Below are 50,906 nucleotides of genomic sequence, written 5' to 3'. Positions count from 1 at the left end.
GGGGCTTGGTCTTTCAGCGCCGGCCCGCATTTCCAGCCCGTCCGGCGTTTGAGGACTAGGCCCGTTCAGGGCCGTAGGGGGGTCTGGGGGCGGCAGCCCCCAGGTCCGGCTACAGGAACGCCAACCAGACGACCCCGTAGCCCGCCGCAGCCACCAGCCCCGCTGCCGGCATCGTGATGAACCAGCCCAGGACGATGTTCTTGGCGATGCCCCACCGCACCGCCTTCACCCGCTTCGTCGCGCCCACGCCCATGATCGCCGAGGTGATCACGTGGGTCGTGGAGACGGGGGCCTTGAAGAGGTACGCCGTGGCGAACATGATCGACGCGCCTGTGGTTTCCGCTGCGAAGCCCTGGGGTGGGTCCAGTTCGATGATCTTGCGGCCCAGGGTGCGCATGATGCGCCAGCCGCCCGCGTACGTGCCCAGGGACAGGGTCACCGCGCAGGCGATCTTGACCCAGACCGGGATCGGGTCGCCGTAGTCCTCGACGTCCGCGATGACCAGGGCCATCACCACGATGCCCATCGTCTTCTGGGCGTCCTGGAGGCCGTGGCCCAGGGCCATGCCCGCCGCGGACACTGTCTGGGCGATGCGGAAGCCTCGTTTTGCCTTCGACGGGTTCGCTCGGCGGAAGATCCACATGATTGCCGTCATGACGAGGTAGCCGGCCAGCAGGCCTACCAGTGGGGAGACGAACATCGGGATGACTACCTTGTCCAGGACCCCGGACCAGTAGACCTTCGTACCGCCTGCCAGCGCCGCTCCCACCATGCCGCCGAAGAGGGCGTGGGAGGAGGACGACGGGAGGCCGAAGTACCAGGTGATCAGGTTCCAGGTGATCGCGCCCACCAGGGCGGCGAAGAGGATCGCCATGCCCGAGGAGCCCTCGGGTGTCTCGATCAGGCCCTCGCTGACCGTCTTCGCGACCCCGCTGCCCAGGAACGCCCCGGCCAGGTTCATCACCGCGGCCATCGCCAGGGCCGCCCGGGGTGTCAGGGCACGGGTCGACACGGACGTCGCGATCGCGTTCGCCGAGTCGTGGAAGCCGTTCGTGTACGTGAATCCGAGCGCGACCCCGATGGTCACGATCAGTGCGAAGGTGTCCATGTAAGGGTCAGGACTCCTTGACCGCGATGGTCTCCACCGTGTTCGCCACGTGCTCGAAGGCGTCTGCAGCCTCCTCCAGCACATCCACGATCTGCTTGAGCTTCAGCACCTCGATCGCGTCGTACTTGCCGTTGAACAGGTGTGCAAGAAGCTTTCTGTGGATCTGGTCGGCCTGGTTCTCCAGGCGGTTGACCTCGATCCAGTACTCCGTGAGGTTCTCCATCGTGCGGAGGTTCGGCATGGCCTCCGCCGTCAGCTCCGCCGCCCGCGCCAGGACCTCGATCTGCTGCTCGACGCCCTTGGGCAGTTCCTCCACGTTGTAGAGGACGACCAGGTCGACGGCCTCCTCCATGAAGTCCATGATGTCGTCGAGGGACGATGCGAGCGCGTAGATGTCCTCGCGGTCGAACGGTGTGATGAACGAGGAGTTCAGCTGGTGGAAGATCGCGTGTGTGGCGTCGTCACCGGCGTGTTCCGCGGCCCGCATACGCTCTGCGATCTCGGCCCGGCCGGAGGCGTCCGCCCCGAGCAGTTCCATGAGGAGTCGCGAGCCCGTGACGATGTTGTCCGCGGACGCGGCGAACATGTCGTAGAAGCTCGTCTCCCTGGGGGTCAGACGAAATCGCACTTGGGGTCCTCGGAGTCCTTCGGGTTCGGTCAGGCTGATGCTAGGCGCAACATCCGGCCACGGCTAACGGGTCGTCCCCCAGTGTCGCCCATCGGACAGCGTGGGCTGCACAGTGGTCTACACCTGGGTGAAACGACGTCCGGGCCGCCTGATCGGCACCGGGCAAGGGCCCTATACCCAGCAAAGTTGGTTACCATATACCCGGCAGGGGTATATGGGCGCTTTTGTGTCTCATGTTTGTTCGACGGTGCTTGTTCAACGGGAGGACCACGCGATGACGACCACCGAGGCCGGCGCGGAGACGCACGACGTCGTGCACGGGTATCACAAGCAGAAGGACGAGCACCTGAAGCGGCTGCGCCGGATCGAGGGGCAGATCCGCGGGCTCCAGCGGATGGTCGACGAGGACGTCTACTGCATCGACATACTCACCCAGGTCTCCGCCTCCACCAAGGCCCTGCAGTCCTTCGCCCTCCAGCTCCTGGAGGAGCACCTCCGCCACTGCGTCGCCGACGCGGCCCTCAAGGGCGGTACGGAGATCGACGCGAAGGTGGAGGAGGCGACCAAGGCGATCGGTCGTCTGCTGCGTACCTGAGCCACCAGGCGTCCAGGCCTGGGGCCGTCCAGCCTGGGGCGCCGTCGCTTTTCAGCCAGGCGTCGTGACCTTGCGTCCCTCGCGCTCCTCCGCCACCTTCAGCACCTCGTCGATGCTCTCCAGACTGAGCCGCTCCTCCTCGGCCGCCGAGGCCGCGATGATCAGCTCTCCGCACAGCTCGATCTCGGCGAGGGCCACGTGGTCCTGAACTGCCGTACCGCCGACCGGAGCCACGTGCATCACCTCTTCTCTGCCGTCACCGCTTCCTAGAGTAGGGAGTGGTCTACACACCGCGCATGGCACGGACGGGCTAGTCCTTGCGCTACGGCGGACGCAGCACGGGCGGGCCGGGTTGCTCGCCCGGCTCACCTTCCCCCATTTCCGGACGGCAGTCTCACTGCTCGGCGATCCGGCCCGCGTAGATGTCCGCAGGCCGCGGCAGCCGTACGTGCACGGGGGCCCCGAAGTCGTACAGCAGCGTCGTCGAGGCGACCGCGACCGTGCCCTTGTGCTGCCCGTTGACGAAGCTGAACCGGTGCAGGAGCTTGCGGATACGGCCCTCGTCGTCGAGGTAGGCCTCGAAGGGGACCTCGGCGGTGGCGAACCCTTTCGCCGCCGCTCCCAGCGGGCCCCTGTTGCCCGGTGAGGCGCTCTTCGCGGCCTTGGCCAGGTCGGCCGTGCCCTTGTAGTGCCGCACCTCGGTGCCGCCGACCCTGGTCCGGCCGACGTAGGTCGCCTCGCGCGTCCCGCGCAGGACCTCGGCGGCGGCGAACGGGTCCGTGGCGCCGCCTGTCACCAGGTTGCCGTCGGACAGGGTCGCCGTGTCCACCCGTACCCATTTGTCGGCGGGGACGCCCGCACCCCGGTTCTTCATGAACAGGGCGCCCGGGGCGAGGAGTTCGGTGATCGGGCGGTGCGGGCTGGCGCCCGCCGGGTCCTGGGGGAGGAGCACCTTGAGGCGGCCGAGCTGCTTGCCGTAGTCGTAGACGCCCTCGCCCCGGATGGTGACCCGGGTGCCGCCGGTGGCCATCTCCATGGAGGTGGTGGTCCGGGAGGTGCCCGCGTCGACCAGGGCCGCGGCGGCGCCGTGCAGGACGCGGATCGCGTCGGTGGCCGGGCGCGCGTCCCCGGTGGTGGCCTCGCCGCCGCCCGTGCAGCCGGTGGCGCAGAGCAGAAGACCCGTTGTCACGGCGGCCGTCACGACCGCCCCGTTCGCTCGCCAGTGCCGCCGCCGGTCCATCGCCGCCCACCCCCAAGCCGGGCCGTCGGTCCACGGCCCCTGTCGTTCCGCTTAACGAGGGGTGGGGGAGGTTGTCACGCGGATACCAGCCCTTTACTCGGGTGTGGGTACCGTGGTCGGTGTGGCGCAGCAGGATCGAAGCGAATCGGCTCAGTTCCCCGAAGAACACTCCGTTTCCATGGTGGAACACGGGCCTTTCTGCTTCGCGAGATGCAGCTGCGGCTGGCGTGGACCGGCCCGCCGGGCCCGCAGCATGGCCCGCACGGACGGCAAGGGCCACCAGGGGGACATGCCCTAGCCGCCCCGGCTAGTGGCTCCGCCGCAGGGCCACTGCCTCGTCGACCAGGTCCCTGTCGCGGGGCTGGGTCAGGCGTTCGCGGGCCGCCGCCGGGGGCAGCCAGAGGATGAGGTCGACCTCGTCATTCGGGGCGAAGGCGCCCGAGACGGCCTCCGCCTCCCAGTAACTCACCTGCTTGGGGCGGCCGTTGACCTCGTAGTGGGTGGTCGTGAGGGGGGCGCCGGGGGCGGCCTCGTAGCCCGTCTCCTCCTCGACCTCGCGCAGGGCGGCGGCGAGGGTCTCCTCGTCGTGCTTCAGCCGGCCCTTGGGGTGCGACCAGTCGTCGTACTTCGGGCGGTGGACCAGGCAGATCTCCAGGCCGCCGTCCACCGGCGAGCGGCGCCACAGGACGCAGCCCGCCGCGAATACGGGGCGTTCGTCGGCGGACGTCACCTCGTGCTCATCGCCTTCTTCTCCCAGGACTGCTGGAACGCGAACCGGGCCGCCTCGACCTCGTGGCGCTGGTCGGCGTGGAGCACGCCGAGGGCGTACGCGGTCGCCGGGGCGATGCGGGGGGTGCGGGCCGCCGCTGCGGCTGCGGCTGCGGCCTCGGAGGCGTCGCGGTGGCGGTTGAGCGCCGTGCCGGCCGTCAGCATGCGTACGTCGACGCGGGCCTCGTCGCCGTCCAGGACCTCGTGGGCGTAGCGGCGCAGGCGCAGGAGGAGGCGCACGTGGTGCCAGGGGGCGTCCTGGGGGTGGGGGGCCGGGTCGGGGGAGAGGCCGTGGATGAGGGCCTCGGCGTTGTAGGGGTGGCCGGCGGTGAGGAGGGGGAGGGCGGTGACGGCGTCGCAGAGGCGTTCGTCTGCGGCGGCGGCCAAGGGACGTAGGTCGGTGGGGTTGGTGGTGGCTGCGGGGGTCAGGGGGACCTCGCTGGCCAGGACCGCGACGTTGTCGGCTACCGCGTGGAAGCGGCTTGAGCCCAGGGCTTGTAGGGCTGCCGAGTGGGATCGGGTGCGGGCGAGGGTTAGCTGGCGTTCGAGTAGGGCGCCTGCTTTTGCGGCGCCTACTGTCAGGTTGCTGCGGTCCGGGGTGGCCGGGTGGGTCGGGGGGCCGGCGGTGCCGGGTGCCGCTGTGCCCACCCGTTCCGCCCCAGCGGAACGACTGCCCACAGCGGGGGCGGTTCGGCTGCCCACAACGGCGCTTGCGCCCGCTTGGGCCGGGAACGGTACGGCCCCCGACAAGCGCTGAAGCGCCAGTAGCAGGCGTTCCAAGCGGGCCGCGTACGCGTGCTCCCTTGCCAGCGTGCCTGACAGCCACGCCAGTTCGGGGTGCATCGTCTCCGACCAGGTGGGGTCGAGGAGCGGGCGGAACGTGTGGAGGGTGCCCGTGATGCGGCGGGCCGCGTGGCGCAGCGCGCGGGCCGCGTCCACGGGTTCCTCCGCCGGAGGGGCGGAGGAGGCCGTGCCTGTCTCCCTGTGCAGGCGCAGGGCGCGGAGGAACTCCGTCGCCTGCGCCCTCAGGTAGTCCGCCAGGGCGTCGGCGGTCACGGGTCCGGCCGTCGTGGGGTCGGTCGGTTCAAGGTGTTGCTGTGCCACGCCTACGCCTCCGGGCGTCTATGAGCATCTCCTGGACGTGCCGCAGTGGGTGGCCCTCGGGGTCCGTCGCGTGCCGGGTCCACTCGCCGTCCGGGCCCAGGTGCCAGGACTGCGTGGTGTCCGACATACCGGTTTCCAGCATCCGGTTGAGCGCGGCCCGGTGGGCCGGGTCCGTGACCCTGACCAGTGCCTCGATGCGGCGGTCGAGGTTGCGGTGCATCATGTCGGCGCTGCCGAACCACACCTCGGGCTCGCCGCCGTTGCCGAAGGCGAAGACCCGGGAGTGTTCGAGGAAGCGGCCGAGGACGGAACGGACCCGTATGTTCTCGGAGAGGCCCGGCACCCCGGGCCGTACGGCGCAGATGCCGCGGACCCAGACGTCGCACGGGACGCCTGCCTGGGAGGCGCGGTACAGCGAGTCGATGAGCGCCTCGTCCACCATCGAGTTGACCTTGATGCGGACATACGCGGGACGCCCGGCACGATGGTGCTGGACCTCCTTGTTGATCCGCGCGATCAGGCCGTCGCGAAGGGACTTGGGGGCGACGAGGAGGCGGCGGTACGTCTCTCGGCGGGAGTAGCCGGACAGGCGGTTGAACAGGTCCGAGAGGTCCGCGCCCACCTGCTGGTCGGCCGTCAGGAGGCCCAGGTCCTCGTACAGGCGGGCTGTCTTCGGGTGGTAGTTGCCGGTGCCGACGTGGGAGTAGCGGCGCAGCGTGTCGCCCTCCTGGCGGACCACCAGGGACAGCTTGCAGTGGGTCTTCAGGCCGACGAGGCCGTACACGACGTGGCAGCCGGACTCCTCCAGCTTGCGCGCCCACTTGATGTTGGCCTGCTCGTCGAAGCGGGCCTTGATCTCGACGAGGACGAGGACCTGCTTGCCCGCCTCGGCGGCCTCGATGAGGGCGTCCACGATCGGGGAGTCGCCCGAGGTCCGGTACAGGGTCTGCTTGATGGCGAGAACGTCGTCGTCGAGCGCCGCCTGCTCCAGGAACGCCTGGACGGAGGTCGAGAAGCTGTCGTACGGGTGGTGCAGGAGCACGTCCCGTTCGCGCAGGGCGGCGAAGATGTCCGGGGCCGACGCCGACTCGACCTCGGCCAGGTCGCGATGGGTGCCCGCGATGAACTTGGGGAACTTCAGCTCGGGCCGGTCGAGGGAGGAGATGCCGAAGAGGCCGGTGAGGTCGAGGGGACCCGGCAGCGGGTACACCTCCGCCTCCGTGATCTTCAACTCCCGTACCAGCAGGTCGAGTACGTACCGGTCGATGGACTCCTCGACCTCCAGACGCACCGGCGGCCCGAAGCGGCGCCGCATCAGTTCCTTCTCCAGGGCCTGGAGGAGGTTCTCGGCGTCGTCCTCCTCGACCTCCAGGTCCTCGTTGCGGGTGAGGCGGAAGGCGTGGTGCTCCAGGACCTCCATGCCGGGGAACAGCTCTTCGAGGTGCGCGGCGATGACGTCCTCGATGGGCACGTACCGGCTCGGGGAGGCCTCCAGGAAGCGGGACAGCAGCGGCGGCACCTTCACGCGCGCGAAGTGGCGGTGTCCGCTCACCGGGTTCCGTACGACCACCGCGAGGTTCAGGGAGAGACCCGAGATGTACGGGAAGGGGTGCGCGGGGTCGACGGCCAGCGGGGTGAGGACCGGGAAGATCTGGTGGCGGAAGAGGGTGAACAGGCGGGCCTGCTCCTTCTCCGTCAGCTCGGCCCAGCGGACCAGGTGCACGCCCTCCTCGGCGAGCGCCGGGGCGACGTCCTCCTGGTAGCAGGCTGCGTGCCGGGCCATCAGCTCGCGGGAGCGGGCCCAGATCATCTCCAGGACCTCGCGGGGCTGGAGGCCGGAGGCGGAGCGGGTGGCCACGCCGGTGGCTATGCGGCGCTTGAGGCCGGCCACCCGGACCATGAAGAACTCGTCCAGGTTGCTGGCGAAGATCGCGAGAAAATTAGCCCGTTCGAGGAGGGGCGTGTTGGGATCCTCGGCCAGTTCGAGCACCCGCTCGTTGAACGCGAGCCAGCTGCGCTCCCGGTCGAGGAAGCGGCCCTGCGGCAGCAGCTCGCCGTCGTAGGGCGCCTCCTCGTACTCGTCGAGGTCGGCGTCGATGTCCGGCTCCAGGTCGGAGACCACGGCCGACACCGTGTGCGGCCGGTGGGAGGTCAGGGAACCGACGGACGGCTGGGCGTGCTGTACCTGCGACTGGGCGTTTGGCTGGCTCATGACCCCATTGTTCCGCGCCTGGGCCGGGACGGGCGCGTCGGAACGCGCGGGCGGGAGCGCGGCCGGGACCGTCTGGGCGGCTCCGGTCCCGTGGGTGCCCTCTGCGGGCGGTGAATGCTCAGGCACGGCGGGCGTCATTGGGTGAGCCTCGCAAGCCTGGCTGAATCACTGGTTACGAGGACATGACGTGCGGGATATCGGGGGGCGGCTCGCAGGGGTGATCACCCGCACTGGCGGGGTGCGCGTATGCCCCTTCTCCCCGGTGGAAGGGGCATACGCGGACAGGGTCCCGGGGTTCTCAGGCCGTGCGGCGGCGCAGCAGCCAGAAGGCGGCGGCCGTCGCGGCGGCGACGAGGGCGAGGACGATGCCGGTCTCCATGAGCTGGAGGGGCCAGAAGTGGGAGGTCGGGTGGTAGTCGCGGTAGTAGCCGACGATGCCGCGGCCGGCGCGGCACGCCTCGCCGGCGCAGTAGGGCTCCGGTACGCGGGAACCGTCGGCGAGGACGACACCGTCGCGGACGACCATGCCGATCCACTGCGGGTACCCGGTCGTCCGGGTCACGGTCTCGACCGGCCACAGGTGCGGGCGCAGGTCGCCGAGGACGCTCGTGAGGGTCAGCAGGGACAGGACGGCGACACCGAGGGCGGGCAGCGACCGTCGTACGAGCAGACCCGAGAGGGCGCCGACGGCCAGGCCGAGCAGGGCGTACGCGGTGGCGAGGGGGCCGTTGGCGACGTAGCTGTTGCTCAGGTACCACTCCCAGGTGCCCATCGACCCCCACAGCTCGCTGTGCTTGTCCCACATCAGGCGGTGCAGGAGGGTGAGGAGGACGGTCCCGGTGACGAGCAGTGCGGCCGGTACGGCGAGCTTGGCGGCGAGCCAGCGGGCCGGGGAGACCGACTGGGTCCAGGCCAGCCGGGCGGTGCCGTTCTCCAGTTCACGGCTGATCAGGGCGGCGCCCGCCCAGGCGGCGGTGAGAAGGGGGACGAGGTTGATCAGGCCGCTGCCGACGGACACGGTGGTGTCGAGGAGGAGAGGGTCTCCGAAGTAATCGCAGGCCCGTCTCACGGTCCCGTCGTGGCAGCCGGCCGCGGTGAACTCGGCGAAGGCCCCGTCGAGCGCGAATCCATAGGCCCACAGCAGCGCCCCGCCGGCCACGGCGACCAGCAGCAGCCAGAACCAGAGGGCCGAGCGGTGCAGGATCAGCATGGCCCCGGGCAGGCCGTGGGGGTGCCGGCGGGTGCGTTGCGGCGCGGGGGCGGCGAGTGCGGTCGTGGTGGTCATACGGCGGCTCCCGTGCGGCGTCTGATGAGGGCGAAGGAGATCAGCGCGGCCACCGTCGCGAGGGCGAGGAGGATGCCGGTCTCCACGAGCTGGAGGGGCCAGAAGTGCGAGGCCGGGTGGTAGTCGCGGTACACACCGGCGACGTCGTGACGGGCGACGCACGGGGCCTTGTCGTCGCAGAACAGGTCGGGGATGCGGGCGCCGGTCGAGGTGTAGGAGCCCTTGGCGACCGTCAGGCTGCCGTCGTCCTCGAACCCGACGGCGCTCGTCCGGGTCACGGCCGGCCACAGGTGCGGACGCACGGACTGGAGCTGCTGTACGACGATTCCCATGCCGACGATCCCGACGCCGAGCGCGGGCAGCGAGCGGCGCGCGACCAGGCCCGCGAGGACGCCGAGGGCCAGGCCCAGCAGGGCGTAGGCGGTGGCGAGGGTGCCGTTGGGCTCGAAGACCTGGCTGTCGTACCAGTTGTAGTTGCCCTGGCGCAGTTCGCCGGTGGCCGACCACATCAGGCGGTGCAGGACGGTGAGCAGGAGCATGCCCGCGGTGATCAGTACGGCGGGCAGGGCGAGCTTCGCGGCCAGCCAGCGGACCGGGGACACGGACTGCGTCCAGGCCAGCTGGGCCGTGCGGTCCTCCAGCTCGCGGCCGATGAGCGAGCCGCCCGCCCAGGCCGCGATCAGGAACGGGGCGAAGAAGACGAGGAGGCTGCCGAGGACGACGCCCGAGTCCCAGCGGTTCCCGGCCGGTCCGAGCATGTCGCAGCCGAGGTCGGGCCCGCTGCCGTCACGGCAGCCCGAGGCCGCCAGTTCGTCCATGGCGGCGGTCGCGCCCGGGCCGTACGCCCACAGGAGCACGCCGGCGGCCACGGCGACGTACAGCAGCCAGAACCAGAGGGCGGAGCGGTGGACGCGCAGGAGGGCCCAGGTGAGGCCGTGGGGGCGGTACAGGCTGCGGGACCGCTTCCGCGCCGGAGCCTCGGCGGAGGCGAGGGCGGTCATACGGCGGCCCCCACGGAGGCGGCCGAGGCGGCCGCGCCGGGCTTCTGCGCCGGGGTCTCGGCGGCCGTGGGGGCGGCCGAGGTGTCCGTGCCGGGCTTCTGCGCCGGGGTCTCGGCGGCCGTGGGGGTGGCCGAGGTGTCCGCGTCTTCTGTGCTGAGCTTCTGCGCCGGGGGCTCGGTGGCGGTCAGGGCGGTCATACGGCGGCCTCCACTGACTCGGCCGCGTTTTCGGCACTGAGCTGCAGCGACGGGGCCTCGGGGGAGCGGAGATGGGCCAGGACCAGTTCCTCCAGCGTGGGGGTCGCGCTCTGCCAGGTCCCGGCGAGGCGGCCCCCGGGGCGGATGAGGGCGGTCGTCTGGCGGCCCGTCGTACGGGACTCGATCACCGTGTGCCCGTCGAGGTCGGCGGCCGGGCCGGTGACCAGGGTGTGGGCGGCGATCAGGTCGTCCAGGTCACCGGCGAGGCGGACCCGGCCGGCGCCGATGAGGAGGACGTGGTCGCAGGAGCCCTCCAGCTCCGAGACGACGTGCGAGGACATGACAACCGTGGTGCCGTTGTCGGCGGCGTCGGCCATCAGGGTGCCCATCAGCTCGTGCCGGGCGAGCGGGTCGAGGTCGGCCATCGGCTCGTCCAGGAGCAGCAGTTCGGGGCGCTTGCCGAGGGCGAGGGCGAGCGCGACCCGGGTGCGCTGGCCGCCGGAGAGGGTGCGGATTTTGGCGTCGGGGTCGAGGGCGCCGTCCGTGACGATGCGTTCGGCGACGGTCCTGTCCCAGCGTTGGGGGTTCAGCTCCTGGCCGTAGCGGAGGGTGTCCTCGACGGTGAGCTGGGGGTGCAGGGGCTTGTCCTGGGCGACGTACGCGACGCGCTCGCGGGCCGCCGCCGGGCTGGTGCCGAGGACGGTGAGCGTGCCCTCGGTGGGCCTGAGCAGACCGGCCGCGAGGGCCAGCAGCGTCGACTTGCCTGCGCCGTTGGGCCCGACGACCGCGCAGACGCGCCCGGCCGGCAGCCGGAACGCGCACTCGCGCAGCGCCCAGCCCTTCCGCCGGCCGAACCGCTTGCCCAGCCCGGCCGCCTCCATGGCGGTGTCGCTCATCCCTGGTCCCCCTTGAAGTGCGTGTCGAGTACGGAGTTGAACAGCGCCGCCACGTCGTCCCGTTCGAGCCCGGCCGCGCGGGCCCGGTTGGCCCAGTCGTCGAGTTCGGCGCCGAACGGGGAGTCCGCCGGGGCCGCCCCCAGCGACTTCCGGACGAACGTGCCGAGGCCCCGGCGGGCCTCGACCAGGCCTTCGCGCTCCAGTTCGCGGTAGGCCTTCAGGACGGTGTTCGGGTTGATGGCGGTGGCCTCCACGACCTCACGGGCCGTGGGGAGCTTGTCGCCGGGTTCCAGCAGGCCCAGGCGCATGGCCTGTTTGGTCTGCTGGACGATCTGGAGGTAGGTGGCGACGCCGGTGCGCCTGTCGATGCGGTACTCGACCACGCGTACAACCACCCTTTCACTAATTGAGTAGTGAAAGGGTGAACCAAGAGAGGGGGCGGTGTCAAGATCACCGCCCCCAGAGATCAAAAAGTGGGCTCGCAGGAAAAAATGTGGGTCAGGACTCCGTGCGGTACATGAGGTCCGTCTCGTGGGTCGCGAAGCCCAGCCGCTCGTACAGCCGCACGGCTGCCGTGTTGTCCGCGTCGACGTACAGCATCGCCGTGGGCAGGCCCTTCCCCGCCAGGTGGCGCAGGCCGATCGTCGTGAGCGCCCGGCCGAGGCCGCCGCCCTGGGCTCCCGGGCGCAGGCCGATGACGTACACCTCGCCGAGGCCCTCCGCCGCGTGCGTCTTCGTCCAGTGGAAGCCGATGAGTTCGCCCTCGCGGAAGGCGAGGAAGAAGCCCTCCGGGTCGAACCAGGCCTCGCCCTTGCGGTCGTCGAGGTCGCGCTGGGTCAACGAGCCCTGTTCGGGGTGGTGGGCGAAGGCGGCGGCGTTCACCGCGAGCCAGGCCGCGTCGTCCTCTCCGGGGACGAAGGTCCGTACCCTCACGTCCGTCGGGAGCTTCGGCTCGGGCAGGTCCAGGTCGGTCAACGGGCGCCGCAGCTGGCGCAGTTCACGGAACAGGGTGAGGCCGAGGACCTGGGCGAGATGCCGGGCGGCGGAGTGGCCGCCGTGCGCCCAGACGCGCAGCCGCTTGCCGGAGGCGGCCAGCAGGGCCGAGCCGAGGGCGCGTCCGTGTCCGTGGCCGCGGTGGGCCGGGTGGACGACCAGTTCGGCGGCCGGGGCCTCGACCGGGTCGGTGTCCTCCAGCTGTGCGTAGCCGACGAGTTGGCCGCCGACGGAGAGGAGGAAGTGCGACACGCCCTCGCGGGCGCCCCCGCGCAGCTGCAGCCGCCCCTGCTCGGACACCGCCTGCTGGCCGTCGGTCCGGGCGGCATCCGCGAGCAGCGCGAGAACGGCGTCGGCCTGCCCGGGGGCGAGGGCGGCCAGGGTGTCGATGGAACGAGACAGGACGGGGGGTCCGGGGGGGCCGGGGGGCGCGGTGTCGTCGCTGGTCATGGCTACGAGGGTAAGGCCTGCCCGATTCGTGGTGAATCTCCCGAGGAGGCAACCGTTCCGTAACCCTGAACCCCTGTCGCGCTACGCGCGTTGACCCTAGGCTGCGCCGGGACGGGACCGAATTCTCACGCACTTCTTACGTCCGTTTCGGGCGTCCCTTCCTCTCCTCTTACGAACTTCAGGGGGGCACATGCCAGCCACACCCCAGCCGTACCACCGCCGCAGACGCCGTACACGCGCGCTGCTCGCCACCGCCGCCGGTATCGCCACGGTCGGCGCGCTCGCCGCCGCGCTCCCGGCCAGCGCCGGCGAGAGCACGTACAAGCCCGGCGGGCACGGCCACAGCAAGCCGAGCCGCTACCAGGACGTGCAGCTGCTGTCCTTCAACGACCTGCACGGCAACCTGGAGCCGCCGTCCGGCTCCTCCGGCCGGGTCACCGAACTCCAGGCCGACGGCACGACGAAGACGATCGACGCGGGCGGTGTCGAGTACCTCGCCACGCACCTTCGCACCGCGCGCGAGGGCAACCCGTACTCGATCACGGCGGCCGGCGGCGACATGGTCGGTGCCTCCCCGCTGATCTCGGGCCTCTTCCACGACGAGCCCACCATCGAGGCGCTCAACGGCCTTGAGCTGGACGTCACCTCGGTCGGCAACCACGAGTTCGACGAGGGCGCCAAGGAACTGGCCCGCCTGCAGAACGGCGGCTGCCACCCGGTCGACGGCTGCTACGTCGAGGGCGAGAAGTTCTCGGGGGCCGACTTCCCCTACCTCGCGGCGAACGTGCTCAACGAGAAGACCAACAAGCCGATCCTCAAGCCCTACTGGGTGTGGAAGAAGAACGGCGTCAAGATCGGCTTCATCGGCGTGACGCTCGAGGACACCCCCGGTGTCGTCTCCGCCGAGGGCGTGAAGGGCCTCAAGTTCAAGGACGAGGTCGAGACGATCAACAAGTACGCCAAGGAGCTGGAGAAGCAGGGCGTCAAGTCGGTCGTCGCGCTGATCCACGAAGGCGGTCTCCCGGCCTCGTCGGCCTACAACTTCGACTGCGACGCGGCGGGCGGCGGCTCCGGTATCTCCGGCCCGATCGTCGACATCGCGAAGAACATCACCCCGAAGGTCGACGCGCTCGTCACCGGCCACACGCACTCCGCGTACGCCTGCACGATCGACGACCCGTCGGGCAAGCCCCGCACGGTCACCTCGGCCGCCGCCTTCGGCCGCCTCTACACGGACACCACGCTGACGTACGACCGCTGGACGGGTGACATCGCCCGTACGGCCGTCTCCTCCGCGAACCACGTGGTCACCCGGACCGTCGCCAAGGCCCCGGACATGACCGAGCTGATCGCCAAGTGGAACACCCTGGCGGCGCCCATTGGCAACCGCGCCATCGGCTACATCTCCGGCGACATCACCAGCACCGGTACCGAGTCCCCGATGGGCGACCTCATCGCCGACGCGCAACTGGCGTACGGCAAGGGGCTGGACCCGGAGACCGACCTCGCGCTGATGAACCCGGGCGGTATCCGCGCGGGCCTGACCTACGCGGCCAAGGGCACCGAGGGCGACGGTGTCGTCACCTACGCCGAGGGCTTCACGGTTCAGCCGTTCTCCAACACGGTCAACCTCCAGGACTTCACCGGCGCGCAGCTGATCTCCGTACTCCAGGAGCAGGTGAGCGGCACCAACGCGGCCTCGCCGAAGGTGCTCCAGGTGTCCTCTGGTCTCACCTACACGCTTGACCTGACGAAGACGGGCGCGGCACGCGTGATCGCCGACTCGGTCAAGCTGAACGGTGCGGCGATCGACCCGGCCGCCACCTACCGCGTCGCGACGAACAGCTTCCTCGCGGGCGGCGGCGACGGCTTCACGACGCTGGGCCAGGGCACGAACGACCTGGTCGGCACGGACGACCTGGCGGCGCTGGCGGACTACCTGACCGCCAACTCCACGGCCACGACACCGATCGCGCCGCCGGCGGCGAACCGGATCACGATCGTGCAGTAGCGTTTGATGGTTACATTTCAAAGGGCCCAAGGCTTGTCGCCTTGGGCCCTTTGTCATGCCCGTAATAAGACCTGTGTGAATTGCCGATCGGTTCCCTGGATGTCCTGAAAATCGGTCTCAGCTGCAATTAACCGAGGTCTAAGCGGAATTGGCTTTTTTCTCTTCTCGGGTCCCGTAATGTTTTCCATGTCGAAAGCAAACAGCAACGGCAGAAGGAGCAAACCATGAGCTTCAAGAAGATCGCCCCGGTCAAGAAGGCCCGCAAGGCCGTCCCGGCGCCGAAGAAGGCCGCGCCGAAGAAGGTCACCCCCAAGCGTCGGCCGGTCGCCCATAAGGACTGACATAGCAAACAGCAAGCAGCAAACAGTTAATTCACAACCCGGGAGGGAATTCCTATGAGCTTCCACAAGATCGCCCCCGTCAAGAAGGCTGCCAAGCCCGCCGCCCCCGCGCCGAAGAAGAAGGTCCTGAAGAAGGCCGCGCCGAAGAAGGTCCAGCGCCGTCCGGTCGGGCACCAGGGCTGAGGCCCGCTGTGAGGCGGGGCCACCGGACAGGTGGCCCCGCCTCAGCCATGTAAGGAAGGAGTGACCATGAGGGAAGTCCGCGAGGCCTTCCGCCGGTTCTGGCCGTTGACGCGCGGCGACCGGAAGTGGCTGGTGGCGATCGTCGCGTGCGTGGTGGTGTCCGCGCTGGCCGAGACCGCCGCGATCCTGCTGTTCGCGGAGCTGACGGACAACGCCCTTGAGGCCGGTTCCCTCTCCGCCTTCTGGGGCCCGGCCGGTGCCTGGCTGGCCGTCGCCGTGCTCGGCGCGCTCGTCGGCTACGCCGGCAACTCGCTCGCCACCTGGACCGCCGAGAGATTCGTGCTGCGGCTGAGGGCGGGCGTCTTCCGGCACGTCCAGGATCTGCCGCCCGACTTCTTCCAGAAGCACCGCCAGGGCGACCTGGTGGAGCGTCTGACGGGAGACGTCGAGGCTATCGAACAGATGGTCGTGTCGGGTGTCGTCGGCACCGTCTCCGCCGCCTTCTCCGCCCTCTTCTACTCCGCCGCCGCCCTCTGGCTGCGCTGGGACCTCGCCCTGGTCACCTTCTTCCTGGCCCCCCTCTTCCTCCTCGCCGCCCGCCGCTTCTCCGGGCGCATCAGGACGGCGAGCCAGGACGAGCGGGTCGCCGACGGCGCGATCACCTCGGTGGTCGAGGAGTCCCTCGGCAACATCGTCCTCACCCAGGCCTACAACCGCCGCCGCGACGAGGAGAAGCGCCTCGACCGCGAGGCCCGCGCCTGGATGCGGGCGAGTGTGCGCGGGGCGCGGCTGAGCGAGATGTACGAACAGTTCGTCGAGGTCGTCGAGACGCTGTGCGTGCTGACGGTGATCGGGCTCGGTGTGTGGGAGATCTCCGCCGGGCGTATGTCCCTGGGCGCGCTGCTCGCCTTCGCGGCCTTCGTCGGCTACCTCTACCCGCCGATCCGCAGTCTCGGTCAGCTCGGTCTGACCCTGACGGCGGCGACCGCGGGCGCGGAACGCCTCGGCGAGCTGCTTGACGCCGAACCGGCGGTCGCAGACCCGGTCGCGCCGGTCGACGCATGGCCGGTACGCGGCTGGGTCAGCGTCCACGGGGTCTCCTTCACCTACCCCGGCACGGACCGGGAGTCCCTGAGGGACGTGACCTTCACCGCCGCCCCCGGCGAGCTGGTCCTGATCACCGGAGCGAGCGGCGCCGGAAAATCGACCCTGTCGAAACTCCTCACCCGCTTCTACGACCCCTCGTCCGGCGTGATCTGCCTGGACGGCGTCCCGCTGACCGACGTACCCCTCGCTTTCCTGCGCGAGAACGTGGCCCTGCTGCCGCAGGAGACACTGATCCTGCACGGTTCGATCCGCGAGAACATCGAGTGCGGGCGGCCCGGCGCGAGCGACGCGGAGATCGAGGCGGCGGCGCGGGCGGCCGACGCCCACGACTTCGTCGCCGCGCTCCCGGAGGGGTACGGCACGCGGATCGCCCCCGGCACGGCCACGCTCTCCGGCGGGCAGTTGCAGCGGATCGCGATCGCGCGGGCGATGCTGCGAGCCGCGCCCGTACTGGTCCTCGACGAGCCGACGGCCGGGCTGGACTCGATCGCCGCCCGCCGGATCGTCCCGGCGCTGCGCCGGCTGATGACGGGCCGTACGACCATCATGATCACCCACGATCTGAGCCTCGCCCCGGACGCGGACCGCATCCTGGTCGTCGACGGGGGCCGCCTCGCGGAGACGGGCACGCACGACGAACTGATGGCGCGGGGCGGGGTGTACGCGCGGCTGGCGTCACCGTCGCCGGCGGCCGCCTACCGCCCGGAGGAGACGTTGACGTTGGCCCTGAGGGTGTAGCCCAGCCCTCGTACCGTGTGGATGAGCCGGGGTTCGCCCCGGCTCTCCAGTTTGCGGCGCAGGTACATGACGTACACGTCGAGGGTGTTGGAGGTGGGCTCGAAGTCGAAGCCCCAGACGTCCTTGAGGATCTGGACGCGGTCCAGGACCAGGCCGGGCCGACGCAGCAGGTATTCGAGGAGGGCGAACTCGGTCTTGGTGAGGTCGAGCCGGCGGTCGGCGCGGGTGACGGTACGGGTCCGCGGGTCCAGATGGACGTCCTCGAAGGTGAGGCCCGCGAGTGGTGAGGGCGGGGGGACGCGTTGTGGGCTCCGGCGCAGTAACGCCCGTACCCGCGCGAGGAGTTCCTCGATGGCGAAGGGCTTCATCAGGTAGTCGTCGGCGCCGTTGTCGAGCGCGACGATCCGGTCCCCGACGGCGTTCCGTCCGGTGATCATCAGGATCGGGACGGTGCATCCGGAGGCCCGCAGCCGCCGGGTCGCGGCGAGCCCGTCGAGGCCCGGCATGGTGACGTCCATGAGCACGAGGTCGGGTGCGGTGTCCGGTGCGGACACACAGGCGAGGGCCGCGCGGCCGTCCCCGGCGAGGACGGTCTCGTACCCCTCGAACCGGAGCACCCGGTCGAGCCCTTCACGTACGGCCGCGTCGTCATCGGCCAGCAGGATCTTCCGCGTAACCATCCGTACAACGTGGTGGTACGGGCTGTGGTGGGCCTGGGAAAGGGGTGTGGAGGGGCTGGGGAGGTGGGGCGCGCGTGGTGTGGTGGTGAGGCCGGGGAGCGCGGCACCGACGTGCGCTCCCTTGGGCGTCGGTGCCCCGCTCCCCGGCCGGTCTTCAGGGGGTGTACGTCGGTCAGCCGGCCGTCGGCGTCCAGTCGCCCAGCCAGTCGGCGACCTCCTGGCCGGTGGCCTGGGCGTCGGTCAGCTGCGGGCGGTTGCTGCTCGCGGCGCCCGAGCCCGCGCCGGTGTTCTTGTACTCGGCGAAGCGGTCGTCCTTCCAGGAGAAGCCACCCATGTCGGACCAGGGGGTCGCCGTCTTGATCGCGGCGCTGAGGCTGGAGTTGCGGACCGTGGTCTGCGGGTCGAGGGCGGCGTCGCCACCGGCGTGCCAGTTGCGGCCGAGGAAGAAGCTGCCTGCGGTCACATCACCGTTGACGGTGGTGCTGTTGATCAGGATGCCCTTGCGGTGGGCCGGGGTGCTCGGGGCGGTGATGTAGCCGCCGGAGGTGCCGTCCCAGCGCTTCTTCAGCGTGATGACGGACTTGTCGACCACGACGGTCGCCCGCCCGAAGATGAAGTCGACGTTGCCGGTGACATAGGAGTTGGTGAGGTAGACGCGGCCGAGGGCGTCCTTGCCGGCGGTCTCCAGCTCCAGGGTGTCCTGGTCGCCGTTGACGATGAGACTGTCGAGGACGATCTTGTCGGCGCCGGTGCGCAGGGCGACGGCCTGGTGACCGGCCTGGCTCTGGTTCTTGGCCTCGTCGAAGTCGTTGGTGACGGTGAGATTGCGGACCTGGGAGTCGTCGGACTCGACGGCGAGGGTCGCGCTGCCCGGGGTGCCGTAGGTCCCCGACCCGTCGGGCTTCTGGGTGCCGGCCGAGTTGCCGTACACGATGACGGTGTCCTTGCGGCTGCCGCCGGTGCCCTGGATGGTGACGTGCGGCTTGTTCGACGGCACCTTCACGACCTCGCGGTACGTGCCCGGCTTGACGGAAATCACCACGCGGGAGGCGTTGTTGGCGGGTACGGCGTTCACGGCGGCCTGGACGGTCCTGTACTGGGCGGAGCCGTCGGCGGCGACGGTGAGGGTGGCAGCGGCGGCGGTAGTGGTCGCGGCGGCCGCCTTGGCCACTGAACTACGGGGGCCTACACCGGACTTGAGGAGCGCGGGCACGTCGGCGGCCTTGTCGAGGGTGTAGCTGTAGTACTTCTTGGGGTCCCAGGCGGCGCCGGACCCACCGCTTTCATTCTTGCCGGTGGTCCCCGAGAAGACGTTGCCGCGCTGGACGACGGTGGCGGTCGCGTCCCGGACGACGGGATTGGTCAAGCCCTGGAAGTAGGAGTTCTCCAGCACCATGTTGGTCTTGCCACGGGAGTAGTTCCCGTACGAGGACTTGATGGTGGTGCCCGCCTCGTCCTCCAGGTAGTTGTTGTAGAGGTGCGCGTGGGCCACGTTGTCGGTGGACGGGTTGCGCTGCTCGGTCTCACGGATCCAGTTGTGGTGGATGGTGATGTCGGCGGTGGTGTTCTCGGTCCACCCGATGCCGAAGGCCTTGTTCTCCTGGCTCAGCTTGTTCCAGGAGACGGTGAGGTAGGTGGTGTCCTTGCGGCTGTCGATGAGCCCGTCGGCCATGTGACGAAGGTCGTTGTGGTCGATCCACACGTGATGCGCGCCGTCCATCTGGATGGCGTCGAAGTCGTGCTCCTTGTCGTTCCAGACACCCTGATACGCGTCCCGGATCGTCAGGTTCCGGATAATGACGTTGTGGACCCCGGTACCGAGGAAGAACCCGCCACCGACGATGTGCCCGGAGGTCCCCGCCCCGATGATGGTCTTGTCGGACTGGACCTTGATCTCTTTCCCGACGGGGTCCATGTTGATGGTCGCGGCGACGACGATGATGTAGGGCTCGGCCGCGGTCGCGTACTTCTCCAGGTCGGCGAGCGTCTTCACGGTGACCGTCTGGCCGTCCCGGCCGCCGTAAGTCCCGTTCTGCCCGAGGGCGTTGACCGAGGCGAAGCCGTTTGCGACGTCGGTGACACCGGCGAGCGCGGAGGTGGCGGCGGTGGCGGCGGTAGCGGCGGAGGCCTTCGGCTGCGCGTCCGCACCGAACACACCGAAGACGCCCCCGTAGGCCATGGCTCCGGCGGAGGCCAGGGCCAGCGGTACGCCGACGACCAGGGCGGATCTGCGCCGACGGTGACGGCTGCGACTGCGGGGCGGCTTGCTGCGGGTTTCGCTCACGACGGCTTCCGATCAAGTGAGGGGTTAACTGGCGGGAGAGCCATGTCACTTGGCTGTCGCAGCCGGGGGCGGAAAGGTTGCCGTACTGCGGCGGGGAAGATCTGGAGCGGAGACAGGGACCGGAGACAGGGACCGGAGACCGGGGACCGGGGGGCGGAGCAATGGACCGGAGATCGGGGACGGAGGGAAGCGGAATGATCGGGACGGTGTTCCGTACGGACGACGTACCTGCGGGGGACAGGTTCGACTACTGGCAGGAACTGGTCGGCCGGACGCGCTCCAGCGCACTCGTCAGTGACCACGCCGCCGAATTCTGGGCGGAGCAGCGGCTGTTGGAGCTGGGCCCGGTGGTCGTGAGCCAGATGTCGTTCAAGCCGACGCGCTACCGACGGACTCCGAAACTGGTACGCCAGTCCGACCCCGAGCTGTACCACCTGACGCTGCTGATCGACGGCGGCCTGGCACTCGACCACGCCGGGCGCGAAAGCACGTACACGTCACGTGACCTGCACCTGGCCGACAGCTCACAGCCGTACGACGTGAGATCGGCGGACGACAGGCAGGGAGGCGTCGTCACGGGCATGGCCGTGGACTTCCCCAAGGCGCTGCTGCCCCTGCCGCCGCACCGGGTACGGGAGTTGCTGGGCCGGAACCTGCCGGGGCGGGAGGGGGTCGGTGCGCTGCTCGCGGACTTCGTCGTCGGCCTGGACCGCCAGGCCGACACGCTCCAGCAGTCCGACGCGCCGCGCCTGGGCACGGTGGTCCTGGACCTGCTGTCGGCGTGGTTCGCGCAACTGCTGGAGGCGGAGGGTGAGTTGTCGCCGGAGACGCGGGGCCGGGCAACGGTGAAACGAGTCATGGGATTCATCCGGCAGAACCTCCACGACCCGGAACTGACCCCGCCGGTGATAGCGGCCGCCCACAACATCTCGCTCAGCTACCTCCACCGCATCTTCCAGCAACAGGCGGGCGGCGAGACGGTGGCGGCCTGGATCCGCCGCAGACGCCTGGAGAACGCACACAGGGACCTGGCGGCGGAGTCGTTGCGCGGCACGCCGATCCATGTGATCGCGGCCCGCTGGGGCTACCAGCGCCCGTCGGACTTCACAAGGGCGTTCCGCGCCGAGTACGGAATGTCACCGAGGGAACACAGACAACAGAGGCTGCCCTGAGGGGAGTAGACGCAGGGCCAAGAAAGTGTGCACCGCCTGCGAACGACAAGGGCAAGCCACCCAGGCATTGTTGATCTCGCAACGGGGGAAATCTCGGTCGCGGAGCGGAACCTCTGCTCGGCTCCGCGACCGAGGAACCCGGTATCCGGGAATCACCGCTCCGCGGGATCTGAGGACACCGATTGAGTTCGCTACACCGTCTCCGGCGGCGGAGTAGGCGCCCCCGGCAACCGCACCGTAGCCACCGTCCCGCCTCCCGCCGCCCGGGCCAACGTGACCTCGCCGCCCGCCTGTTGGACCGTACGCGCCACGATCGACAGGCCCAGGCCAGAACCCGGCAGGGCGCGTGCCGACGGTGAGCGCCAGAAGCGGTCGAAGACGTGGGGGATTTCGTCGGCGGGGATGCCGGGGCCGTGGTCGCGGACCGTCAGGGTGCCGGCTGTCAGCTGGACCTCGATCGTGCCGCCCTCGGGGCTGAACTTCACCGCGTTGTCCAGGATGTTGACCACCGCCCGTTCCAGGGCCGAGGGTTCCGCGCGGACGAACCAGGGCTGGATGTCCGCCGTGATCGTCAGTTCCGGGCCGCGCAGGCGGGCTCGGCGCAGGGCGGATTCGACTGTGTCCTCCAGGGCTACCACCTGGACGCGTTCGCCCCGCTGGCCCTCCGAGCGGGAGAGTTCCTGCAAGTCGCCGATCAGGGCGGCCAGTTCGGTCATCTGGGCCTTCACCGAGGCGAGCAGCGCCTTGCGGTCGGCCTCCGGGATGGGGCGGCCCGTCTCCTCGCTGCGGGTCAGCAGCTCGATGTTCGTGCGCAACGAAGTGAGCGGCGTGCGTAGTTCGTGGCCTGCGTCCGCGATCAGCTGTTGTTGCAGTTCTCTGGAGTTGGCCAGCGCCGATGTCATCGAGTTGAAGGAGTGGGAGAGGCGGGCGACCTCGTCCTCGCTCTCCTCGTTCACCGGGATGCGGACCGTCAAGTCCTCGGTGCGGGCCACGTGTTCGACGGCTTCGGTGAGTTTGTCGACGGGGCGGAGTGCCGCTCGGGCCACCGCGAGGCCTGCGACTCCGGCGCCCACGACTCCGATGCCGGAGACGAGGAGGAGCAGCAGCGCAAGTTCGTTGAGCGTCGACTGGGTGCTCTTGAGCGGGACGGCGACCGACAGGACGGCGCCTTCGTAGATCTGCGGCTGAGTGCCGGGGCCCTGCGAGACGATCAGAGGCGTCGTCAGTACGCGTACGGCGTTGCCGTCGTCGTCGGTTCCGTTGCGGAAGATCCCGTTTCCGCTGGCCGCGTTCTTGACGACGGTCTTGTCGCTGTCGGTGACCTTGATCATGCCTTCGGAAGTCAGCGAGACGCAGGCCGTTCCGTCGGTCTTCACCAGCTGCAGGTAGTAGGTGTCCCGGGCGCGGAAGTCGTTGCTGGTCTCGATCGGCGTCTGGGTGCAGTTGCTGAGCGTCTCCACCACCTCGGTGTACTGCTGGGGCCGTGCCGTCGCCTTCTGCAGGTCGTTGTCGACCTCGTCGTACAGCTTGCCCTGCACGATGAACCAGCACGTCACCGACACCGCCGCCACCGCGAACGCCACCGCCGCCGCGACCAGCAGCGACAGCCGGGTACGGATGGGCAGGGAGCGGAACCGGCGGCCGACCGCCCCCTGTTTCATGCCCAGCTTCATTCCGCGCCGCCCTGCCGCAGCACATACCCCACGCCCCGCACCGTGTGGACGAGGCGGGGCTCGCCGCCGGCCTCGGTCTTGCGGCGGAGGTACATGACGTACACGTCGAGGGAGTTGGAGGACGGCTCGAAGTCGAAGCCCCAGACCGCCTTCAGGATCTGTTCGCGCGTGAGGACCTGGCGCGGGTGGGCCAGGAACATCTCCAGGAGGGTGAACTCCGTGCGGGTCAGTTCCACCGCCCGGCCGCCGCGTGTCACCTCGCGCGTCGCGAGGTCCATGCGCAGGTCGGCGAAGGTCAGCGCCTCGTCCTCCGGGATGCTGCCGGCCACTGCGGCGGCCGCGTAGGAGCTGCGGCGCAGGAGGGCTCGGACCCGGGCGAACAGTTCGTCCAGTTCGAAGGGCTTGACCAGGTAGTCGTCCGCTCCCGCGTCCAGGCCGGTCACCCGGTCGCCGACCGTGTCACGGGCCGTCAGCATCAGGATGGGCGTGGTCGTGCCCGCGCCGCGCATCCTGCGGGCCGCCGTCAGGCCGTCCATCCTCGGCATCTGGATGTCCAGGACGACCAGGTCGGGCTGGTACGCGGTCGCCTTCTCCAGGGCGTCCGCGCCGTCGACCGCGACCTCCGTGTCGTACCCCTCGAAGGCGAGGCTGCGCTGGAGTGCTTCTCGCACGGCCGGCTCGTCGTCGACGATCAGGATGCGCTGGGTGTCACGGTCGCCTTCGGCGGGGCTCATGGTCGTGGATTCCTCGGGTGCGGTGGGAGGTGCAGGGCGCCTTCAGCCTCGCACGTTTCCGGTCTGCTGCGGAAAAGCAAGGGCAGCGGAAAGGATCAGCTGTGGCAGGGATCAGCTGAGTGCTGGGCGGCGGCTGCGTGTCGTCGCCCTGCGGGGCGCTGCCGTACGCGTGACCGTCGCCACCTCCGGGGCCCGGGTCGCCGCCGTCGGCGGGTGAAGGGCGAAGGCCACGCCGAGGGCGAGGTCCAGGGCGGCGGGCCCGGTGGCAGCCGTACCGGCGGTCAGCTTGTGCGAAACCTGCTTGATCATGACGTACCCCTCATCCATCTGTTGCTAAGACGCTGTTGCCAAGACTTCAGGTGGTCGAGCCGGAGCGCAGCGTCGCCAGGTCGGACTTGACCGTGTTGATCGGGATGGCGAAGCCCAGACCCGCGCTGCCCGCGTCCGACGAGGACGAACTCGCCGAGTACATCGCGGAGTTGATGCCGATGATGTTGCCGTTCATGTCGATGAGCGCGCCGCCGGAGTTGCCCGGGTTGAGGGACGCGTCCGTCTGGATGGCCTTGTACGTCGTCGTGGACGAGCCGGTGTCGCCGTTGAACTCCTGGCCGCCGAACTCGAACGGCCAGCCGCCACCGCTGCCGCCGCCCTGCTGTTGCTGCTGATCCTGGCTCTGGCTCTCCTCGGTCGCGACGGTGACGTCACGGTTGAGGGCGGACACGATGCCGCTGGTGACCGTGCCGGTCAGGCCCTCGGGGGAGCCGATCGCCACGACCTCGTCGCCGACCTGGACGCCGGCGGAGTCGCCGAGGGTCGCCGTCTTCAGGCCGGAGGCGTTCTCCAGCTTGATGAGGGCCAGGTCCTTCTTGCTGTCGGTGCCGACGACCTGCGCGGTGTAGGTCTTGCCGTCACTCGTCGACACCTTGATGGACGAGGCGCCGGAGATGACGTGGTTGTTGGTGATGATCTCGCCGTCGGACGTGATGATCACGCCTGAGCCGGTCGACGAACCCGCGTTCGAGGTCGCGTTGATCTCGACGATGGTCGGGCTGACCGCCGCGGCGACCCCGGAGACCGTGCCCTTCGCGCTCGACGGCACCACGTTGGTGCTGGTGCTGCTGGAGGTCACGGCGGAGTCCGAGTTGGTCAGCTCCTGGATGCCGTACGCCGTGCCGCCACCGATGGCCGCGGCGACGATCGCCACGGCGGCGAGGAGGGCGAAGGGGCCCTTCGCGCGCTTCTTGCGGGAGGAGGAAGGGGCGGGGGCCTCACCCTCCGGGGCCGGAGCCTCCGCGAGCAGGGTGGCGGTGGCTGCGGGCTGCTCGTACGACGCCTGCTGGCCGTACGGAGCCTGCGGGGCCTGGGGCTGTGCCTGGACCTGCGCCGGTTCCTGGTACGCGGGCTGCTGGACCGTCGGCGGCTCGTACACCGGCGGGGGCGGCCACTCCGGGTTCACCGGGGAGGAAGTCTGGGGAGAAGAGGCAACGGGCTGCTGGGGGTACGCGGACTGCGGCTCGTGGCCCTGGGGGGTCTCGTACTCGCCGCTGCGGCGGAAGCTCTCGGTCATGGAACAGAGCTTGTCGCCCCCGCATGAGAGCTGGCTGAGTGCTCCCTGAGAAGCCCGACAGAACCTCGTATGCCCGAAATAAAGACCCGCGGAGACTGTCTACGGACCTGCGGAAACCCCCGCTCGCGCGGCTATTCGCAGCCGCAGGAACGCCGTACGACCAACCGTGAAGGGAACAGTTTCAGCCGCTCGCGGCGGGAACCGGCCACCCGTACGCCGTCGTCGAGGACCAGATCCACGGCCGCGCGGGCCATGCCCGAGCGGTCGGAGGCGACCGTGGTGAGCGGCGGGTCAGCCAGCGCCGCTTCCTTGATGTCGTCGAAGCCAGCCACCGCCAGCTCGCCGGGTACGTCGATGCGCAGCTCGCGGGCCGCGCGCAGCAGGCCGATCGCCTGGTCGTCGGTGGAGCAGAAGATGGCCGGGGGGCGGGTGGCCGGGTCGGCGAGGATCTCCAGGGCGGCCTTGTAGGCGTCGTACCTGTTGTAGAGGACCTCGAAGAGGCGGCCCTCCGTGGAGACGCCCGCCTCGTCCATCGCGCGTCGCCAGCCCTGGACGTGGTCGGAGACCGGGTCGCCGACCGCGGGGGTCTCGGCGATGCCGCCGATACAGGCGACGTATTCGTAGCCGTGCTCCAGCAGGTGGCGGACGGCGAGGTGGGCGCCGCCGAGGTCGTCCGTGACGACGGCGACGTCGTCTATCGCCTCGGGGCGTTCGTGCAGCAGGACGACCCGGGCGTCCCAGGCGTCGATCTCCGCCGCCGCGTTGTCGTTGAGGGCGTGGCTGACCAGGATCAGCCCGGAGACCCGCATCCCGAGGAAGGCCCGCAGATAGTGGACCTCGCGCTCGGCGACGTAGTCGGAGTTGCCGACCAGCACCATCTTTCCGCGCTCGGACGCGGCCTGTTCGACCGCGTGCGCCATCTCCCCGAAGAAGGGCTGGCGCGCGTCCGGCACGATCAGGCCTATGAGGTCCGTGCGCCGCGATGCCATCGCCTGGGCGACTCGGTCGGGCCGGTACCCCAGTTCCTTGATCGCGGCGAGGACACGCTCGCGCGTGGCCGGGGCAACCGGCCGGGGTCCGTTGTTGATGACATAGCTGACGACGGCAGTCGACGTCCCTGCCAGTCGCGCTACATCATCCCTGGTTACCTTGGCCACGCGCGGAGTCTACGCGGATGGACCCGCTCTGGGCAGGGCGTAAGGACTTCGTTACTACCCGCCCGGAGCGCGGACCATGCCGTGCGCCGTCAAGCGTGTACCGCAGGTCATGCCTCGGCGGTGACCTCGGCGGACTCCTCCACGGCGTCCAGGGCGGCCGTATCGCCCGTGGCGCCCGCATTCTCCGACTTCGCGAGGGCCGCCTTGGCCTTCGCCTCGTCGCTCGTGCGGTCGCCCTTCTCCGGCGTAACGAATCGATAACCGACGTTCCGGACGGTCCCGATCAGCGACTCGTGCTCGGGGCCGAGCTTCGCGCGCAGCCGTCGTACGTGCACGTCGACCGTGCGGGTGCCACCGAAGTAGTCGTAGCCCCAGACCTCCTGGAGGAGCTGCGCGCGCGTGAAGACGCGGCCCGGGTGCTGGGCGAGGTACTTCAGCAGCTCGAACTCCTTGAAGGTGAGGTCGAGGACCCGGCCCTTCAGCTTCGCGCTGTACGTCGCCTCGTCGACCGAGAGGTCGCCGTTGCGGATCTCCATGGGGGAGTCGTCGTTGACGATCTGCTGGCGCCCCATGGCGAGCCGCAGTCGTGCCTCGACCTCGGCCGGACCGGCCGTGTCGAGCAGTACGTCGTCGATGCCCCAGTCGGCGGTGACGGCCGCGAGGCCGCCCTCGGTGACGACGAGGATCAGCGGACAGCCGGGTCCGGTGGAGCGGAGGAGCTGACACAGGCTGCGCACCTGGGGCAGATCACGCCGGCCGTCGATCAGGATGACGTCGGCACCGGGGGTGTCTACGAGAGCGGGGCCCTCGGCCGGAGCCACGCGCACGTTGTGCAGCAGCAGGCCGAGGGCCGGAAGCACCTCGGTCGACGGCTGAAGGGCATTGGTCAGGAGCAGCAGAGAACTCATACGTCTGGTTCCTCCTCGGTCCCTGCGAGGACGTTTGCGGCACTGCGGCACTGCATGCACGATCCCGAAGCCCCGTACAACCCGCGGTCACCTTGCGTTTTCCGCTTCGTATACAACGCATTCGAAAGCACAAAAGGACTCGGGGGCTACGCTGCCCGAGTCCTCTGCCCAGCAGAATAGCCCACATGAGCACTGGTCCGGCAGGTCATGTGACGCGATCTTTCGCCGTCCCGAACTCTGAGACGGCTGATCGCACCCCTCTGCGGAGGTTTCTGAGCACCGACGACGGGGTGACGATCGATGCCGTATACGAGCCGGGAGGCGTTGTATACGACGCTTCGACGCCATCTTCCGATCATCTGGCGTTCGTCGTCGCGCACGGTTTCACGGGCGATGTGGACCGCCCGCACGTTCGACGAGTGGCGGAGGCGTTCGCGCAGTACGGCGCCGTGGTGACGTTCTCCTTCCGGGGCCACGGCGCCTCGGGCGGACGTTCGACGGTCGGCGACCGCGAGGTCCTCGACCTCGCCGCCGCGGTCCGCTGGGCACGTGAACTCGGGCACACCCGGGTCGCCACGGTCGGCTTCTCGATGGGCGGCTCGGTCGTGCTCCGGCACGCGGCGTTGTACGGGCCGAAGCACGAGGGGCGCACGGACGCGATGTCGGACGCCGTGGTTTCGGTGAGTGCGCCGGCCCGTTGGTACTACCGGGGTACGGCTCCCATGCGCCGCGTGCACTGGCTGGTGACCCGCCCCGAGGGCCGCCTGGTGGGCCGCTACGGCCTCCGTACGCGCATCCACCACCGCGACTGGAACCCCGTACCCCTCTCCCCGGTGGAGGCGGTGCCCCGGATCGCGCCGACCCCGCTCCTCATCGTCCACGGCGACCGGGACGGCTACTTCCCGGTGGACCACCCGCGAATGCTCGCCGAGGCGGCGGGTGACGCGGCCGAACTGTGGCTGGAGCCGGGGATGGGCCACGCGGAGCACGCGTCGGCCGACGAGCTGTTGCGGCGCATCGGGGACTGGGCGGTCGCACAGGCGGGCTAGCCTGAGTGCTGTCACAGCCGATTGATTGAGGAAGCAGAGATGCCAAAGGTCACGGTGCGCTACTGGGCCGCCGCGAAGGCCGCGGCCGGGGTCGCCGAGGAGCCGTACGACGCGGCCACCCTCGCCGAGGCGCTCGACGAGGTCCGCGAGCGACACCCCGGCGAACTCGTCCGCGTCCTGCGCCGATGCTCGTTCCTCATCGACGGTGACCCCGTGGGCACCCGCGAACATGAGACGGTACGGCTGGCCGAGGGCGGCACGGTCGAGGTGCTCCCGCCGTTCGCAGGAGGGTGAGCGCAGGGCTATGAGCGACCAGCAGCAGCCGTATGGGCAGCAGTACGACGGTCAGTACGACGGCCAGTACGGCGACGCGTACCAGAACCAGAACCAGACCCAGAACCAGGGTTACGACCCGTATCAGCAGCAGCACCAACAACAGCAGCAACAGCAGCCCCAGGCGCAGGCCTGGCCCGGGCAGCAGCAGGCGTACGACGAGGCGCAGGCGCAGCAGTACACGCAGCAGTGGCAGGGCCAGACCTGGGAGACCCAGATGCAGGCCCCGGTGCAGGCTCCCCAGGTTGCCCCGGCCGCGGTGGCCGAGGCGCCGGAGACTCCGTACCTGCCGCCGCAGAACGCTGCCGGGGACACCGCCGGGTACGGGCCTGCCACGGTCGCGGGCAACGCCCGGATCACCGACGCGCAGCGGGCCCGCCTCGAAGGACGTTCGCCGATCATCGAGCCCGGGATGCAGCCCGCCGCCCTCACGGCGGTGCTGGGACTGCTCCTGTCCGGTACGGCGGCCATCGGGTCGTACGCGCTGGTCGTGCCGCTCGTCGTCCTCCAGGCGGTGACCGCGGCCGGCTGGTTCCGGCTGAACGGCATGTGGCCGGCCCGGCAGGGCATCGCCCTCGCCTTCGCGGGCGGGCTCACGGCGGACGTGGCGCTGCTGGCGGCGGGGCGCGAGAACGGTCCTGCGGCGATCCTCGGCACGCTCGCTGTCTGGGTCCTGCTGACCCTGGTCCTGCAGCTCCGGTCCCACGCGGATCCGGACACCCGGATGTCCGGCCTGATGGCGACGGTCGCCTCGGCGGCGCTGACGATCATCGCGGCCGGTCACCTCGCGGCGGACCCGGACGCGGTGAGCGTCGGGGCGGCCGCGGTCGCCGTGGCCGTACTCGCTCGTGCGCTGCCGTTGCCGACGGCCGCCTCGGTGGCCGTCGCCCTGCTGGCGGCCGCGGGGGCCGGGGTCGCGGTCGGCGGGATGACGGGGCTGGGCGGTGAGGGCGCGTTCCTCGGGGTGGCGGCGGGCGTCTGCGCGCTCGTCGGACACCGGGTGGCCAGCTACGACTACCCGTCGCGGTTCGTGCACTTCACGGCCGGGGTTGCGCTGCCGTTGGCGGCGGCTGCTCCGGCGGTGTATCTGGTCGGGCGGGCGTTGACCTGAGGACCTGAGGAGCCGACTGCCCGGCGGGGCGGATCGGAGGCGGATCTGGAGCGTTCGGCGCTTCGGGTCCGCCTTTTTGCATGCCCGAGCAGTCCCGCCAACAGTCCCTCCGAGCACGTGTGTTGTGCAATGCGAAATTTTGTATTGCAGATGTAGTGCTCGGCTGTGCGTACCTCCTACGTTCCCCTCTCAACAGACCGGTCCTCACCCCCACTCACCCGTCATCCGGGCCCTTCGACGGGCCCGGACACCCTTCGAGGGATTCGAGGAACTTCGATGAACGCACGTTCCGTACGCGGTGCGGTGGCGGTCGCCGCCACCCTCTGTGCGCTGGCCGGCGTCGCCGCGTGCAACGTCCAGTCCGACAGCGACACCGCCGCCGGCGCCAGTGACAGTGCCTCGGGCGCCGCGCAGGCCAAGAACCTCAAGGTCGGCTGGTCGACCATCTACCTCACCCCGTCGTGGATGCAGCAGACGCTGAAGATGCTGCAGACCGACGTGGACAAGCTGAAGTCGAGCGGGAAGGTGTCGGCGTTCGAGACGTTCAACGCCAACGGCGACACCTCGCAGCAGATCGCGCAGATCCGCGCCATGATCCAGCAGAAGTACGACGTGATCCTCGTCGACGCGGGCTCGTCCACCGCGTTGAACCCGGCGCTTGAGCAGGCTGTCGCCGCCGGGATCACGGTCGTGGCCTTCGACTCCCTCCCGACCAGCACGAAGGTGATCCGGGTCGGGACGGACCAGAAGGCCTGGGGCGCGATGATGGCCACCTGGCTGGCGAAGAAGCTGGACGGCAAGGGCAGCATCATCGCCATGAACGGGCCCGCCGGGGTCGCGGTGAGCGAGGACCGCTGGTCGGGCGCCGAGGCGGTGTTCAAGAAGTACCCGGACATCAAGATCGTCAGCAATGTGCACAGCGAGTACAACCTCGCCCCGGCCGCACAGGCCTTCGCCTCCGCCTACTCCGCCCACTCGGACATCGACGGCGTGTTCTCGCAGGGTGGGGCGCTGTCGGCGGCGGCGCTCCAGACGCTGGTCAAGCAGGACAAGAAGCTCGTCCCGATCACCGGCGAGAACTACAACGGCTTCCTGAAGCTGTGGCAGAGCAAGCAGAAGGAAGGTTTCTCCTCCATCGCCACCGCCCAGCCCAACTACCTGTCCGTGATCGCCCTGGAGGCGGCGATAGCCAAGCGGGAGGGCACGTCCGTCCCGCAGGACATCACCGTCCCGCTGCCCGAGATCACCGACGACAACCTCACCCAGTACGCCAAGCCGGACCAGCCGGACGACTCCTACCCGATCAACGACATCTCCCAGTCCGAGATCGACAAGCTCATCGGCAAGTGAGCGGGTGACGACCGTGGCGCTGCTGAGCGTGGAGAAGGTGTCGAAGTCGTTCGCGGGCAACCGGGTGCTCACGGACGTGAGTTTCGAGGTCGGGCCCGGGGAGGTGCTGGCGCTGGTCGGGGAGAACGGCGCCGGCAAGTCCACCGTGCTCTCCCTGATCACCGGGCTCCTGACACCGGACTCGGGCCGCGTCGTCTTCGACGGCGCCCCGGTCGCCCGGGCGTGGTCTCCCCACCGCGCCCGGGCCGCCGGGATCGGCTCCGTGCACCAGGAGCTGAGCCTCAACCCGCACCAGAGCGTCGCGGAGAACGTCTTCCTCGGATCCTGGCCCTCCCGGCGGGGCCTGGTCCGGGCCCGGGACCTCGCGGCCCGCGCCGAGCCGTTGCTCGCGCGGGTCGGCCTGGACGTCGACCCGCGCACCCGGGCCGGCCGGCTGCCCCTGGGCCGGCAGCAACTGGTCGAACTGGCAAAGGCGTTGGCGGGCGACCCCCGCCTCCTCATCCTCGACGAGGCCACCTCGGCACTGGACGAGGACCAGGTGGCCGCCGTGTTCCGGGTCGTTCGTGAGCTGCGTGAGGGGGGCGGCTCGGCGATCTTCGTGAGCCATCGCATGGCCGAACTCTTCGCCATCAGCGACCGGTTGACGGTCCTGAAGGACGGGGCGGTCACCGCGACGCGGGAGCGGGAGGATACGGATCACGACGACGTCGTACGGCTGATGGTGGGACGGGAACTGTCGGACCTGTTTCCGCCGAAGGCGGGTTGTGGAGCGGCGACGGTCTGGGCGGCCGGCGCAGGCCCCCGAGGTCCGTCCGCCGCGGGCGGCACGGACGGGGAGGCCGCCCTGGCCGCCACTCCGGGCGGAGGGCCTGCTGCCTTGCCCGGTGCGCCGGCGACCGGCGCGCGGGCGTCCACCGCACCCCCCGGCTCCGTCAGCGCCCCCGAACCCCTCCTCCAGGTCCGTGGTCTCACCGTCCCCCGAGCCTGCTCCGGCATCGACCTCGACCTCGTCCCCGGGCGGATCACCGGACTCGGCGGCCTCCAGGGGCAGGGCCAACGCGAGGTGCTGCGGGCCCTGTTCGGGCTGGTCCGGCACACCGGGAGTGTCACCCACGACGGCCGTCCGGTCCGCCTCGCCTCTCCCCGGGACGCCATCCGGCACCGGATCGCGTACGTGCCCGAGGACCGCAAGATCGAGGGCGTCCACACCGTACGCAGCGTGCGCGACAACCTCGTACTGCCCAGCATGCGCGAACTCGCCCCGGCCCGGCGGCTCACCACCGTCTCGCGGGGCGCCGAGGCCGCACTGGTCGAGGAGTTGATTGGGCGGCTGCAGGTGAAGGCGGCTTCCCCGACCCAGGAGGTACGGCGGCTCTCCGGCGGCAACCAGCAGAAGGTCGCGCTGGCCAAGTGGCTGCCGACCGGACCCCGTGTCCTGCTGCTCGCCGAGCCGACCCGGGGCATCGACATCGGGACGAAGCGCGAGATCTACCATCTGCTGCGCCGCCTGGCCGACGACGGCCTCGCGGTGCTCGTCACCTCCGGAGACACCATGGAACTGGTCGGCCTGTGCGACGAGGTCGCCGTCCTGTACGAGGGGACGGTCGTCGACCGCCTCAGCGGACCCGAGCTGACCGAGGAACGCCTGGTCAGGGCGTCCGTCATGGGCACTACTGCCGACGGCACCGGGAGCGTGGTCCGTGCGTGAGCGCATCGCGGGTGCCGCGCGCGGCAACACCGACCTCCTCGCCCTGGCCGCCCTGCTGCTCGTGCTGCTGGTCGCCTACCAGCACTACGACTCGACTCTCCTCACCCCCGCGTCGATCACCATCCTGTCCGCCCAGTTCCTGCCCCTGATCCTGGCGGCGGCCGGACAGACGACGGTCATGCTGCTCGGCGGGATCGACCTGTCGCTGGGCGCGGTGCTCGGCCTCGCCATGGCCGTGTTCGCGACGTACGACGCCCAGGGCACGGGCGGAGTGATCACGGCGGCTGCACTCGCACTCCTCGTCGCCGTCGCCGCCGGAGCCGTCAACGGCACGCTCGTCGCGTACGCCGGACTGCCCCCGATCGTCGTGACGCTCGCCGCGTCGTTCCTCTGGGGCGGGGTCACCCTCGTGGTGCTGCCCCAACCGGGCGGGACGGTGCCCGGCGGCCTGGTCGACGCGTACAACAACGGCTGGAACGGGGTCGCGCTGCCCGCAGTGGCCGTAGCCGTAGTGCTCGTCGGCTGGAAACTCCTGCGCACGACTCGCCACGGCCTCGCGCTCTACGCCGTAGGCGGCAACGAGTACGGCGCCTACGCCAGCGGTCTGCACACCCGGGCGGTGAAGATCTCGGGGTACGCGCTGGCCGGCGCGTTCACCGGGCTCGCCGGGATCGGACTGGCCGTCCAGACCGGTTCGGCGGATCCGACGATCGGCGCCCCGTACACCCTCAACTCCATCGCCGCCGCCGTACTCGGCGGCATCAGCTTCTTCGGCGGGGTCGGCCGGATGCGCGGCACGGTGCTGGGAGCACTGGTGATCGGCCTGCTGACCAACCTGCTGCTCTTCACCGGCATCTCGCCGTTCTACCAACTCGTCGCGCAGGGCGTGATCCTCGTCGTCGCGCTCGCCCTGAAGACGTACCTCACGAGGGAGGCGGCCGTATGAGCAGCCTTGCTGTATCGGTGGCCGCGCTGCGCGGGAGTCGTGCGGCCTGGGCGTTCGGCGTGCTCGGGGTCACCTGGCTCGCGGCCGTCCTGTTCGCGGACGGCTTCGACAGCCTCGCCAACTTCCGCTACCTGGTGCAGACGGCGTCGTTCCTGGGCATCGTCGCAGTCGGCCAGACCCTCGTCGTCATGATGAGCGGCATCGACCTGTCGGTGTCGGGCGTGGTCGCCCTGTCGGCGGTGGTGTGCGCCAAGGTCGCCTCCGGTACGGGCGGCGGCGCGACGGGCATCGCGGTGGCGCTGCTGCTGTGCGCGCTGGTCGGTGCGGTGAACGCGGCCGGTGTGGTGTGGCTGCGGGTGCCGCCGATGGTGATGACCCTCGCCAGCGGCACGATCCTGGCCGGTGCCCTGCTGGTGTACACGGACGGTTCGCCCAGCTCGGCCCAGGTGCCGCTGCTGGACGCGCTGGCCAACGACCGCCTCTTCGGCGTCCCTTGGGCGTTCGTGCTGTGGCTGGCGCTCACGGCCGCCGCGTTCTGGCTGCTGCACATGTCCCGCACGGGCCGGTACGCCTTCGCGCTCGGCGCCGGCGAGGACGCGGCCAGGGCGTCCGGGGTGCCACTGGTCACGACGGCGTTCATCGCGTACACGGCCTGCGCGGTGCTGGCGGGAGTGGCGGGCCTGGTGTTGCTCGGCTTCACCGGCACCAGCTCGCTGACCATGGGAAACCCGTACCAGCTCCTGTCGATCGCCTCGGTGGTGCTGGGCGGCACCTCCATCCTCGGCGGACGTGGCCACCTCCTCGGCACGGTCGGCGGTGCCCTCCTCCTCACCCTCCTGACCGCACTCCTCACCTCCTGGAACCTCTCGGAGGGCGTACGGCAGGTGGTCCTCGGCCTGCTGATCATGGGTCTGCTGCTGGTGTACGCGAGGGAGCGCCGTACATGACGACGGAGGTCGAGGGGTTGCTGCGGGACCTGGTGCGCATCCCGAGCGTCAACCCCCGTGGCGGGCCGGGCGACGGAGGTGAGACGGCCGTCGCGGAGTACGTCCGGGACTGGCTGCGACAGCGGGGCGTACGGGCCGAGTTGTACGAGGTCCTGCCGGGCCGCCACAACGTCGTGGCCGTCGTGCCGGGCCGGAGCGCGGAGGCGGTCCTGCTGGAGTCCCACCTCGACACGGTGGAGACGGACGGCATGACCGTCGACCCGTACGCGGGGGAGATCCGGGACGGCCGGCTGTACGGGCGCGGCGCCTGCGACGCGAAGGGCCCGCTGGCGGCGTTCATGCTGGCCGTCGCCGAACTCGCGGCAGGGGAGCCGCCGCCGCGCACGGTCGTACTGGCGGGGGTCTGCGACGAGGAGCACGCGTACCGGGGTGTCCTGCACTTGCTGGAGACGCTGGCCGACCGCGCGGTTGTGGGCGCGATCGTAGGCGAACCGACGGGACTGGTCCCGGCGGTCGCGCACAAGGGGGTCGTGCGCTACACGGTCCGTACGAGGGGCCGGGCCGGACACAGTTCACGCCCCGAGGAGGCGGTGAACGCGATCACGCTGATGGCGCCGGTCATCGCCCACCTGGCCGCCCACGCCCCAACTGCCCCTCCCCACCTCCTCCTCGGCCCGGCGACCCGCACGGTCACCCGTATCCGGGGCGGCACGGGCCCCAACACGATCCCGGGAGTGTGCGAGGCGGACATCGACCGCCGCACCCTTCCGGGCGAAGACCTGGACACCGTCTGGCAGGCCGACCGGACCGAACTGGCCGCCCTGGGCGCCGAGGTGGACCCACCGTTCACGGTGGACCCGGCCCTGGAAACGGCATCCGACGCGGACATCGTCACCGCGTTGTGCGAGGCGCTCCGCGAACACGGCCACCCGTACGAGGTACAGGGCATGCCTTTCGGCACGGACGCCAGCAAGCTGGCGGGCGCCGGGATCCCGTCGGTGGTCTTCGGCCCGGGAAGGGTGGAGGACGCACACGCGGCGGAGGAGTCGGTGGAGGTGAAAGAGGTGGAACTGGTAACGAGGGTGGTGATAGCGACCCTTAAGGGGCGCGGGGCTGTGTCTATTTGCGGCTCCGCCGCGGGGCGCGACCAGCCACAACGCACCCGCACCCGCCCACCATCGGAAAGGCCCCCCACATGCGCCTGACCCCCCACGTAACCCTGGTAGCCAGCGGAGCATACGGTTTCGACCTGACCGACCCCCTGGACTGCCACGCCTACCTCGTACAGGGCGCCAGGCACACCGCCCTGATCGACGCAGGAGCAGGAAACACACCCCTCCCCCTGGACCTGGACCTGGACCAACCGCACCACCTCCTCCTCACCCACGCCCACGCCGACCACGCAGGCGGCGCAGCCGAACTAGCCACCCGCTGGCCCGAGTTGAACGTACGAGCCGGCGCAGCCGCCACGCACTGGATCGCGACCGGCGACGAGAAGGGCATCAGCCTCGACAAGGGCAAGGCCGCCGGCTACTACCCACCCGACTACACCTTCACCCCCTGCCCCACGGTCGAGGCCATCGCCGACGACGAGGAGATCGACCTCGGCGGCGGGGTCGTACTGCGCGCGATCGCGACACCGGGCCACGCCGACGGCCACACCTGCTACCACCTGCGCACCCCGGACTACACCGCCCTCTTCTCCGGGGACTGCGTCTTCACCGGAGGCCGTATCTCCCTCCAGAATCTGCACGACTGCCGAGTACCCGAGTACGCGGCGAGTCTGACCAGGCTGGCGGCCCTGGACGTCGACGCCCTCTTCCCCGGCCACCACGAGATCTCGCTCGCCCGCGCAGGACGCCACCTGGCCGCCGCCCGCGACACGGTCGCCCGCGGACTGCTGCCGAGGAGTACGACATGACCGACACCCCGACCCCGGGCTCGCCGGCCCGCCGCAACCAGTCCTCGTCGCTGCGCCGCGCGCTCACCGTCCTGGAGCACGTGCGCGACCACGCGGGCCCCGGCCGGGGCATCTCGCTCACCCGGCTCGCCGAGGATCTCGCCATCAACAAGAGCACGGTGCTCCGGCTGGCCGCCCCCCTCATCGACGCCGACCTGCTGGTCCGCGACCGCGAGACGGGCTGGTTCCGGCTCGGCCACGGCACGCTGCGGCTCGGCCAGTCCTATCTGTCCTCGCTGGATCTGCGGACCGTGGCGACGGAACCGCTGCGGCTGCTCCAGCACGCGGTCGGGGAGACCTGCCATCTCGTCGTCTACCAGCCGCCGGACATCGTCTACATCGACAAGGTGGAGAACGAGACCAACGTCCGGATGGCGTCCCGGGTCGGCAGCCGGGTTCCCGCGTACCGCACGGCCGTGGGCAAGGCGATCCTCGCCTGGCTGGGCGAGGAGGAGTTCCAGGTCGTGGTCGCCGCCGGGATGCCCCCGGTCACCCCGCACACGACGACCGACCCGCAACGCCTGCGCGCCGAACTGGACCGGGTCCGGCGCGAGGGCTACGCCATCGACGACCGCGAGAACGAGCCGGAGGTGCGGTGCGTGGCCGCGCCGGTCTTCGACCACACCGACGCGGCGGTCGGGGCGGTCAGCGTCTCCGGCCTCACCACCCGGATGACGCCGACCCGGGTCCGCGAGGTCGGCCCGATGGTCGTCCGGACCGGCCTGGAGATCTCCCACGTCCTCGGCTCCTCCCGAGCCAGGGACAAGGACAACGGCCACTGAGCCCCCGAAGGAGCCGCACGATGGATTCGCCGACGACGCCGCCGCCGACGCCCTCGACTCCAATGACGTCCGCGACTCCTGCGGTGTCCGCGACTCCTGCGGCGCCCCAGACTCCTGCGGCGCCCCAGACTCCTTCGGCGTCCATGGCGCCCCCGACGGCCACGGCGCCCCCGACGCCCCCGACGCCCCCGACGCCCCCGACGCCCCCGACGCCCCCGACGCCCCCGGCGTCCGCGTACGTCTTCGTGGAGGACCTACGAGCCGAGGGCCCCACCACCGTCCTGGACCGCGTCCTGAACACCTACGGCTGCGACACCCTCACCGTCGCCGCCGCCTACCACCGCGCCCGCGACGTCACCCCGCACGGCCCGGCCCGGGTCACCCTGCGCGGGGACGGCGCCCACTTCGTCCCGCCCGCCGACCTGTTCGAAGGGCTGCGTCTGGCCCCGCCCACGCAGCCGGGGGCGGCGGAGGAGCCGCTCCACGAGATACGGCGACTGACGGCCGAGCGGGGAGCCGCGCTGCACGGCTGGACCGTCTTCCTGCACAACACCACCCTCGGCCTGGCCCACCCCGACGTCACCCAGCAGAACTGCTTCGGCGACCGGGCCGCCCCGGCCGACCTGTGCCCGGCCCACCCCGACGTAAGGGCGTACGCCCTCGCCCTGGCCCGCGCGGTGGCCCGCCAGGGCGTGGACGCGGTGGTCGCCGAGTCCCTGCACTACGGCACCTTCGGCCACGGCTACCACCACGAACGCAGCTTCGTCCCCCTGGGCTCGCTGGAGGACTTCCTCCTGGGCCTGTGCTTCTGCGCCCACTGCGCGGCCCGGGCCAGGGCCGCGGGAGCCGACCCGGACGCGGCCCGCACCGAGGCCGCACGGCTGGTCGGCCGGGTGCTGGACGGCGCGGATCCGCACCTCGCCGAGCTGACGGCCATCGACGCGCTCCCCGCCCCCCTCTCCGCCTACGTCCGTACCCGCCTCGCCACCGTCACCTCGCTGGCGGCGACCGTCGCCGACGCAGTCGCCGACGAGGGTTCCCAGCTGCTCTTCCTCGATCTGGCCGGTGCGGTCAAGGGCTACGCGGACGGCCGTCCGACAGGCGCCCTCGCCGTCGACGAGGCCTGGCGGATCGGGGTCGACCCGGCGGCGGTCGGCGCGGTGGTCCCCGGATACGTGGTCCTCGCGTACGCGCGGGACGCCGAGCGGGTCGCGGCCGACACCGCCGCCTATCGGGACGTACTCCCCGACTCCTGCGCCCTGCGCGTGGTGCTGCGGCCGGGAGCCCCCGACACCACCTCCGCCGAGCACCTCGCGGCCAAGACCATCGCGGCCACCGGGCCGGGCGGTGCGGACGCCGTGGACTTCTACCACTACGGCCTCGTGCCGTTCCCGGTGCTGGACCGCGTCCCGGTGGCGCTGGCGGCGCTGGCGGCGCTGGGGAAACGTCACACCTGATCTACAACCTCCGCACCCCGCCCCCTACCGCGCCCGCCCCCGGGTACCGTCGCGAGCATGCGTGCATTCCGAATTCTCCTCATCGTGGCCGTCGTCCTCGGCGGCCTCTTCGTGATCGCCGACCGCGTCGCCGTCGGCTTCGCGGAGGACGAGGTCGCGGACCGCCTCAAGGTCAGCGAGGGTCTGGCCACCACCCCGGACGTGTCGATCAAGGGCTTCCCCTTCCTCACCCAGGTCGCCGGCGGGGAACTGGACGACGTCGAGGTCGGCATCAAGGACTACGAGGCCGCCACCGGGGTCTCCGGCCAGAACATCCGCATCGACGACCTGACCGCCCAGATGCGCGGCGTCGAGTTCACCGGCGACTACAGCTCCGCCACCGCGGCCACCGCCACCGGCAGCGCGACGATCTCCTACGACCAGCTCCTCAAGGCCGCCAACGCGCAGGAGACCCAGCTGCCGCTGGGCATCACCGCGAAGGTCGTCGGCCTCTCCGACGGCGGCAACGGCAAGATCAAGGTCGCCGTCGAGGTGAGCACCCTGAAGCAGCCCGTGTACCTGCTCAGCAGCGTCACCGTCGTCGACGGGAACACCGTCCGGGTGCGCGCCGACTCGATCCCCAGCCTGGACGCCGACGTCCAGCTCGCCGACGCCGAGGTCCAGTCGATCGCCGACTTCGAGCAGAAGATCGAGGGCCTGCCCGGCGGCATCGAGCTGGACTCGGTCGAGGCGGGGAAGACCGGTGTGGACATCTCGGTGAAGGGTTCGAACGTCAGCCTGGCGGGGTAGGACGCGTCAGGCCGACAACTGCCGCCCGGGACGAGGGCGTCCAACTGGCGAGACGGGACCGTCCGTACAGCAGATGGGTGATGGGCGCATGCCCGCCGCCTCGGCCCGCACCCCTGCGGCGAGGGCACCCCTCCCCCCTCGTATCCCACATTGTGGACGATCGCATCTCACCATGCGACATGCCGGTGACATCCCCGGCAATCCGTCCCTACGATCGACGCTATGCAGCGACAGGCGGACCTCACGAAGCGGCGGGCAGTAGACCTGTGCCGCGTCGCCGCCATGCTCTGTCGCCCTTTCTGAGCGGAAGCGCGCGGCCTCAACGGCCCGCCCCCCTTCCGTATCCCCGGCGCCCTCACCCAAGGGCCCTGTGCGCCAGTCGCACCCCCTGCCACACCTGCCCCCGCAACTGCCCCGGAGGAGAAACAGCATGAGCCGCAGCGACGTACTGGTCGACGCCGACTGGGTCGAGGCCAACCTCGACAACGCCGACATCGCCATCGTCGAGGTGGACGAGGACACGTCCGCCTACGAGAAGAACCACATCCGCAACGCCATCCGGATCGACTGGACCAAGGACCTCCAGGACCCGGTCCGCCGTGACTTCATCGACCAGGAGGGCTTCGAGAAGCTCCTCTCGGCGAAGGGCATCGGCAACGACACCCTGGTCGTCCTCTACGGCGGCAACAACAACTGGTTCGCCTCGTACGCCTACTGGTACTTCAAGCTGTACGGCCACGACAGCGTCAAGCTGCTCGACGGCGGCCGCAAGAAGTGGGAGCTGGACGCCCGCGAGCTCGTGGAAGAGGTCCCCTCGCGTCCCGCCACGGACTACAAGGCCAAGCCGCAGGACAAGTCCATCCGTGCCTTCCGCGACGACGTGGTCGCCGCGATCGGCTCGCAGAACCTGGTCGACGTCCGCTCGCCCGACGAGTTCAGCGGCAAGCTGCTCGCGCCTGCCCACCTCCCGCAGGAGCAGTCGCAGCGTCCGGGCCACGTCCCGTCCGCCCGCAACATCCCGTGGTCGAAGAACGCCAACGACGACGGCACCTTCAAGTCGGACGACGAGCTGAAGGAGCTCTACGCCGACGAGCAGGTGGACCTCGCCAAGGACACCATCGCGTACTGCCGCATCGGTGAGCGTTCCGCGCTCACCTGGTTCGTCCTGCACGAGCTGCTCGGCGTGGAGAACGTCAAGAACTACGACGGCTCCTGGACCGAGTACGGCAGCCTGGTCGGCGTACCGATCGAGCTCGGCGCCAACAAGTAAGCGAACCCCGTACACCCCGACCGGCCTTCCTGCCGTCCGGTCAGACCCCTCTTGGAGTAAGACATGTGTGGAGCGAAGGCCGGCGGCCCGGACGCCTCGACGATCAAGCCCGGTGAGACCACGATCCAGGGTCAGGTGACCCGCGACGGCGAGCCGGTGGTCGGATACGTCCGCCTGCTGGACTCGACCGGCGAGTTCACCGCCGAGGTCCCGACCTCGGCGACCGGACAGTTCCGCTTCTACGCGGCCGAGGGCACGTGGACCGTCCGGGCCCTCGTCCCCGGCGGCACGGCGGACCGCACGGTCGTCGCCCAGACGGGCGGCCTCGCCGAGGTCGCGATCGCCGTCTGACACCCGGTGTCCGAAGGGCCGTACCCCGTAGGTTCCGGGGTACGGCCCTTCGCCATGTTCCCCGTGTACGGGCCTACCCTGGACGTATGTACGCACGTCGCCGGCACGTGTACTTCGCCATGATGGGCACCTGCATCACGCTCTTCGTCTTGGCCTGGTCAGTCGTACGCCTGTGGTCGATGCCGGTGGCGGTCGGCATGTGTCTGGTGGCGATGGTGATCCCGCCCCTGGCGGCGATGACCGCCAACCGCCGCGGCCCGGACGACCGCTGGTGGGACGACCCGTCCGGCGACCCCAAGTCCGACGAGTGGTGGGACGAGCTGGACGGCAAGAAGCGGCGACAGCAGTAGACGGGGAGGGCCCCTGTGGGACGTACGGGTACGAGAGTGTCCACCGTGGTGCTGGACGCGCACGACGCGCACGAACTGGCCGGCTTCTACCTCCGCCTCCTCGGCTACGAGATCCGCAGCGAGGAACCCGACTGGGTGCTCATCGGCCCACCGCCCGGCACCGAGGGCATCTCCCTCGCCTTCGAGACGGAACGCGCGTACGTCCCACCGGTCTGGCCCACCCGAAACCCCGGCGACCAGCAGATGATGCTCCACCTGGACATCGAGGTCGACGACCTGGCGGGGGAGACGGCGAGGGCGGTGTCGGAGGGCGCCCGCCTCCACGAGTACCAGCCCCAGGAGGACGTACGAGTCCTGCTGGACCCGTCGGGACACCCCTTCTGCCTGTGGACGCAGGCCACACCCTGATCAGCCCCGGTTGCCGCGGCCGAACTCGATCCCCGTGACGGCCGTGCCCGCCAGTCGGTCGGCCAGGGAGCGGCGGCTGGGGGAGAGCACGGGCAGGGCGTTGCCGACGAAGAAGAGCACGGCCGTCGCCCAGACCAGCGTCGAGAGCACGAACTGGCCCTCGAACAGCAGGACGCAGGCCAGCGCGTAGACGGCGACGTCCGCCGTGGTGGTGACCGCGGCCCGCAGAAGCGCACGGCGCGGGGCGGCCAAGGCGACCGGGGCGACCGGGGCGACCTTCAGGCCGAGCAGAGCCTTGCCGATGGTGCTGCCCGTGAACGCCAGTGCGGCCCACTGGTAGAGGAACGTGCCGAGGATCAGCAGGACGAAGGCCTGCTCCACGTACAGGACCGACTTGTTCCACAGCGCGAGACCGAGTTCCGCCGACGCGTCGATGAAGGCGCCGCGCGACATGAGCAGTTCCAGGCCGCCGCGTGCCGCCAGGGCCGGCACGTCGGTGACGAGCGCGGACACGCGGTGGAAGGTGAGCACGGCGAGGGCCGAGGCCCCCGCGACCACCAGTGCGAAGTCGATGAACCACGCTACGACACGGCGAAGCTTCGGCATGGAGCCCCCATTGGTCACTTTCAGTTACGAGTGAGTGCATCAGCGTAGTGACGGGATGCGGGGGAGTGGTGGGTTCGCCGGGGATCAACTCAACCGGGTGAACCTCTGTCGTGGCGTGCGGGCGGCGTCATGCGCGCCGGTTCCAGGCCCGGGGGCGGACCGGCGGGCCCCTCGGCCGGCTCCATGACCGCGTAGTCCGCGAAGACCCGGCGGTAGCGCGTGTGCCGGGTCTCCTGGGTGTGCCTGCGCTGCCACTCCTCGACCTCCCCCGGCCCGGGCCGCATACCGGACTCCGCCCCGCAGTCCTTCTCCTCCCCCGAGACACAGCGCGCGGAGTACTCCGGGTACGCGGTGAGGTCCTGCACGAGCGTGTACGCCACGTACCGGAAGATCCGCCGCATCACCCTCCGTGCTCCGCCCGCTGGTGCCTGCGCATCAGGACGTCGGCGTCGGTCACCGCGCTGGCGTCCGACTCGGCCCGCGCGGTCTGCCGCTGCCCAGCCAGTTCGGCGCACGTGTCGCAGCCGGACACCGGCTGGGGCGGGCGGCCCCAAGTGTCGCGTACGGCACGCTCGTTGGCGGCCCTCACACCGGCGCTCAGCCGTTGTTCGGGCGTGGCTGCCGTGAGCGACGCCGGATGGGCCTGCCACTCACGGCCGCCGCCGACGGGGCGCAGCAGCGCGTACGGGCCGATGGTGTCCCGGTACTCGCCCGCTCTGTCCGTGGCCGGGTCGTAGACGAGGGTGCCGGGCTCGAAGGATGTCGTCGGCTCGGTGGTCATGGTGCCGTTCCTTTCATCCAACTTCTATACGGAATGCGGTGTTTGTACTACTCTGCGTATTCGGGTTCAAGGTGAGCATGACCCGTCCGCGCGGCCAAAACGCCGCTGACCGGGGGTTGTTCGGCGCCTGGAGGCGCAAGTTCCATAAATTCCACAGGAGGAGTCCGATGCCGTCGAGAAGGGTGATCACCGGGCGGAGCCAGGAGCCCAGGCGACGGTTCGCGGAGGAGCTGCGCTTACTCCGGGCCGAGCGCGGGGAGAGCCTGCGGCAGCTCGCGGAGACACTGGGCTGGGACGCGTCCCTGTTCGGCAAGCTGGAGAGCGGGGCGACGCTGGGGAGCCCTGAGGTGGCCCAGGCGCTGGATCAGCATTACGGGACGGGTGGGCTCGTACTCACCTTGTGGGAACTGGCGGTGGGGGATCCGACGCAGTTCAAGGAGCAGTATCGGCGGTACATGATGCTGGAGGCCGAGGCGGTGAGCTTGTGGCATTACGCGGTGAGTGCGCCGCCGGGTCTGCTTCAGACGGACGGGTATGTGCGGGAAGCGCTCGCGGTGGGCTGGATCAAGAGTCAGGAGCTGGATCAGCAGGTCGAGGCGCGCGCAGGGCGACGGAAGCTGCTGGAGGGTGACGACGCGCCCCCGTTCCGCGCCATCCTCTCCGAGGCGGTGCTGCGCACGCCTCTGCGTGATCTGACGGCGTGGCGTGAGCAGTTGGAGTTCCTGGCGGAAGCTGCGGACCGCCCGAACATCGCCCTCCAGGTACTGCCATTCAGCGTTGGTCTGCACGGCTTGATGAACACCGCGGTGATGTTCCTGCGGCTGCTGGACGGCCGTACGGTCGCCTACACCGAGAACGATCTGCGCGGCGAACTGACCGAAGAAAACGCCTCAGTTGAACTGCTGCAACGTAGGTACGATTCGTTGCGTGACCTGGCGCTCTCACCGGCCGGGTCGCGGGAGTTCATCCTGCGGCTGTTGGAGGAAGTACCGTGCGAGCCATCGACGTGACCGGCGTGACGTGGCGCAAGAGCAGCTACAGCAACACGAGCGGCGGCGAGTGCGTCGAAGTCGCCCCCAACCTCCCCGCCGTCGTCCCCGTCCGGGACAGTAAGGACCCCGGTCGAGGCGCCCTTGTGCTCGCGGCCGGTGCCTGGGCCGTCTTCGTCGGTGCTGTCAGGGACGACTCGCTCTAGTACACGAGGGCCTGCGTACCGTCGGCCATCGCCTCCTGGACGAAGACCTGCGCGCCCGCGATCCGTACGCCCTCGATGACGTCCTTCTCGGTGATGTCCCGCCGGGCCGCGCACTGGGTGCACAGGGTGAGGCGGCCTGCCGCGAGGACCGAGTCGATCAGGTCGGGCAGCGGCGCGGCGTGCGGCAGCTCGAACTCGGCGGCCCGTCCCGGCAGCGCGAACCACGCCGACTCCCCGGTCAGCCACAGGGACACCTCGACCCCGCTGGCCACGGCCACCGCCGCCACCGTGAACGCCTGGGAGCAGCGCTCGGGGGCGTCGGCCCCCGCGGTCACCTTGATCACGAGCTTCTTCGCCATGCCCGAATCGTAATCAACTTCCCTGCAACCCAAGGCGTTGGCCATGGGTCTCCTGTGCGCGCGGTGACGCACTCCGCGCTTCAGAGGTTGTGGGGGACGTTGTGGAAGTACCCGAAGGCAGACCCGGGCGTGGCAGACGTACCGCGTCGCTGATCGCCGGTGCCGTCGTGCTCGGACTGGTCGCCGGGGCCTGCGTCGGTTACCTCGTACAGGCCGACCGTGAGCCCACCCCGTTGCCCCCGCTCTCGCAGGCTGTGCTCGCGCAGGCCAAGGGCGAGGGGCCCGAGCCGCTGTCGGCCGCGCAGGACCGGCAGGTGAGGACCGACGGCGATCTGCGCAAGCTGCTCCTGAAGCGGCCCAAGGGGACACGGGACGGCACCTACAAAGCCGGAGACGACGGCCGCTGGATGTCGCTCTCCGAGTACGCGGACGGGTTCAGGCTGCCCGGCAACATATTCAAGAACCTCATCGGCGACGAGTTCCGCCGCGCGGCCGTGACGAGCTGGGCCGAGGGGACCACGTACAGCGTCGCGATCCTGCTGGTGCAGTACCGGCAGGAGGAGACCCTCGCGGCGGCGGGCTGGGCCGAGCAGTCGAGCTCCGGGGGCTGGCCCATCAGCGGCACGGGCGACGGCGTGGCGTACGTCTACTCCGAGCCCGAGCGGGAGGCCGGCTACCTGCCGGTCTACAGCGCCGTGGCGCACGCCTGGCGCGGTGACATCGCCATGGAGGTCTGGATCTCCAGCACCAAGCCGATCCCCAAGGGGAAGATCCTGGATCTGGCCGAACGACAGGCGGGACGGCTGTGAGCGAGACCCCCGAGGCCCCGGAGAGCGCTGAGAGCGCTGAGAGCGCTGAGACCTCCCCGGCCTCCGAAATCCTCGAATCCGCACCTGAAGCCGAAGCCGAAGCCGCTCCGGCGCCGGTGAAGCGGCGCGTACGGCGAGGCCGTGTGGCCCTCGTCGCCGGTTCCGTGGTGCTGGCCCTCGCCGTCGCGGGCGGGGTCGGCTGGACCGTCGTCACCGTTCAGGGCGCCGATCGTGACGCGGGCCCGCCCGTCTGGCGGTTCCCGAAGGCCACGGACGACGACGAGAAGGCCGTAGAGGCGGTAGAGGCGAAGGGGCTGCGCGGTATGCTGCTGCCGTTCGGCAGCAGTGGATACGGACGCGGCCCGGACATGGACGAGTTCGGCTCCGACGCCGAACTCAGCGGAGGCCAGGCCACCGCCCTGCGCAAGCAGGCGCTCGCGGACCTGCCCCGCTCCCAGCGGCTGCGGCTGGAGAAGGAGATCGACAAGCAGCACATCACCGGCATGGTGATGCGCAGCTACCTGAGCACGGAGAACGCGGCCAACTCCTCCATCTACGCAGCCCAGGCCTTCACGGTCGACGTCACGCTGTCCCAGATGGACAAGGGGGCCGCGCGGGACCTCGCCACGTACCAGAACGAGTTCCTGGACGCCATGGCGATCTTCCGCAAGGGGCCGGAGATCAAGGACCACAAGAACGCGCGTTGCTTCCTGCCGCCCACGGACGCCGACGAGAAGCTCGACGCGATGTACTGCTCCGCGTACGAGGGGAACGTCATGATCACCACGAGGGCGTTCGGGATCAAGCCGATGGACACGAAGGCGATCGCGCTGTTCCTGAAGGAGCAGCTCGACCGCATCACGGAGCCGGGGGAGGCGGTATGACCGAGCAGCAGGCCACGGAGCAGGCTGAGGAGATCGCGGTGCCTGTGGTGCCTTCCTTGCCCCCTCTGCCCGAGGCGCCGCCCCTCGCCCCGCCCCCGGTGAAGCCGGTGAAGAAGGACCGCCGCGTCCTGCGTGCCGCCCTGCGTTGGACGGCCGCCGTCGTCGTGTTCGCGGCGGTCGGGGCGTCGGCGGCGTACGGCATCACGCGGATGGAGCGGACGGACGTACCGGGTCTGGCGACGGAGTCGGACGGGCGGTGGGACTACCCGACGCTCGTCAAGCCGCCGCTGCCCTCCGGCAGCCCGGCGCCCTTCGCCGAGGCGAACGCGGCCAATGCGCACTACGCCGACCTGCGCGAACTCGTCCTGCCTGCGCCCGAGGGAGCCAAGGACGATGCCGCGTTGCGCGGCACGGACGGCTGGCTGGCGAAGAAGACGTTCCTGGAGGCGTACGCGTCCGAGGGCGAGCGGGAGACGGTCGACCAGATCCTGGTCGACCACGGCCTGCGGCATATCGCGGCGCGTGGCTGGACGACCCCGGACGGCACCCGGACCGCGGTGTATCTGCTGCGGTTCGGCTCGGCGGTCGTGGTGGACGACATCTGGCTGAAGATCTTCGGCTACGACGCTCCGAAGTACGCGCTCAAGGGCGCCTCCGCGCTGCAGACGGACGCGGAGTTCCCGGTGGAGGCGGCGGTCGACGACGTGCGGGCCTTCCCCTACGCCGAGACCAAGCCGTACGGCGCGGAGCAGGTCCGCGCGGCCTACCTCTCGGCGGGTGACACCCTCGGGCTGATCGTCCAGTCCCGCAAGGGCACCGCGGAGGCCGTCCCCTTCCAGCAGACGGTGGTCCTCCAGGCCCAGCTGCTCGGCTGAGCGCGGCGCATCCGACCGTCCGACACCTGGCCGAGAGAGCCGGGCCCAGGCCGCGTAAGCTTGGGCCCGGCTCTTGTGCACACAACCGATCGTCCGAGGAGCACCCCGTGCTTGAGGCATTCTTCGAAGCCCTGCTGGTTCTGGTCGCCGTCGGCGTTCTCGCCTTCGCCGGTCTGACGGTCAAGAAGCTGTACCAGGGTCAGCGCTGATCATCGTCACCACGAATCGCAGGAACCGCCGCTCATGATCGAGATCCCGTCCGACCTGCACAAGGACCTTGTGCCGCTCGTCTTCCTGCTCGGCAAGTGGGCCGGCGCGGGCGTCCACGACTTCCCCGGTGCCGAGAAGTGCAACTTCGGGCAGGAGGTCACCTTCACGCACGACGGACGTGACTTCCTGGAGTACCACTCCCACTCGTGGGTGCTGGACGCCGACGGCAACAAGGTCAGGCCCCTGGAGTCCGAGTCCGGGTACTGGCGCATCGACGCCGACCGCAAGGTCGAGGTCGTCATGGTCCGCCAGGACGGTGTCGTCGAGGTCTGGTACGGCGAGCTGGCCGCCAAGAAGCCCCAGATCGACATCGTGACCGACGCCGTGGCACGGACGGCGGCCTCGGGGCCGTACAGCGGCGGCAAGCGCCTGTACGGGTACGTACACAGCGACCTGATGTGGGTCGGCGAGAAGCAGACCCCGGACGTCGAGCTGCGCCCGTACATGTCGGCCCAGCTGAAGAAGGTCGTCACCCCGGAGGACGTCGAACGCTGGGCGAAGGCCCTGCCGGACGACATGCCGGACGACGGGATCGCTTTCTTCAAGTAGACCTAGACTCTGTGGTGTGGTGAGCACCGATTGGAAGAGCGACCTCAGGCAGCGCGGGTACCGGCTGACCCCTCAGCGGCAGCTTGTGCTCGAAGCCGTGGACACCCTTGAGCACGCGAGCCCCGACGACATCCTCGTGGAAGTGCGGAAGACGGCGTCGGGGGTCAACATCTCCACGGTCTACCGGACCCTGGAGCTGCTGGAGGAGCTGGGGCTGGTCAGCCATGCCCACCTCGGGCACGGTGCGCCGACCTACCACCTTGCCGACCGGCACCACCACATCCACCTCGTCTGCCGCGACTGCGACAACGTGATCGAGACGGATGTCGCCGTCGCCGCGGACTTCACCGCCAAGCTGCGGGACACCTTCGGGTTCGAGACCGACATGAAGCACTTCGCGATCTTCGGGCGCTGCGAGGACTGCGCGCAGAAGGCCGCCAAGGCTTCCTCTGCCAAGGTTTCAACTACCGAGTCGTAGGCTTGTGCGTATGAAGAGCCCTCTGCTGTCCCTGCCCGGCGCCGTCCCCGCCGAGGGTGTGGACGAAGGCGTCGCCGCCCACTACGGCGAACTGTTCCGCGAACAGCGTGCCCTCGCCGAGGGCACCGGATTCGTCGACCTCTCCCACCGCGGCGTGATCACCGTCACCGGTGACGACCGGCTGAGCTGGCTGCATCTGCTGCTCACCCAGCACGTCAGCGACCTGCCCGTGGGCGAGGCCACCGAGGCGCTGGTGCTGTCGGCGCACGGTCACATCGAGCACGCCCTGTATCTCGTCGACGACGGCACGACCACCTGGGCCCATGTGGAGCCGGACACCCAGGAGGCGCTGATCGCCTACCTGGAGTCGATGAAGTTCTTCTACCGCGTCGAAGTCGCCGACCGGACAGATGAGTTCGCCGTCGTCCACCTCCCCGCGGGGGCGATCTCCGAGGTTCCGGCCGGTGTCGCCGTACGGGAGACCCCGTACGGGCGTGATCTCTTCCTGCCGCGTGCAGAACTGGAGTCGTTCGCCGAGAAGGCCGGGCCTGCGGCGGGGCTGCTGGCGTACGAGGCGCTGCGGGTCGAGCAGCACCGGCCGCGCCTCGGCTTCGAGACCGACCACCGGACCATCCCGCACGAGCTGGGCTGGATCGGCACGGCGGTGCATCTGCAGAAGGGCTGCTACCGGGGGCAGGAGACGGTCGCCCGCGTCCAGAACCTGGGCAAGCCCCCGCGCCGGCTCGTCTTCCTGCACCTGGACGGCAGCGAGGTCCATCTGCCGCCGGCCGGCACGGAGTTGAGGCTCGCGGACGACGGGCCCGACGGCCGCAAGATCGGCTTCATCACGACGTCCGTACGGCATCACGAGCTGGGTCCGGTCGCGCTGGCGCTGGTGAAGCGGAACGTGGCGGTGGACGCGCGGCTGGTCGCGGATACGACTGCGGCCGCGCAGGAGGTCGTGGTCGAGCCGTAGCAGCCGTACGACTGCTCCTACATCTCCAGCAGGACGGTGAACGGGCCGTCGTTCGTCAGGCTCACCCGCATCTGCGCTCCGAAGCGGCCCGTCGCCACCGTCGCGCCCAGGGAACGGAGTTGGGCGACCACCTCGTCGACCAAGGGCTCGGCGACGTCGCCCGGGGCTGCCGCGTTCCAGGTCGGGCGGCGGCCCTTGCGGGCGTCGCCGTACAGGGTGAACTGGCTGATGACGAGCAGCGGGGCGTCGATGTCGGAGCACGACTTCTCGTCCGCGAGCATGCGTACCGACCAGAGTTTGCGGGCCAGTTGGGCCGCCTTCTCCTTCGTGTCCTCGTGCGTGACCCCGACGAGGACGCACAGGCCCTCGCCCGTGATCTCTCCGGTCACTTCACCGTCCACGACGACACTCGCGCCGTCCACCCTCTGCACCACTGCACGCATGCGTCCATCATGCCGTGCCGACGTGGTGGGTCTGTCGCGGGATTCTTTTTGATCCTTAAGCCCCCATCTGGGGCCGTTCGGGGGCACTCGGTCACATAGCGGCCACTTGGGGTGGCACGATGCTCCCATTCGCCTGTCGAGGGAACGGTAGAGGCACATGAGCACACCGAGTACCGGGCGGCCTCATACGGCCGCCGCCGCTCCGGCTGCTTCGATCGGTTCGTTGCTGGCCGCCGATCCGCCCGAGCACGATCTGACCGTGCTGCGGCTGACCGAGTTGCGCGCCCTGCGCCGGGACGCCCAGCGGGACGAGGCCGACCTCAGTTACGTACGGCGGCTGCTGCAGGGGCGCATCGACATCCTGCGGGCGGAACTGGCGCGGCGCGGGCCCACGTCCGTGGTCGCGGTGGGGGAGGGGTCGGTCGTCGAGCGGCTGTCGGAGATCCTCACGGACGCGCCGGCGCGGCAGCGGTCGTCGGCCCGGCATGTGACGCTCGGGACGCCGCACAGCGAGGAGTACGGGCGGCTGGCGGCGGAGATGCTCGCCGAGGTCGAGCTGTCGGATCTGGACGCGCGTACGGATCCGGAGCTTACGGCGGCGATGGGGAGGTTGGTGGGGTACGAGCAGCAGGTTTCGCGGCGGCGGCAGGGGTTGCAGCGGACGGCGGACGACTGCAGCGGGGAGATCGCGCGGCGGTACCGGGAGGGCGAGGCACAGGTGGAGGACCTGCTGATCTGAGGGTGCGGCATGGATTCCTTCGCCCCCGCCGCCCCTACCCGTCCCATCCTCGGGGGCTCCGCCCCCGAACCCCCGCTCCTCAAACGCCGGAGGGGCTGG

Annotated in this window: 57 protein-coding genes; 31 read left to right on the top strand and 26 right to left on the bottom strand. The window is 70.2% G+C overall.

The genetic code is table 11. From position 1 onward, the window contains the following. Nucleotides 1-109: 109 nt before the first annotated feature. Together ACWCRB_RS25975 and ACWCRB_RS25970 are read right to left on the bottom strand one after the other, a co-directional pair. On the bottom strand, nucleotides 110-1,108 hold the full coding sequence (locus ACWCRB_RS25975) for an inorganic phosphate transporter (RefSeq protein ID WP_369036129.1): 999 nt from the start codon (nucleotides 1,106-1,108) through the stop codon (nucleotides 110-112). Between the two features lie 7 nt (nucleotides 1,109-1,115). Beyond that, a complete protein-coding gene (locus tag ACWCRB_RS25970) occupies nucleotides 1,116-1,736 on the bottom strand; it encodes a DUF47 domain-containing protein (protein ID WP_235477082.1) in 621 nt (206 codons plus the stop codon). A 274-nt stretch (nucleotides 1,737-2,010) separates the two neighbouring features. Between ACWCRB_RS25970 and ACWCRB_RS25965 the strand changes: the two genes are divergently transcribed. Next, on the top strand, nucleotides 2,011-2,331 hold the full coding sequence (locus ACWCRB_RS25965; protein WP_235477083.1) for a metal-sensitive transcriptional regulator: 321 nt from the start codon (nucleotides 2,011-2,013) through the stop codon (nucleotides 2,329-2,331). 51 nt (nucleotides 2,332-2,382) lie between these two features. Here the strand turns inward: ACWCRB_RS25965 and ACWCRB_RS25960 are convergent, their stop codons facing one another. The 11 genes from ACWCRB_RS25960 to mshD all read right to left on the bottom strand — a co-directional run bounded on the left by ACWCRB_RS25960 (nucleotide 2,383) and on the right by mshD (nucleotide 12,477). Beyond that, a complete protein-coding gene (locus tag ACWCRB_RS25960) occupies nucleotides 2,383-2,571 on the bottom strand; it encodes a hypothetical protein (RefSeq protein WP_450998318.1) in 189 nt (62 codons plus the stop codon). 154 nt (nucleotides 2,572-2,725) lie between these two features. Continuing rightward, nucleotides 2,726-3,571 carry a hypothetical protein gene (locus tag ACWCRB_RS25955; RefSeq protein ID WP_450998317.1) on the bottom strand — a complete coding sequence of 282 codons (846 nt, stop codon included), beginning with the start codon at nucleotides 3,569-3,571 and terminating at the stop codon, nucleotides 2,726-2,728. A gap of 307 nt (nucleotides 3,572-3,878) precedes the next feature. Next, nucleotides 3,879-4,301, bottom strand: a complete 423-nt coding sequence (locus ACWCRB_RS25950) for an NUDIX hydrolase (protein WP_450998316.1) — start codon at nucleotides 4,299-4,301, stop codon at nucleotides 3,879-3,881. Continuing rightward, nucleotides 4,298-5,443 carry a CHAD domain-containing protein gene (locus ACWCRB_RS25945; RefSeq protein WP_450998315.1) on the bottom strand — a complete coding sequence of 382 codons (1,146 nt, stop codon included), beginning with the start codon at nucleotides 5,441-5,443 and terminating at the stop codon, nucleotides 4,298-4,300. The genes ACWCRB_RS25950 and ACWCRB_RS25945 overlap by 4 nt, the downstream gene beginning before the upstream one ends. Next, on the bottom strand, nucleotides 5,424-7,655 hold the full coding sequence (locus ACWCRB_RS25940) for an RNA degradosome polyphosphate kinase (protein WP_450998314.1): 2,232 nt from the start codon (nucleotides 7,653-7,655) through the stop codon (nucleotides 5,424-5,426). Before ACWCRB_RS25940 ends, ACWCRB_RS25945 begins: the two co-directional genes overlap by 20 nt. A 298-nt stretch (nucleotides 7,656-7,953) precedes the next feature. Then, nucleotides 7,954-8,940, bottom strand: coding sequence for an ABC transporter permease (locus ACWCRB_RS25935; RefSeq protein WP_450998313.1), 987 nt, complete (start codon nucleotides 8,938-8,940; stop codon nucleotides 7,954-7,956). Continuing rightward, nucleotides 8,937-9,941 carry an ABC transporter permease gene (locus tag ACWCRB_RS25930; RefSeq protein WP_450998312.1) on the bottom strand — a complete coding sequence of 335 codons (1,005 nt, stop codon included), beginning with the start codon at nucleotides 9,939-9,941 and terminating at the stop codon, nucleotides 8,937-8,939. The genes ACWCRB_RS25935 and ACWCRB_RS25930 overlap by 4 nt, the downstream gene beginning before the upstream one ends. After that, nucleotides 9,938-10,138: a hypothetical protein gene (locus ACWCRB_RS25925; protein ID WP_450998311.1), complete on the bottom strand. Its 201-nt coding sequence runs from the start codon at nucleotides 10,136-10,138 to the stop codon at nucleotides 9,938-9,940. Before ACWCRB_RS25925 ends, ACWCRB_RS25930 begins: the two co-directional genes overlap by 4 nt. After that, complete coding sequence (locus tag ACWCRB_RS25920) at nucleotides 10,135-11,019, bottom strand: ABC transporter ATP-binding protein (protein WP_450998321.1); 885 nt, start codon at nucleotides 11,017-11,019, stop codon at nucleotides 10,135-10,137. The genes ACWCRB_RS25925 and ACWCRB_RS25920 overlap by 4 nt, the downstream gene beginning before the upstream one ends. Before the next feature lie 11 nt (nucleotides 11,020-11,030). Next, a complete protein-coding gene (locus ACWCRB_RS25915) occupies nucleotides 11,031-11,417 on the bottom strand; it encodes a GntR family transcriptional regulator (RefSeq protein ID WP_450998310.1) in 387 nt (128 codons plus the stop codon). Nucleotides 11,418-11,532: 115 nt separating this feature from the next. Further along, nucleotides 11,533-12,477 carry a mycothiol synthase gene (gene mshD, locus ACWCRB_RS25910; protein WP_450998309.1) on the bottom strand — a complete coding sequence of 315 codons (945 nt, stop codon included), beginning with the start codon at nucleotides 12,475-12,477 and terminating at the stop codon, nucleotides 11,533-11,535. Nucleotides 12,478-12,667: 190 nt separating this feature from the next. On the opposite strand from mshD, the gene ACWCRB_RS25905 reads away from it, so the two are divergent. From ACWCRB_RS25905 to ACWCRB_RS25895, 3 genes are all read left to right on the top strand, one after another. Beyond that, on the top strand, nucleotides 12,668-14,488 hold the full coding sequence (locus tag ACWCRB_RS25905) for a bifunctional metallophosphatase/5'-nucleotidase (RefSeq protein ID WP_450998308.1): 1,821 nt from the start codon (nucleotides 12,668-12,670) through the stop codon (nucleotides 14,486-14,488). A 395-nt stretch (nucleotides 14,489-14,883) separates the two neighbouring features. Then, nucleotides 14,884-15,012 (top strand): hypothetical protein, encoded by a 129-nt coding sequence (locus ACWCRB_RS25900; RefSeq protein WP_369036141.1) that lies wholly within the window; start codon nucleotides 14,884-14,886, stop codon nucleotides 15,010-15,012. A gap of 66 nt (nucleotides 15,013-15,078) precedes the next feature. Further along, a complete protein-coding gene (locus ACWCRB_RS25895) occupies nucleotides 15,079-16,857 on the top strand; it encodes an ABC transporter ATP-binding protein (protein ID WP_450998307.1) in 1,779 nt (592 codons plus the stop codon). Here ACWCRB_RS25895 and ACWCRB_RS25890 read toward each other — a convergent pair. Together ACWCRB_RS25890 and ACWCRB_RS25885 are read right to left on the bottom strand one after the other, a co-directional pair. After that, the gene (locus tag ACWCRB_RS25890; RefSeq protein WP_450998306.1) at nucleotides 16,815-17,537 is read right to left on the bottom strand and encodes a response regulator transcription factor; all 723 of its coding nucleotides are present in this window, start codon (nucleotides 17,535-17,537) and stop codon (nucleotides 16,815-16,817) included. The two genes, ACWCRB_RS25895 and ACWCRB_RS25890, sit on opposite strands and share 43 nt — an antisense overlap. Before the next feature lie 172 nt (nucleotides 17,538-17,709). Then, a complete protein-coding gene (locus ACWCRB_RS25885; RefSeq protein WP_450998305.1) occupies nucleotides 17,710-19,821 on the bottom strand; it encodes a pectinesterase family protein in 2,112 nt (703 codons plus the stop codon). Nucleotides 19,822-20,015: 194 nt separating this feature from the next. Between ACWCRB_RS25885 and ACWCRB_RS25880 the strand changes: the two genes are divergently transcribed. After that, nucleotides 20,016-20,993, top strand: coding sequence for an AraC family transcriptional regulator (locus ACWCRB_RS25880; protein WP_450998304.1), 978 nt, complete (start codon nucleotides 20,016-20,018; stop codon nucleotides 20,991-20,993). 191 nt (nucleotides 20,994-21,184) lie between these two features. On the opposite strand, the gene ACWCRB_RS25875 is transcribed toward ACWCRB_RS25880, so the two are convergent. From ACWCRB_RS25875 to ACWCRB_RS25850, 6 genes are all read right to left on the bottom strand, one after another. Then, nucleotides 21,185-22,654, bottom strand: coding sequence for a HAMP domain-containing sensor histidine kinase (locus ACWCRB_RS25875; protein WP_450998303.1), 1,470 nt, complete (start codon nucleotides 22,652-22,654; stop codon nucleotides 21,185-21,187). Nucleotides 22,655-22,662: 8 nt separating this feature from the next. Continuing rightward, nucleotides 22,663-23,400 carry a response regulator transcription factor gene (locus tag ACWCRB_RS25870; protein WP_235477107.1) on the bottom strand — a complete coding sequence of 246 codons (738 nt, stop codon included), beginning with the start codon at nucleotides 23,398-23,400 and terminating at the stop codon, nucleotides 22,663-22,665. 111 nt (nucleotides 23,401-23,511) lie between these two features. Next, complete coding sequence (locus ACWCRB_RS25865; protein ID WP_450998302.1) at nucleotides 23,512-23,709, bottom strand: hypothetical protein; 198 nt, start codon at nucleotides 23,707-23,709, stop codon at nucleotides 23,512-23,514. Nucleotides 23,710-23,755: 46 nt separating this feature from the next. Then, nucleotides 23,756-24,967, bottom strand: a complete 1,212-nt coding sequence (locus tag ACWCRB_RS25860) for a S1C family serine protease (protein WP_450998301.1) — start codon at nucleotides 24,965-24,967, stop codon at nucleotides 23,756-23,758. Nucleotides 24,968-25,098: 131 nt separating this feature from the next. After that, nucleotides 25,099-26,124 carry a LacI family DNA-binding transcriptional regulator gene (locus tag ACWCRB_RS25855; protein WP_450998300.1) on the bottom strand — a complete coding sequence of 342 codons (1,026 nt, stop codon included), beginning with the start codon at nucleotides 26,122-26,124 and terminating at the stop codon, nucleotides 25,099-25,101. A gap of 107 nt (nucleotides 26,125-26,231) precedes the next feature. Next, nucleotides 26,232-27,032 carry a response regulator transcription factor gene (locus ACWCRB_RS25850; RefSeq protein ID WP_450998299.1) on the bottom strand — a complete coding sequence of 267 codons (801 nt, stop codon included), beginning with the start codon at nucleotides 27,030-27,032 and terminating at the stop codon, nucleotides 26,232-26,234. A gap of 185 nt (nucleotides 27,033-27,217) precedes the next feature. Between ACWCRB_RS25850 and ACWCRB_RS25845 the strand changes: the two genes are divergently transcribed. From ACWCRB_RS25845 to ACWCRB_RS25765, 17 genes are all read left to right on the top strand, one after another. Further along, nucleotides 27,218-28,081, top strand: coding sequence for an alpha/beta hydrolase (locus ACWCRB_RS25845; protein ID WP_450998298.1), 864 nt, complete (start codon nucleotides 27,218-27,220; stop codon nucleotides 28,079-28,081). 39 nt (nucleotides 28,082-28,120) lie between these two features. Further along, nucleotides 28,121-28,375 carry a MoaD/ThiS family protein gene (locus tag ACWCRB_RS25840; RefSeq protein WP_235477113.1) on the top strand — a complete coding sequence of 85 codons (255 nt, stop codon included), beginning with the start codon at nucleotides 28,121-28,123 and terminating at the stop codon, nucleotides 28,373-28,375. Nucleotides 28,376-28,385: 10 nt separating this feature from the next. Then, nucleotides 28,386-29,525 (top strand): hypothetical protein, encoded by a 1,140-nt coding sequence (locus tag ACWCRB_RS25835; RefSeq protein ID WP_450998297.1) that lies wholly within the window; start codon nucleotides 28,386-28,388, stop codon nucleotides 29,523-29,525. A gap of 276 nt (nucleotides 29,526-29,801) precedes the next feature. Further along, the gene (locus ACWCRB_RS25830) at nucleotides 29,802-30,875 is read left to right on the top strand and encodes a substrate-binding domain-containing protein (protein ID WP_450998296.1); all 1,074 of its coding nucleotides are present in this window, start codon (nucleotides 29,802-29,804) and stop codon (nucleotides 30,873-30,875) included. Nucleotides 30,876-30,879: 4 nt separating this feature from the next. Further along, nucleotides 30,880-32,583, top strand: a complete 1,704-nt coding sequence (locus tag ACWCRB_RS25825) for an ATP-binding cassette domain-containing protein (protein WP_450998295.1) — start codon at nucleotides 30,880-30,882, stop codon at nucleotides 32,581-32,583. Further along, nucleotides 32,576-33,529, top strand: coding sequence for an ABC transporter permease (locus ACWCRB_RS25820; RefSeq protein WP_450998294.1), 954 nt, complete (start codon nucleotides 32,576-32,578; stop codon nucleotides 33,527-33,529). The genes ACWCRB_RS25825 and ACWCRB_RS25820 overlap by 8 nt, the downstream gene beginning before the upstream one ends. Then, a complete protein-coding gene (locus ACWCRB_RS25815; protein WP_450998293.1) occupies nucleotides 33,526-34,476 on the top strand; it encodes an ABC transporter permease in 951 nt (316 codons plus the stop codon). The genes ACWCRB_RS25820 and ACWCRB_RS25815 overlap by 4 nt, the downstream gene beginning before the upstream one ends. After that, nucleotides 34,473-35,681 carry a M20 family metallopeptidase gene (locus ACWCRB_RS25810; RefSeq protein WP_450998292.1) on the top strand — a complete coding sequence of 403 codons (1,209 nt, stop codon included), beginning with the start codon at nucleotides 34,473-34,475 and terminating at the stop codon, nucleotides 35,679-35,681. Before ACWCRB_RS25815 ends, ACWCRB_RS25810 begins: the two co-directional genes overlap by 4 nt. Next, nucleotides 35,672-36,397: an MBL fold metallo-hydrolase gene (locus ACWCRB_RS25805; RefSeq protein ID WP_450998291.1), complete on the top strand. Its 726-nt coding sequence runs from the start codon at nucleotides 35,672-35,674 to the stop codon at nucleotides 36,395-36,397. Before ACWCRB_RS25810 ends, ACWCRB_RS25805 begins: the two co-directional genes overlap by 10 nt. Beyond that, nucleotides 36,394-37,218: an IclR family transcriptional regulator gene (locus tag ACWCRB_RS25800; RefSeq protein WP_369036167.1), complete on the top strand. Its 825-nt coding sequence runs from the start codon at nucleotides 36,394-36,396 to the stop codon at nucleotides 37,216-37,218. Before ACWCRB_RS25805 ends, ACWCRB_RS25800 begins: the two co-directional genes overlap by 4 nt. 143 nt (nucleotides 37,219-37,361) lie before the next feature. Next, nucleotides 37,362-38,675: a hypothetical protein gene (locus ACWCRB_RS25795; protein ID WP_450998290.1), complete on the top strand. Its 1,314-nt coding sequence runs from the start codon at nucleotides 37,362-37,364 to the stop codon at nucleotides 38,673-38,675. A 57-nt stretch (nucleotides 38,676-38,732) separates the two neighbouring features. After that, on the top strand, nucleotides 38,733-39,464 hold the full coding sequence (locus ACWCRB_RS25790) for an LmeA family phospholipid-binding protein (RefSeq protein WP_450998289.1): 732 nt from the start codon (nucleotides 38,733-38,735) through the stop codon (nucleotides 39,462-39,464). Between the two features lie 222 nt (nucleotides 39,465-39,686). Further along, the gene (locus tag ACWCRB_RS25785; protein ID WP_351335063.1) at nucleotides 39,687-39,767 is read left to right on the top strand and encodes an Ms5788A family Cys-rich leader peptide; all 81 of its coding nucleotides are present in this window, start codon (nucleotides 39,687-39,689) and stop codon (nucleotides 39,765-39,767) included. 127 nt (nucleotides 39,768-39,894) lie between these two features. Next, entirely contained in the window at nucleotides 39,895-40,734 is an 840-nt protein-coding gene (locus ACWCRB_RS25780) for a sulfurtransferase (RefSeq protein ID WP_450998288.1), read from the top strand. Between the two features lie 63 nt (nucleotides 40,735-40,797). Further along, a complete protein-coding gene (locus tag ACWCRB_RS25775) occupies nucleotides 40,798-41,085 on the top strand; it encodes a DUF1416 domain-containing protein (RefSeq protein WP_093780197.1) in 288 nt (95 codons plus the stop codon). Between the two features lie 86 nt (nucleotides 41,086-41,171). Continuing rightward, nucleotides 41,172-41,435 carry a DUF3099 domain-containing protein gene (locus ACWCRB_RS25770; protein ID WP_450998287.1) on the top strand — a complete coding sequence of 88 codons (264 nt, stop codon included), beginning with the start codon at nucleotides 41,172-41,174 and terminating at the stop codon, nucleotides 41,433-41,435. 45 nt (nucleotides 41,436-41,480) lie between these two features. Beyond that, complete coding sequence (locus ACWCRB_RS25765) at nucleotides 41,481-41,843, top strand: VOC family protein (RefSeq protein WP_450998320.1); 363 nt, start codon at nucleotides 41,481-41,483, stop codon at nucleotides 41,841-41,843. Here ACWCRB_RS25765 and ACWCRB_RS25760 read toward each other — a convergent pair whose 3' ends face one another. The 3 genes from ACWCRB_RS25760 to ACWCRB_RS25750 form a co-directional block, all read right to left on the bottom strand. Further along, complete coding sequence (locus ACWCRB_RS25760) at nucleotides 41,844-42,449, bottom strand: RDD family protein (protein ID WP_450998286.1); 606 nt, start codon at nucleotides 42,447-42,449, stop codon at nucleotides 41,844-41,846. An 89-nt stretch (nucleotides 42,450-42,538) separates the two neighbouring features. Beyond that, complete coding sequence (locus ACWCRB_RS25755; protein ID WP_450998285.1) at nucleotides 42,539-42,850, bottom strand: DUF7848 domain-containing protein; 312 nt, start codon at nucleotides 42,848-42,850, stop codon at nucleotides 42,539-42,541. After that, nucleotides 42,850-43,230, bottom strand: a complete 381-nt coding sequence (locus ACWCRB_RS25750) for a hypothetical protein (protein WP_450998284.1) — start codon at nucleotides 43,228-43,230, stop codon at nucleotides 42,850-42,852. Before ACWCRB_RS25750 ends, ACWCRB_RS25755 begins: the two co-directional genes overlap by 1 nt. 167 nt (nucleotides 43,231-43,397) lie before the next feature. On the opposite strand from ACWCRB_RS25750, the gene ACWCRB_RS25745 reads away from it, so the two are divergent. Together ACWCRB_RS25745 and ACWCRB_RS25740 are read left to right on the top strand one after the other, a co-directional pair. Next, a complete protein-coding gene (locus tag ACWCRB_RS25745) occupies nucleotides 43,398-44,240 on the top strand; it encodes a helix-turn-helix domain-containing protein (protein WP_450998319.1) in 843 nt (280 codons plus the stop codon). Then, a complete protein-coding gene (locus tag ACWCRB_RS25740; protein ID WP_450998283.1) occupies nucleotides 44,222-44,425 on the top strand; it encodes a DUF397 domain-containing protein in 204 nt (67 codons plus the stop codon). Before ACWCRB_RS25745 ends, ACWCRB_RS25740 begins: the two co-directional genes overlap by 19 nt. Here ACWCRB_RS25740 and ACWCRB_RS25735 read toward each other — a convergent pair. Beyond that, nucleotides 44,422-44,784 (bottom strand): DsrE family protein, encoded by a 363-nt coding sequence (locus ACWCRB_RS25735; RefSeq protein WP_235477124.1) that lies wholly within the window; start codon nucleotides 44,782-44,784, stop codon nucleotides 44,422-44,424. The genes ACWCRB_RS25740 and ACWCRB_RS25735 overlap by 4 nt on opposite strands. 101 nt (nucleotides 44,785-44,885) lie before the next feature. Between ACWCRB_RS25735 and ACWCRB_RS25730 the strand changes: the two genes are divergently transcribed. The 6 genes from ACWCRB_RS25730 (at nucleotide 44,886) to ygfZ (ending at nucleotide 49,625) form a co-directional block, all read left to right on the top strand. Further along, on the top strand, nucleotides 44,886-45,593 hold the full coding sequence (locus tag ACWCRB_RS25730) for a hypothetical protein (RefSeq protein ID WP_450998282.1): 708 nt from the start codon (nucleotides 44,886-44,888) through the stop codon (nucleotides 45,591-45,593). After that, a complete protein-coding gene (locus ACWCRB_RS25725) occupies nucleotides 45,590-46,477 on the top strand; it encodes a hypothetical protein (RefSeq protein ID WP_450998281.1) in 888 nt (295 codons plus the stop codon). Before ACWCRB_RS25730 ends, ACWCRB_RS25725 begins: the two co-directional genes overlap by 4 nt. Then, a complete protein-coding gene (locus tag ACWCRB_RS25720) occupies nucleotides 46,474-47,352 on the top strand; it encodes a hypothetical protein (protein WP_450998280.1) in 879 nt (292 codons plus the stop codon). Before ACWCRB_RS25725 ends, ACWCRB_RS25720 begins: the two co-directional genes overlap by 4 nt. A 243-nt stretch (nucleotides 47,353-47,595) precedes the next feature. Continuing rightward, nucleotides 47,596-48,171: an FABP family protein gene (locus tag ACWCRB_RS25715; RefSeq protein WP_450998279.1), complete on the top strand. Its 576-nt coding sequence runs from the start codon at nucleotides 47,596-47,598 to the stop codon at nucleotides 48,169-48,171. A 16-nt stretch (nucleotides 48,172-48,187) separates the two neighbouring features. Next, nucleotides 48,188-48,649 (top strand): Fur family transcriptional regulator, encoded by a 462-nt coding sequence (locus tag ACWCRB_RS25710; RefSeq protein ID WP_450998278.1) that lies wholly within the window; start codon nucleotides 48,188-48,190, stop codon nucleotides 48,647-48,649. Nucleotides 48,650-48,659: 10 nt separating this feature from the next. Further along, complete coding sequence (gene ygfZ / locus ACWCRB_RS25705) at nucleotides 48,660-49,625, top strand: CAF17-like 4Fe-4S cluster assembly/insertion protein YgfZ (protein ID WP_450998277.1); 966 nt, start codon at nucleotides 48,660-48,662, stop codon at nucleotides 49,623-49,625. Between the two features lie 17 nt (nucleotides 49,626-49,642). Here ygfZ and dtd read toward each other — a convergent pair whose 3' ends face one another. After that, entirely contained in the window at nucleotides 49,643-50,068 is a 426-nt protein-coding gene (dtd, locus tag ACWCRB_RS25700) for a D-aminoacyl-tRNA deacylase (protein ID WP_369036181.1), read from the bottom strand. A 157-nt stretch (nucleotides 50,069-50,225) separates the two neighbouring features. Between dtd and ACWCRB_RS25695 the strand changes: the two genes are divergently transcribed. Beyond that, nucleotides 50,226-50,807, top strand: coding sequence for an RsiG family protein (locus ACWCRB_RS25695; RefSeq protein ID WP_369036182.1), 582 nt, complete (start codon nucleotides 50,226-50,228; stop codon nucleotides 50,805-50,807). The last annotated feature ends 99 nt before the right edge of the window (nucleotides 50,808-50,906 follow it).

This window comes from Streptomyces sp. NPDC002156, from assembly GCF_053593675.1.
Note: the sequence above shows the minus strand (reverse complement) of the source record. Positions and strands in the feature narration are given on the sequence as shown.

Bases quoted from the DNA above. Each gene is read 5' to 3' on its own strand.
- ACWCRB_RS25890 (WP_450998306.1), bottom strand. From the start codon at position 17,537: ATGGTTACGCGGAAGATCCTGCTGGCCGATGACGACGCGGCCGTACGT.
- ACWCRB_RS25840 (WP_235477113.1), top strand. From the start codon at position 28,121: ATGCCAAAGGTCACGGTGCGCTACTGGGCCGCCGCGAAGGCCGCGGCC.
- ACWCRB_RS25750 (WP_450998284.1), bottom strand. From the start codon at position 43,230: ATGACCACCGAGCCGACGACATCCTTCGAGCCCGGCACCCTCGTCTAC.
- ACWCRB_RS25865 (WP_450998302.1), bottom strand. From the start codon at position 23,709: ATGATCAAGCAGGTTTCGCACAAGCTGACCGCCGGTACGGCTGCCACC.
- ACWCRB_RS25745 (WP_450998319.1), top strand. From the start codon at position 43,398: ATGCCGTCGAGAAGGGTGATCACCGGGCGGAGCCAGGAGCCCAGGCGA.
- ACWCRB_RS25785 (WP_351335063.1), top strand. From the start codon at position 39,687: ATGCAGCGACAGGCGGACCTCACGAAGCGGCGGGCAGTAGACCTGTGC.
- ACWCRB_RS25850 (WP_450998299.1), bottom strand. From the start codon at position 27,032: ATGAGTTCTCTGCTGCTCCTGACCAATGCCCTTCAGCCGTCGACCGAG.
- ACWCRB_RS25770 (WP_450998287.1), top strand. From the start codon at position 41,172: ATGTACGCACGTCGCCGGCACGTGTACTTCGCCATGATGGGCACCTGC.
- ACWCRB_RS25955 (WP_450998317.1), bottom strand. From the start codon at position 3,571: ATGGACCGGCGGCGGCACTGGCGAGCGAACGGGGCGGTCGTGACGGCC.
- ACWCRB_RS25845 (WP_450998298.1), top strand. From the start codon at position 27,218: ATGAGCACTGGTCCGGCAGGTCATGTGACGCGATCTTTCGCCGTCCCG.
- ACWCRB_RS25900 (WP_369036141.1), top strand. From the start codon at position 14,884: ATGAGCTTCCACAAGATCGCCCCCGTCAAGAAGGCTGCCAAGCCCGCC.
- ACWCRB_RS25755 (WP_450998285.1), bottom strand. From the start codon at position 42,850: ATGCGGCGGATCTTCCGGTACGTGGCGTACACGCTCGTGCAGGACCTC.
- ACWCRB_RS25920 (WP_450998321.1), bottom strand. From the start codon at position 11,019: ATGGAGGCGGCCGGGCTGGGCAAGCGGTTCGGCCGGCGGAAGGGCTGG.
- ACWCRB_RS25830 (WP_450998296.1), top strand. From the start codon at position 29,802: ATGAACGCACGTTCCGTACGCGGTGCGGTGGCGGTCGCCGCCACCCTC.
- ACWCRB_RS25805 (WP_450998291.1), top strand. From the start codon at position 35,672: ATGCGCCTGACCCCCCACGTAACCCTGGTAGCCAGCGGAGCATACGGT.
- ygfZ (WP_450998277.1), top strand. From the start codon at position 48,660: ATGAAGAGCCCTCTGCTGTCCCTGCCCGGCGCCGTCCCCGCCGAGGGT.
- ACWCRB_RS25960 (WP_450998318.1), bottom strand. From the start codon at position 2,571: ATGCACGTGGCTCCGGTCGGCGGTACGGCAGTTCAGGACCACGTGGCC.
- ACWCRB_RS25760 (WP_450998286.1), bottom strand. From the start codon at position 42,449: ATGCCGAAGCTTCGCCGTGTCGTAGCGTGGTTCATCGACTTCGCACTG.
- ACWCRB_RS25780 (WP_450998288.1), top strand. From the start codon at position 39,895: ATGAGCCGCAGCGACGTACTGGTCGACGCCGACTGGGTCGAGGCCAAC.
- ACWCRB_RS25875 (WP_450998303.1), bottom strand. From the start codon at position 22,654: ATGAAACAGGGGGCGGTCGGCCGCCGGTTCCGCTCCCTGCCCATCCGT.
- ACWCRB_RS25775 (WP_093780197.1), top strand. From the start codon at position 40,798: ATGTGTGGAGCGAAGGCCGGCGGCCCGGACGCCTCGACGATCAAGCCC.
- ACWCRB_RS25965 (WP_235477083.1), top strand. From the start codon at position 2,011: ATGACGACCACCGAGGCCGGCGCGGAGACGCACGACGTCGTGCACGGG.
- ACWCRB_RS25895 (WP_450998307.1), top strand. From the start codon at position 15,079: ATGAGGGAAGTCCGCGAGGCCTTCCGCCGGTTCTGGCCGTTGACGCGC.
- mshD (WP_450998309.1), bottom strand. From the start codon at position 12,477: ATGACCAGCGACGACACCGCGCCCCCCGGCCCCCCCGGACCCCCCGTC.
- ACWCRB_RS25880 (WP_450998304.1), top strand. From the start codon at position 20,016: ATGATCGGGACGGTGTTCCGTACGGACGACGTACCTGCGGGGGACAGG.
- ACWCRB_RS25810 (WP_450998292.1), top strand. From the start codon at position 34,473: ATGACGACGGAGGTCGAGGGGTTGCTGCGGGACCTGGTGCGCATCCCG.
- ACWCRB_RS25715 (WP_450998279.1), top strand. From the start codon at position 47,596: ATGATCGAGATCCCGTCCGACCTGCACAAGGACCTTGTGCCGCTCGTC.
- ACWCRB_RS25905 (WP_450998308.1), top strand. From the start codon at position 12,668: ATGCCAGCCACACCCCAGCCGTACCACCGCCGCAGACGCCGTACACGC.
- ACWCRB_RS25975 (WP_369036129.1), bottom strand. From the start codon at position 1,108: ATGGACACCTTCGCACTGATCGTGACCATCGGGGTCGCGCTCGGATTC.
- ACWCRB_RS25735 (WP_235477124.1), bottom strand. From the start codon at position 44,784: ATGGCGAAGAAGCTCGTGATCAAGGTGACCGCGGGGGCCGACGCCCCC.
- dtd (WP_369036181.1), bottom strand. From the start codon at position 50,068: ATGCGTGCAGTGGTGCAGAGGGTGGACGGCGCGAGTGTCGTCGTGGAC.
- ACWCRB_RS25935 (WP_450998313.1), bottom strand. From the start codon at position 8,940: ATGACCACCACGACCGCACTCGCCGCCCCCGCGCCGCAACGCACCCGC.
- ACWCRB_RS25860 (WP_450998301.1), bottom strand. From the start codon at position 24,967: ATGACCGAGAGCTTCCGCCGCAGCGGCGAGTACGAGACCCCCCAGGGC.
- ACWCRB_RS25795 (WP_450998290.1), top strand. From the start codon at position 37,362: ATGGCGCCCCCGACGGCCACGGCGCCCCCGACGCCCCCGACGCCCCCG.
- ACWCRB_RS25720 (WP_450998280.1), top strand. From the start codon at position 46,474: ATGACCGAGCAGCAGGCCACGGAGCAGGCTGAGGAGATCGCGGTGCCT.
- ACWCRB_RS25940 (WP_450998314.1), bottom strand. From the start codon at position 7,655: ATGAGCCAGCCAAACGCCCAGTCGCAGGTACAGCACGCCCAGCCGTCC.
- ACWCRB_RS25815 (WP_450998293.1), top strand. From the start codon at position 33,526: ATGAGCAGCCTTGCTGTATCGGTGGCCGCGCTGCGCGGGAGTCGTGCG.
- ACWCRB_RS25870 (WP_235477107.1), bottom strand. From the start codon at position 23,400: ATGAGCCCCGCCGAAGGCGACCGTGACACCCAGCGCATCCTGATCGTC.
- ACWCRB_RS25800 (WP_369036167.1), top strand. From the start codon at position 36,394: ATGACCGACACCCCGACCCCGGGCTCGCCGGCCCGCCGCAACCAGTCC.
- ACWCRB_RS25925 (WP_450998311.1), bottom strand. From the start codon at position 10,138: ATGACCGCCCTGACCGCCACCGAGCCCCCGGCGCAGAAGCTCAGCACA.
- ACWCRB_RS25930 (WP_450998312.1), bottom strand. From the start codon at position 9,941: ATGACCGCCCTCGCCTCCGCCGAGGCTCCGGCGCGGAAGCGGTCCCGC.
- ACWCRB_RS25835 (WP_450998297.1), top strand. From the start codon at position 28,386: ATGAGCGACCAGCAGCAGCCGTATGGGCAGCAGTACGACGGTCAGTAC.
- ACWCRB_RS25695 (WP_369036182.1), top strand. From the start codon at position 50,226: ATGAGCACACCGAGTACCGGGCGGCCTCATACGGCCGCCGCCGCTCCG.
- ACWCRB_RS25790 (WP_450998289.1), top strand. From the start codon at position 38,733: ATGCGTGCATTCCGAATTCTCCTCATCGTGGCCGTCGTCCTCGGCGGC.